Origin of the sequence: Streptomyces sp. NPDC093018 (assembly GCF_040684035.1) — a bacterium.
In the GTDB taxonomy this organism is placed as follows: Bacteria; Actinomycetota; Actinomycetes; order Streptomycetales; family Streptomycetaceae; genus Streptomyces; species Streptomyces murinus.
The window spans coordinates 57672-115033 of sequence record NZ_JBFBFF010000018.1 but is presented as its reverse complement, the minus strand read 5'-3'; the positions used below and the strand labels follow the sequence as shown (position 1 = coordinate 115033).

Genomic DNA, 57362 nt, shown 5'->3' with positions numbered 1-57362 from the left:
CAACGGGCCGCTGGTGCGGGTCGTCCTGATGAGGCGCGGCCCGGCCGACCACTATCTGCTGGTCCTCGTGCACCACATCGCCTCGGACGCGGCGTCGGCCGATGTGATGATCCGCGAACTCCAGGCTTTCTACGAGGGCGTTGATCCGGCGGCCGCTGAACCGGTCGCGCCGTACACGGAGTTCGTGGAGTGGGAGCGGCAGTGGCTGGCCGGTCCGGCGGCCGAGGCGGCACTGGACTGGTGGTCGCGGCGGCTCGCCGATCCGCCCGCCCACCTCGATCTGTCCCCCGTCGAGCGCCCGCCCGGCGTCACCTACGAGGGCCGCGACCTCACCTTCCGCTGGAGCGCCGAAGAGACGCGGACACTGCGGGAGTTCGCGGTGCGCGAGGGGGTGTCGATCAGTACCGTGGTGCTGGCCGGTTTCTTCGCGACGCTCAACCGCGCGGCCGGCGTCGAGGACTCCGTCCTTGCCACCGCCATCGCCCAGCGCGCGGAATCCGGCTGGGAGTCCGCCATCGGCTACTACCTGAACACGGTCCTGGTGCGGGCGAAACCGGCCGGTGACCGCGGCTTCCGGGAGCTGCTGCGCGAGGTGCACGCGTTCTCGCTCGGCCTGCTGGAGCACATGAACTATCCGCTCGACCTGCTGGCGTCCGAACTGAAGCCGCCGCGGGCCGAGGGCCGCTCGCCATGGTTCGACGTCGTCCTCAACTGGCTTTCCTCGGACGCCTTTCCGCGTTCCGTGAAGCTCTTCCACGGCATCGGCGACACCATCGCACCCGAGGGCGCCCTGCCCCTGGAGCCGCTGCCCGTACGCAGGCACCTCGCCAAGTTCGACCTGGAGATCTCGATGGCGGAGATCGGCGGCGAGGTCGTCGGCCACGTCCAGTACAAGCCGAGCTATCTGGAGAGGCGGACCGTGACGGCACTGCTCGCGCTCTACCGCACCGTGCTCTTCGACTCGATCGCCCACCCCGACCTGGCACTCGACGCCATCGCGCCGGGTGGCCGGGCCAAGGAGACGGACCAGTGACCCAGACCCTGCACACCAGGTTCATCGAACAGGCCGGGAAGAGCCCGGACGCCACCGCTGTCCACTCCGACACCGGGGCGCTGACCTACCGCGAACTGGACGAGCTGTCAGAGGAGTTGGCCCAGCGGCTCATCGCCGAGGGCGCCGGACCCGGGGTCCCGGTCGGCGTCTGCGTCGAGCGCACGCCCGGCCTGCTCGTCGCCGTCCTGGCCGTCCTGCGCGCCGGCTCCTGCTATGTGCCGCTGGACCCGAGGTACCCGGCCGAGCGGCTGGAGTTCATGGTCCGGGACAGCGGCACGAATCTGCTGCTGACCACGCCCGCGTCCCGGGAGAACTGCCCGGCGGGCCCGACCCTGGTGGTGCTGGACGGGGCCGTGACGACCGAGCCCGGCGAGAAGCCCGTACCGGTCGTACCCGCCGACACCGCCTACGTGATCTACACCTCGGGCTCCACGGGGAAGCCCAAGGGCGTGGCGATCCGGCACAGCGGCTGCGCGGCCATGCTGTCCGCCTGGGACCAGGTCCTCGGCGACCGCGACCTCGGCGGAGTCTGCGCGGCCAGCTCGATCTGCTTCGACATGTCCGTGATGGAGATCTTCCCCGCGCTGAGCCGGGGCGGCGCCCTCGTGCTCGTGGAGAGCACCGTCCATCTGCCCGAGAGCCCGCACGCCGACAAGGTCACCCTGCTGCACGCCATCCCGTCGGTGACGAACGCCCTCCTGGACGCCGGCGGGCTGCCGCCGAACCTGAGCACGGTCGTGTTCGGCGGCGAGCCGCTGCGGCGCAAGCTGGTGGACCGGGTGTACGCGGAGACGGGCGCGGAGGTCTTCAACGCCTACGGCCCCACCGAGGGCACCGTCTTCTGCACGCTGGGCCCGGTGCCGAGGGAGGGGACCGGCGAGCCCACGATCGGCGCGGCGGCGGCCGGTGCCCGGCTCCATGTGCTGGACGAGGACCGGGGGCCGGTGCCGGACGGTGTCCCCGGGGAGCTGTACCTCGGCGGGGCGGGCGTCGCCCACGGCTATCTCAACCGGCCGGAGACCACCGCCGAACGGTTCGTGCCGGACCCGTTCGCAGGCGGGCTCATGTACCGCACCGGCGATGTCGTCGTACGCACCGACAGCGGTGAACTGGAGTTCGTCGGCCGCACCGACAACCAGGTCAAGGTGCGCGGCCATCGCATCGAGCTGGAGGAGGTCGAGTCCCGGCTGACCGGCTGCCCCGAGGTACGCGAGGCCGCGGCCGTCGTACACGGGCGCAGGCTCGTCGGCTACGTCGTGACCGAGGGCGGGCCCCGGGGCGGCGCCCGGCTGGACGCCGAACTCCAGGCCACCATCACCGGCAAGCTGGCCGCCGAACTGCCCGAGTACATGGTGCCGGGGGCGATCGTGGTCCTGGACGAACTGCCGCTGACGCCGGGCGGGAAGCTCGACCGCGCCGCGCTGCCCGAGCCACCGGCCGCCGAGGGCGGGCCCGTGACGGCCGCCGGTACGCCGACGGAGGTGGCGCTCTCCGAGATCTGGGGCCAGTTGCTCGGCCTGGAACCGGCCGGCATCGATGTGCGGGCCGCCTTCTACGACCTCGGCGGCGACTCGCTCCTGCTGGTGCGGCTGGCCCGGCTGATGACCCGGCGCTTCGACCGCCGCGTCCGGGTGCCCGACCTCTTCCGCTTCCGAGACATCCACTCGCTGGGCCGCTGGCTCGACGAGGACGGCGACGCCACCCCCGAGGTGGTCGAGTCGGCCCGCCGACGGGCCGCCGTACGCCGTGCCGCGCTGCGCGGCCGCGCCTCCTCCACCGGTAACTGAGCGTTCCCCCAACCCACTTGAGCAGGAGCCTCTCATGTCCGAAAGTCCCGAGCAGGACTACGACCCGGGCGACGTGGCCGTCATCGGCATCTCGTGCAAGGCGCCCGGCGCCCGCACCAAGGAACAGTTCTGGGACAACCTGGTGCACGGCCGGGAGTCCGTGCGGTTCTTGGAGAAGGACGAGATCAAGGTCGACGAGACTTTGATCAACAACCCGTACTACGTGCGGGCCTGCGGCACCCTCGACGGGTACGACGCGTTCGATCCGTCGGTGTTCGGCATCAGCGACCGGATGGCGGCCGCGATGACCCCGGAGAACCGGCTGTTCGTGGAGAGCGCCTGGGAGGCGCTGGAGGACGGCGGCTACGACCCCGACCGGGTGCCGGGCGAGATGGGCATCTACGGCGCCAACAACCCGCAGACGGCGGCCCTTTACGGCACTCCGCCGGACCGGGTGTCGGTCGGTCCCGAGGCGATCGAGCACGGTCTGGCGTGGTCGCCGGACACCATGACGTCCAACGCGCTGTACTACATCGGGCTGACCGGCGAGGCCGTCACCGTCACCACCGCGTGCGCCGGATTCCACTACGCGGTGCATCTGGCCTGCCAGTCACTGCTGTTGGGGCAGACCGACATGGCGATCGCGGGCGGCGCGATGGTCCGGCTGCCGCACCCGCGCGGTCATCTGTGGGAGGAGGGCCGGATCCTGTCCCGGGACGGCCATTGCCGCCCGTTCGACGCGGCCGGCACCGGCGCCGCGCTGTCCAGCGGTGTCGTCACCATGCTGCTCAAGCCGCTCGCCCAGGCCGTCGCCGACCGCGACCACGTCTACGCCGTGGTCAAGGGCTCGGCCATCAACAACAACGGGGTCAGCGCGATGGCCTACGGGCTGGCGCAGCCCGAGCGGCTCAGCGCGTGCATCGCGGCCGCCATGCAGGTCGGCGGCGTCAGCCCGGACACGGTGTCCATGTACGAGGCCAACGGACTCGGGCTGCCGATCACCGACCAGCTCGAAGTGCACGCCGTGAACATGGCGTTCGGCAAGCAGACCGGCACCTGCTCGATCGGCGGGGTCAAGGGCAACGTCGGGCACGGCGGGGTGGTGGCGGGCGGCTTCGGCGCCATGAAGGCCACGATGGCGCTGTACCACCGGACGCTGGCGCCGACGATCAACCTGACCGAGCCCGACCCGGAGATCGACTTTCCGAGCACCCCGTTCGTGCCCCAACTGGAGTCCGCGGACTGGGAGCCGGAGGCCGGCATCCGGCGCGCCGGGATCACCGCGATCGGGGGCGGCGGCTACAACGGGCACCTGGTGCTCGAAGAGGCGCCGACGCTCGCCGAGCGCGCCCCCGAGGCCGTCGGCAGGCCGCGCCTGGCCACCCTGTCCGCCCTGGACGACGACGCGCTCGCCCGGCAGCGCGCCCGGCTGCGGGACCGGCTGCTGGCCGACCCCGGTCTGCGGCTCGACGATGTGTGCTTCAGCCTCAACCTGGGCCGCCGGACGATGGACCGCCGGTGGGCGGCCGTGGTCCGCAGCCGCGAGGAGCTGATCGAGGCGCTGGCCGCCGACTCCGCGGGCGGCCCGGCCGTCACGACCGGTGCCGCCCCTCAGGTGGACGTCGACGCCCTCCCGCAGGGCGACCACGGGATCGTCCCGGCCGCGCCGGACGACGACCGGGCGCTGGCCGCGCTCGCCGCCGCCTGGGTGAACGGGCGGCGGGTGGACTTCCGTCCGCTGCACAAGGGGGAGGCGAGCCATCGCGTGCCGCTGCCCACCTACCCGTTCCGGCCGCGCCGGTTCTGGCGCACCGAATGGTGACCGCGGGCGCCCCGGCGCCGGCCACCGTGGACCTGGGCGACCCGGACACCTTCGCGGACCATGACCTCGACGGGTTCTGGCGCACCCTGCGGGAGACCGCGCCGGTGTACTGGAACCCGCCGGTGGGCGGCCGCCGCGGGTTCTGGGTGCTGTCCCGGTACGACGACATCATGGCCGCCTACCGTGACGATCTGAACCTCACCTCCGAGCGCGGCAATGTGCTGGTCACGCTGCTTGGCGGGGGTGACGCCGGGGCGGGGCGGATGCTGGCCGTGACCGACGGGCACCGCCACCACGAGCTGCGCAAGATCCTCCAGCGGGTGCTCTCGCCGAGGGTGCTCAGCGAGGTCGCGGCGGCGGTGCGGGCCAACACCCGGCGGCTGATCCGCGCGGCGGTCGAGGCGGGCGGCTGCGACTTCGCCGCGGAGATCGCGAGCCGTATCCCGATGACCACGATCTCCAATCTGCTCGGCGTGCCCGAGCAGGACCGCGACTATCTGCTCGCCCAGACCAAGGCCGCGCTGTCGGCCGACACCGAGGACGTCGACGAGACCGACTCCGAGATGGCCCGCAACGAGATCCTGCTGTACTTCATGGACATGGTCGAGGAGCGGCGGGCGACGCCGGGTGACGATGTGATCAGCATGCTGGTCGCGAGCTCCGTCGACGGGGTGCCGCTGTCCGACGAGGACATCGTGCTCAACTGCTACAGCCTGATCATCGGCGGCGACGAGACCAGCAGGCTGACGATGATCGACGGTGTGCACACCCTCGCGGCGCGGCCCGAGCAGTGGCGGCGGCTCAAGGACGGCGAGGTCGCGATCGACACCGCCGTGGACGAGGTGCTGCGCTGGGCCTCCCCGACCATGCACTTCGGGCGCACCGTGGTCCGTGAGACCGAGGTGCACGGCGTACGGCTGCGTCCCGGCGAGATCGTCACGCTCTGGCACGCCTCCGGCAACCGGGACGAGCGGGTCTTCGCGCGGCCCGGGGAGTTCGACCTCGGCCGCTCCCCCAACAAGCATCTGGCCTTCGGCTACGGCCCGCACTTCTGCCTCGGCTCCTATCTGGCCAAGGTGGAGATCACCGAACTGCTCCTGGCGCTACGAGACTTCACCGACGGTTTCGAGCAGACCGGCGAGGCGCTGCGCATCCGGTCGAACTTCCTGACCGGGTTCTCCACGCTGCCGGTGCGCTTGCGGCCCGACCCCCGCTCGATGAAAGAGGCGGCAACCCAGTGAACATCTACCTTTCGGGACAGGGGGCGTTCGCGGTCCAGGTCGCGGACGCCCTGGGCGAGGAGGGCCACCGGATCGCGGGCGTGGCCGCCCCCCGGCTGCGCAAGGGGCACTCCGACGAGGACAACGCGCTGTCCTGGGACCGGCTGCGCGCGTGGGCGTACCCGAGGAGCGTCCCCTGGACGGACTCGGCGGAACTGCGCGCGATGCATGTCCCCGACGGGGTGGACCTCATCGTCGCCGCCCACTCGCACGCCTTCATCGGCCGCGCGACCCGCGCCCGCGCCGCCGTCGCGGCCATCGGCTACCACCCGAGCCTGCTGCCGCTGCACCGCGGCCGGGACGCGATCCGGTGGACGATCCGCGACGGCGACAAGGTGACCGGCGGCAGCGTCTACCACCTCACCGAACGCACCGACGGCGGCCCCATCGCCGCCCAGGAACATCTGTTCGTACCCCCGGGCTCGACCCCCGAGACCCTGTGGCGCGAACACCTCGCCCCCCTCGGTGTGCGCCTGCTGGTCCGCGTGGTCACCGACCTCGCCAAGGGCCGCCGCGTCGAGGTCGCCCAGGACGACGAACTGGCCACCTGGGAGCCCGCCATGGGCGCGCCCCCGCTCTTCAAACCCGAACTCATCGCCCTGCCGGGCTCGGAAGCCGTGGACGGCAGCAGATGGGCGCTGCACGGGGAGTGAAGTGGGGCCCTGCATGGTGGAACGGGTGCTGGGCAGGGGCGGGATGGGGGTCGTGTGAGGAATCCTGGGATATATGCCACCGCTTCCTCCCGGCCCCGGGCCGGTCGTTAGCGTGAGGCGGGTGACTCGACAGAGGACTCCGAGGATTTCTCGGACAGAGGTATCCCATCGCTTACGAGCCCGGCCGGCCGCCCTGCTCAGGTCCGCGGCCGTGGTCTGCGCCGCCGCGCTGGTCGCCCTGGCCGTCCAGGCGCCCCCGGCGCTCGCCGACGACGCCACGATCTGCGGCCACCGGGTGGGCGGCGACATCCTGAAGAAGTACCAGGACATGGGCGGCGAGAAGTCCCCACTGGGCTGCCCGACGACCGACGAACTCACCACTCCGAACGGGCGCGGCAGGTACAACACCTTCACGGGCGGCTCGATCTACTGGACCGCCACCACGGGCGCCCATCCGGTGTGGGGCGCCATCGGCGACAAGTGGGGCGCCCTCGGCTGGGAGGCGGGCACCCTCGGCTTCCCGGTCGGCGACGAGCTGACCAACCCCGACGGGCAGGGCAGGCGCCAGGAGTTCGAGGGCGGCACCGTCTACTGGCATCCCACCCTCTCGCACGGCGCCCACCCCGTGTGGGGGAAGATCGGGGAACTGTGGGCGCGGTACGGCTGGGAGGGCGGGCCGTTCGGCTACCCGACGTCCGACGAAAAGCCGGACGACCCGGACAAGGAGGTCGTCCAGACCTTCTCGTCCAACAACCTGTCGATCTTCTGGAGTCCGGGCAACGGCATCGAGGGCTGCCACGGCGAGTGCGTGGGCTACGAGGGCAGCACGAGGACCGACTGGTTCAAGAAGGTCCGGGTGGAGATCCCGTACGGGACCGGCAATGCCGTGGTCCGGCCGTACCCCACGGACGACGGATACCGTGACGCCCGTACGGACTTCCAGGGGGCGTGGGCGCAGCTGTGGCGTCTGGTGCCCTATCCGGACGACGTGGACGAGACCGAACACCGGTCCCTGTTCGAGCAGTTCGCCTGCCACGCGAAGTTCGTCGTGGAGGATCCGCTGGACGACAGCGGCTGGAGCACCGGGCCGACCTTCGACCTGGAGTCCTGGCACGCGGACGTGGGCATGGACAACGCCACGAGCCTGACCTACTTCCTCGCGCACCGGTGCAACTGGGACTGAGTCCCGCCGCAGGGGCTGGACTTCGCACCGTCCAGCCCCTGTTCCCCTGTTTCCCGGTTTCCCGGATTTGCGGTCAGAGGCGGCCGGCGTCCAGCACGGCCCGCGCGAAGACGGCCGGTGCCTCCTGCGGGAGGTTGTGGCCGACGCCCGCCACGACCCGGTGCTCGTAGGGGCCGGTGAAGCGGTCCCGGGTGGGGTCGCCGGGTGCGGTGAAGGGGTCCAGTTCGGGGCTCAGGGTGATGGTGGGGACGTGGATCACGGGCCGGGCGGCGAGTTCCTTCTCGTAGCGGTCGTAACGGCGTTCACCGTCCGCGAGGCCGAGGCGCCAGCGGTAGTTGTGGATGACGACGGCGGCGTAGTCGGGGTTCTCGAAGGCCGCCGCGGTGCGCCGGAAGGTGGCTTCGTCGAACTTCCAGCCGGGTGAGACCAGTTGCCACACCAGGTGGCACAACTCGTCGCGCAGCTTAGGGGTTTCCATGGCCTGGCGGCCGCGTTCGGTGGCGAAGTAGTACTGGTACCACCAGTTGTGCTCGTCGGCGGGCGCGATGGGCGACTTCTGCGCCTCGACGTTCGTGATGAGGTAACCGCTGGTGGAGACGAGCGCGGTGACGCGCTCCGGCCACAGCGCGGCGATGATGTCGGCGGTGCGCGAGCCCCAGTCGAAGCCGGCGAGGAGGGCCTCGCGGATCTCCAGCGCGTCCATGAGCGCGACGATGTCCAGGGCGACCGCGGACTGCTGGGCGTTGCGGACCGTACGGCCGGACCGGAACCGGGTGCTGCCATGGCCGCGGAGGTAGGGCACGATCACCCGGTACCCCTGCGCGGCGAGCAGCGGGGCGACATCGACGTAGCTGTGGATGTCGTACGGCCATCCGTGCAGGCAGATGACGACGGGGCCGTGGGCCGGGCCCGCCTCGGCGTACCCGATGTCGAGGACGCCCGCGTCGACCTGCTTGAGCGCGGGGAAAGTGGTGTGCCCCCCGGGTGCGGGGGCCTCGTCCGCCCCGCCGGGAATGGCCTGGGCGGCGTCGGCCGACTGCGAGCCGGTCAGGGAGAGCGCGGCCGCGCCGGTCCCCAGGCCGACGGCCTTCCCGAAGGTACGCCTGTCGATCATATGAAACCCTCCGTCGTCCGCTGCGTGCGGTGCGGTCAGTCCGTCCGCGACGCTACAGGCCGACCCCCGCCCCCCGAAGGCGGCGCGAAGGGGCTGACCCCTCAGCCAGGAGGAGCTCTTCGCGGAGGTGGGCGCGGCGGGGCCGGCGCCCTCAGCCTTCGGGTTCCGTGACGCGGTACGGCACGAATGTGCTGGTGTCCTGGTCGATGTGCAGCCGGTGGCCGAGCGGCGGGGCGGCGCGCTGGGGGCAGGAGAGGCGTTCGCAGACCCGGCAGCCCATGCCGATGGGGGTGGCGGCGGAGGTGCCCGCGAGGTCGAGGCCGTCGGAGTAGACGAGCCGGTGGGCGTGGCGGATCTCGCAGCCGAGGCCGATGGCGAAGGTCTTGCCGGGTTCGCCCCAGCCGCCGCGGTGCCGGGCGACGGCCCGCGCGGTCCACAAGTAGCGCTGTCCGTCGGGCATTTCGGCGACCTGGACATGGATGCGGCCGGGCGCTGCGAACGCCTCGTACACGTTCCACAGGGGGCAGGTGCCGCCCGCCCGGGAGAAGTGGAAGCCGGTCGCCGACTGGCGCTTGGACATGTTGCCGGCCCGGTCGACCCGGACGAAGGAGAAGGGCACCCCGCGCAGCCGGGGGCGCTGGAGGGTGCTCAGCCGGTGGCAGACGGTCTCGTAGCCGAGGCCGTAGCGGTCGGTGAGGCGCTCGATGTCGTAGCGCACCTCCTCGGCGGCCGTGTGGAAGGCGCGGTACGGCAGGACGAGCGCCGCCGCGAAGTAGTTGGCGATGCCGATGCGGGCGAGCGCGTGCGCGGGTGAGCCCGGGGTGAAGTCCTCGGCGGCCAACTGGTCGAGTTCGGTGCCGTGTTCGAGCAGGGCGAGCTGGGTGGCCAGGCGGAACGCGCGCTGGCCGGGGCGCAGCCGGGTGGAGAGGTGGAGGGTGCGGGTCGGCGCGTCGTAGTGGTGGAGGTGGTCGGCCGCCCCGACGGACAGCCGGACGCCGTGCCGGTCGGCGAGGCGGGCGGTCAGGGCGGGCAGGACCTCGCCGGGCCCGATGCCGATGTCCTCGGCGAGGGCTTCGGCCGCGAGGTCGGTGTCATGGAGGTAGTTGCGGCGGCGGTAGAAAAAGTCCCGGATCTCCTCGTGGGGTGAGCGGGGCAGTTCGGGGTCGGTGCCGCGGCTGTCCGTGGCCTGCGCGAGGCGTTCGGCGAGCAGCTGGTTGCGGCGGCCGAGACCGAGCAGCACCTGGGCGACGGCGGGCATCCGGGCGGCGAGTTCCGCGAGGTCGGCGGCGGACAGCCCGGCCTCGGCGAGTTCCCCGGCCAGCGCCTCGCGCAGGTCGGCGATCAGGCGTGTGGTGTCACGCTCGGAGAAGAAGCCCGCATCGACGCCGAACGTCTCGGTGAGCCGGAGCAGCACCGGGACCGTGAGCGGCCGGGAGTCGTGCTCCATCTGGTTGAGATAGCTCGGCGAGATGTCGAGCACGCGGGCCATCTCGGCCTGGCTGAGGCGCCGCTCCTCGCGCAGGCGCCGCAGCCGCGCGCCCGCGTACGTCTTGCCCATCCCCGGGTCCTTCCTCTTCCTTCCGGCTTCCGGTCAGCGTAGGTGATGAATGGCCCGGTGGGGCCTTCGCAAAGTTGGCAAATGGCCGCTGGAAGATTCGCAGAAGTTGGCAGACGTCCACCATTGATGGCACTCAGTGCCACTGCCAAAGTGTGAGTACGGCCCGCCGGACACCGGCGGCCACCGCTCGCGGCTGGGGCCCGAATCAGGCCCTGACATCGGGTTTCCCGGCGCGGGTGAGGGTCGTCACCGGCAGCACTGCTCAGCTCCGTCCCCCAGGTGCCGGCGGGCCGTACCTCAACTTTTCGACACGTAGTGCCACACCTGTTCACCCGAGCGGGGATGTTGGCAGCCAGTACAGACCGAGGAGACAGTCATGGCAGAGGCGACGAGGACGCAGGCGGCCGAGGAGCTCGCGCGGCGCTGGGCCACCGACCCCCGCTGGCAGGGCGTCGAGCGCACCTACAGCGCCGAGGACGTGATCCGGCTGTCCGGCAGCGTCCGCGAGGAGCACACCCTGGCCCGGCGCGGCGCCGAGCGGCTGTGGCGGCAGCTGCACGAGCAGGACTACATCCACGCCCTCGGCGCGCTCACCGGCGGGCAGGCGGTCCAGCAGGTCAAGGCCGGTCTCCAGGCCATCTACCTGTCCGGCTGGCAGGTCGCCGCCGACGCCAACCAGGCCGGGCACACCTACCCGGACCAGAGCCTGTACCCGGCCAACTCCGTTCCCCAGGTGGTGCGTCGGATCAACAACGCGCTGCTGCGCGCCGACCAGATCGCCACCGCCGAGGACGCCGGGGACACCACGGACTGGCTCGCGCCGATCGTCGCCGACGCCGAGGCCGGCTTCGGCGGGCCGCTCAACGCCTTCGAGCTGACCAAGGCCATGATCGCGGCGGGCGCGGCCGGCATCCACTACGAGGACCAGCTCGCCTCGGAGAAGAAGTGCGGCCACCTCGGCGGCAAGGTCCTGGTGCCGACCTCGCAGCACATCCGCACCCTGAACGCGGCGCGTCTGGCCGCCGACATCGCCGATGTGCCGAGCATCATCGTCGCCCGCACCGACGCGCTCGCCGCCAATCTGCTCACCACCGATGTGGACGAGCGGGACGCCGAGTTCGTCACGGGCGAGCGCACGGCGGAGGGCTTCTACCGGGTGCGGCCCGGGATGGCGCCGGTGATCGCCCGCGGTCTGGCGTACGCGCCGTACGCCGATCTGCTCTGGGTGGAGACCGGCACCCCCGACCTCGCGCAGGCCCGTGAGTTCGCCGAGGCGATCCACGCCCGCTACCCGGACCAGATGCTCGCCTACAACTGCTCGCCGTCCTTCAACTGGAAGGCCGCGCTGGACGACGACCAGATCGCCAAGTTCCAGCGGGAGCTGGGCGCGATGGGCTACCGGTTCCAGTTCATCACCCTGGCCGGGTTCCACTCCCTCAACCACGGCATGTTCGACCTGGCCCGCGGCTACGCCGAGCACGGCATGACCGCCTATGTCGACCTCCAGGAGCGGGAGTTCGCCGCCCAGGCGCAGGGCTTCACCGCCGTCAAGCACCAGCGCGAGGTCGGCACCGGCTACTTCGACCTGGTCTCCACCGCCGTCAACCCCGCCTCCTCCACCACCGCACTGGCCGGGTCGACGGAGGCCGAGCAGTTCCACTAGGCCGACCCGCACACCTCCTCGCACCTCCTCCAGGAGACACCGATGACCACCAGTGCACTGACCCACCGGGTCCGCGTGCTCGCCCCCGAGGGCGAGCGGCACGACGAGATCCTCACGCCCGCCGCCCTGGACTTCGTCGGCGCCCTCGCGGCCGCGTTCGGCGAGCGCCGCCAGGAGCTGATGAAGGAGCGGCGCCGGCAGGCCCTGCGGCTGGCCGCCGGTACCCCGCTCGACTTCCCGATGGTCACCTCCGCCGTGCGCGCCGACCCCGGCTGGCGGGTCGCGCCGCCCGCGCCCGGCCTCACCGACCGCCGCGTGGAGATCACCGGGCCGCCGGAGCGCCGCATGGCGGTGAACGCGCTCAACTCCGGGGCCCAGGTGTGGATGGCCGACCTCGAGGACGCCACCGCGCCCACCTGGGGCAATGTCATCGGCGGCCAGCTGAGCCTGCTGGACGCGATCGAGCGGCGGATCGACTTCACCGCCGCGGACGGCCGGGAGTACCGGCTGGGCGAGCACCTCGCCACGATCGTCGTACGGCCGCGCGGCTGGCACCTGGAGGAGGAGCACCTGGAGTACGACGGCCGGCCGGTGCCCGCGGCGCTGGTGGACTTCGGTCTCTACTTCTTCCACTGCGCCCAGCGGCAGATCGACGCCGGGTACGGCCCGTACTTCTACCTCCCCAAGCTGGAGAACCGGTACGAGGCACGGCTGTGGAACGATGTCTTCCTGCTCGCCCAGGAACTGCTCGGCATCCCCCGGGGCACCGTCCGCGCCACTGTGCTCATCGAGACGATCACGGCCGCGTTCGAGATGGAGGAGATCCTCTACGAGCTGCGCGAGCACAGCTCGGGTCTCAACGCGGGCCGCTGGGACTATCTGTTCAGCGTCATCAAGACCTTCGGCCACCGCACCGACTTCCTGCTCCCGGACCGGGCGAAGGTCACCATGACGGCCCCGTTCATGCGGGCGTACACCGAACTCCTCGTGCGCACCTGCCACAAGCGGGGCGCGCATGCCATCGGCGGCATGGCGGCGCAGGTGCCGGGTGCCGAACCGGCCGCCCGTGAGGCCGCGTTGGCGACGGTGCGGCTGGACAAGGAGCGTGAGGCGGAGGACGGCTTCGACGGCTCCTGGGTGGCGCATCCGGGTCTGGTCCCGGTGTGCCGGGAGGTGTTCGACGGCGTGCTGGGCGAGCGGCCGCACCAGCTGGACCGGCTGCGTGAGGACGTGGCGGTCACCGCGGCCGAGCTGCTGTCGGTGCGGCGGATCGCGGGACCGCCCACGGCGGAGGGGGTGCGCACCAACCTCCGGGTCGCGCTGCGCTACTTCGCCGCCTGGCTGGACGGCCGGGGTGCCGTCGCCCTGGACGGCCTCATGGAGGACGCGGCCACGGCGGAGATCGCCCGGGTGCAGATCTGGCAGTGGCTACGGCACCGGGTGATCGAACGGGAGACGGTGGCGGAGCTGCTTGCGGAGGAGACGGCGGCGCTCGGCGCGGAGTATCCGTGGGCGCCGGTGGAGGAGGTCCGCGCGCTGTTCGAACGCACCGCTCTCCAGGGCGAGTTGCCGCTGTTCTTCACGCCGGAGGCCTACACCCGGCATCTCGTGCGGCGGGCGTCATGAGCGGGCGCTTCGCACGCGTCGGAGTGGTCGGCGGCGGCCGGATGGGCGCGGGCATCGCCGAGGTGTGCGCGCGGGCCGGCCTTGACACCGTGGTCTGCGAGGCGGACGCGGTGGCCGCCCGCGCGGCCCGGGACCGGGTCGCCGACTCGCTCGAACAGGCCGTACGGCGGGGCAAGTTGGCCGAGGTCGAGGCGCGGGATGCCCTCGCACGCATCGTCTTCAGCGGCGATCTGGACGCGTTGGCCGACCGGCAGCTCGTGATCGAGGCCGTGACCGAGAACGCGGACGCCAAGACCGAGGTGTTCGCCGCGCTCGACAAGATCGTGGCGGATCCGGCGGCGGTGCTGGCCACCAACACCTCCTCGCTGCCCGTGATGCGGCTCGGCATGGCCACCTCGCGGGCGGACCGAGTCGTCGGACTGCACTTCTTCAACCCGGTACCGGTGCTGCCGCTGGTGGAGGTCGTCGCCTCGCTGCACACCTCGGCCCGGACCGTGGCCGAGGTGGAGACCTTCGCCACCGAGGTGCTCGGCAAGACCGTCGTGCACGCGAAGGACCGGGCCGGTTTCGTGGTCAACGCGCTGCTGGTGCCGTATCTGCTGGCCGCGATCCGGATGGCGGAGTCCGGATTCGCCTCGGCCGCGGACATCGACAACGGCATGGAGCTGGGCTGCGCCCATCCGATGGGGCCGCTGCGGCTCGCCGACCTGATCGGTCTCGACACCGTCGCCGCGATCGCCGAGTCGCTGCACGACGAGTTCCGCGAACCCCTGTACGCCCCGCCCCCGCTGCTGCGGCGAATGGTCGAGGCGGGGCTGCTGGGCCGCAAGAGCGGCCGGGGGTTCCACGTGTACGACCAGGGCTGAGGAACCTGGTCCGGCCGGGCTGAGGGGCCCGGTCCGCGGTCACCGGCCGAGGGTCCGGACCGGCCGCGCGGAGGGAAGGGCGGGAAGCGCGTGTGCGGCGCTTCCCGCCCTCTGCGTGTGGCAGCATCGCGGGCGAACCCCTGGAGGAACAGGTGCAGTTGCGCGATGTCACACCGGACGACGTGGACGCCTATGTGCGGATGCAGTGCGATCCCCGCATGATGGCGGACCTGGGTGGGCCGCTGCCCCGGGAGGGGATGGCGGACAAGGTGCGCCGGGACGCCGAGGAGGCCGCGGCGGACCGCGCCTGGCTGAAGATGATCGTGCCCGATCCGGCGCGGCCCGACGTGGTGGCCGGCACGGTGACCCTGTGGAGCCATGAGAGCGCCGATGGCCCGGTCTCCGAGATCGGCTGGATGGTGCTGCCCGGGTTCCAGGGACGCGGACTCGGCAAACAGGCCGTCCGGGCCCTCCTGGAGCAGGCCCGCGACCAGGACCGCTGGGGCCCGGTGCATGCCTTCCCGGCGACCGGGAACGCGGCGTCCAACGGGATCTGCCGCTCCCTCGACTTCCGGTTCCTCGCGGAGATCGACATGGAGTTCGCCGGACGGGCGCTGCGCAGCAATCACTGGGTCATCGAGCCGGGCCGCGATCTGGTCTGAGGCCGTCCGTCTCGGCGCGCCATCCGAATGCTGGACCTGATCCACCACACGAGCCCTTCGGCCCGTAGGCTGGCCCGTGCAGCTGGTTCGCCCCGTCCGCCAGGCGGGAGCGTCGCAAGAGGGAACCCGGTGGGAATCCGGGACTGCCCCGCAGCGGTGAGCGGGAACGACCGCCGTCATACGCACTGGACCCGGTGAGACGGATCTGGGAAGCGACGGCCAGTAGGTGTCCTCGGACGACGAGGACGGGCCCGCGAGTCCGAAGACCTGCCAACTGCCCGTGCGCGGGACGTCCCGTGCGCGGACATCCCGGTGACCTCGAGGGCGGGTCGGCGACACAGAACCGAACGGACGGCCGTGGGCCGCTGCCGTACGGTCCGTCACCCTTCGCGCTCTCGTCCCGTCCCCGGGATCTCAGGGATTCATCTCGCGAAGGAGATCTCCGTGACCACGAAGTCCGCAGCCGCGGCGGCACGGGCCACCGTGTACGGCTACCCCCGCCAGGGGGCGAACCGGGAACTGAAGAAGGCGGTCGAGGGCTACTGGAAGGGCCGCGTCACCGCCACCGAGCTGCGCGCCACCGCCTCCGAGTTGCGAAGCGCCACCTGGCGCCGGCTCGCCGCGGCCGGCCTGCACGAGGTGCCGACCGGCGACTTCTCGTACTACGACCATGTCCTGGACACCACCGTCATGGTCGGCGCGATCCCCGACCGGCACCGGGCGGCCGTCGCCGCCGATCAGCTGGACGGCTACTTCGCGATGGCCCGCGGCACCCAGGAGGTGGCGCCGCTGGAGATGACCAAGTGGTTCGACACCAACTACCACTATCTGGTGCCCGAGTTGGGCCCGGACACGGTGTTCACGGCCGACTCGGCCAAGCAGGTCGCGGAGCTGACCGAAGCCCTCGCCCTCGGGCTGAGCGCCCGCCCGGTGCTGGTGGGCCCGGTGACCTATCTGCTGCTGGCCAAGCCCGCGCCCGGCGTGCCCGCGGACTTCGAGCCGCTGACCCTGCTGGACCGGCTGCTGCCGGTGTACGCCGAGATCCTCGCCGATCTGCGGGCGGCCGGCGCCGACTGGGTGCAGCTCGACGAGCCCGCTCTGGTCCAGGACCGCACCCCGGCCGAGCTGAACGCCGCCGAGCGCGCCTACCGGGACCTCGGCGCCCGCACCGACCGCCCGAAGCTGCTGGTCGCGTCCTACTTCGACCGGCTCGGCGAGGCCCTGCCGGTGCTCGCGAAGGCGCCGGTGGAGGGCCTGGCCCTGGACTTCACCGAGGCCGCCGCCCGGAACCTGGACGCGCTGGCCGCCGTCGGCGGGCTGCCCGGCAAGCGGCTGGTCGCGGGCGTCGTCAACGGCCGCAACATCTGGGTCAACGACCTGGAGAAGTCCCTGGCCACCCTCGGCACCCTGCTGGGCCTGGCCGACCGGGTGGACGTCTCGGCCTCCTGCTCCCTGCTGCACGTGCCCCTGGACGCGGCCGCCGAGCGCGACATCGACCCGGGGATCCTGCGCTGGCTCGCCTTCGCCGAGCAGAAGACGGCGGAGATCGCCACGCTCGCCAAGGGCCTCACCCTCGGCACGGACGCCATCGCCGCGGAGCTGTCCGCGAACCGGGCCGACCTCGCCTCCCGGGCCGGCTCCGCCCTCACCCACGACCCGGCCGTGCGCGCCCGCGCCGCCGCCGTCACCGGGGCCGACGCCCGCCGCTCCCAGCCGTACCCCGAGCGCACCGCCGCGCAGCGCGCCCGGCTCGGGCTGCCCCTGCTGCCCACGACGACGATCGGATCGTTCCCGCAGACCGGTGAACTGCGCACCGCACGCGCCGACTTGCGGGCGGGCCGGATCGACACCGCCGGGTACGAGGAGCGCATCAAGGCCGAGATCCGGGAGGTGATCGGCTTCCAGGAGAAGGCCGGTCTCGACGTCCTGGTGCACGGCGAGGCCGAACGCAACGACATGGTGCAGTACTTCGCCGAGCAGCTCACCGGCTACCTCGCCACCCAGCACGGCTGGGTCCAGTCGTACGGCACCCGGTATGTGCGGCCGCCGATCCTGGCCGGCGACATCTCCCGTCCCGAGCCGATGACGGTGCGCTGGACGTCGTACGCCCAGTCGCTCACCGACCGCCCGGTCAAGGGCATGCTCACCGGTCCGGTCACCATGCTCGCCTGGTCCTTCGTCCGCGACGACCAGCCGCTCGGGGACACCGCGCGGCAGGTGGCGCTCGCGCTGCGGGACGAGGTCAATGACCTTGAGCTGGCGGGGACTTCGGTGATCCAGGTGGACGAGCCCGCGCTGCGCGAGACGCTGCCGCTGCGCGCCGCCGACCGGCCCGGGTATCTGGACTGGGCGACCGAGGCGTTCCGGCTGAGCACCTGCGGGGTGCGCCCGGACACCCAGATCCACACGCACATGTGCTACGCCGAGTTCGGTGACATCGTGCGGGCCATCGACGATCTCGACGCCGATGTGATCAGCCTGGAGGCGGCCCGCTCCCATATGCAGGTCGCCCGCGAACTGGCCGACCACGGCTATCCGCGCGAGGCCGGTCCCGGTGTCTACGACATCCACTCCCCGCGCGTCCCGAGCGCCGAGGAGGCGGCCGGGCTGCTGCGCACCGGGCTCGGGGCGATCCCGGCGGAGCGGCTGTGGGTCAACCCGGACTGCGGACTGAAGACCCGCGGCTGGCCGGAGACCCGCGCGTCCCTGGAGAACCTGGTCGCGGCCGCGCGCACCGTCCGCGAGGAGCTGGCCGGGGCCTGATCCACACCCGGCGGCGGGGCCGGGGCGCACGCGTCCCGGCCCCGCCCGGCAGCACAGCCACCGCAGGAGCAGGAGGGGGCCCGACGGTGAGACACGAACCGCAGGACGTCGTGGTGGACGGGCGGCCCCTGGTCGCCGTGCCCGCGAAGGACCTGGAGAGCCTGCTCGCGATGCGCCGGCAACTGGGCAGTCAGACGGCCCGGATGCGCGCCCTGCGGGACACGCTCTTCGACACGGTGGAGTTCCTGGAGCAGCTGGCCGAGGTCCTGGCCGGCGAGCGGGAGCCCGCCCCGCACGAGCCGCACGCGGAACTCGGGGCCGGGCACGCCGAACTGGTCGCGGGCATACGGCAGCGCGCCCGGGACCTCCGCGCCGTCACGGGCGCGGGGCGCGCGGCGAAGGACCGCCGGGGCCGCCCCGCCCGGCACACTTAGGTATACCTAAGTTTCACCCGCGACACAACATCTGGGGCTGTGCACCCCAGGCGAGTTCTAGATGTAGTGTTGAACGCGCTGGTGGTTCGCCGGGCGCCGTGGTGTCCGGTGAGGCAAGAGGGAACCCGGTGGGAATCCGGGACTGCCCCGCAGCGGTGAGCGGGAACGACCGCCGTCATACGCACTGGACCCGGTGAGACGGGTCTGGGAAGCGACGGCCGGTAGGTGTCCTCAGGCGATGAGGACGTGCCCGCGAGTCCGAAGACCTGCCACCGGCGCGTACGCCGACGGACGGCGTGCGCGCTTCGAGGCCCCGAGGGAGGGCCGCGTGGCCGTCGTACGGACCCCGGGGCCCGGCGTGTGTTTCTCCGCCCGCCCCGATGCCCGCCTCGCGTGCCGCCGCGCCCTCCTCCCGGTTCTCGGAGCCGGACGGGAACGAGCGAGAGGAGGCGGCGGACCGATGAGCGGTCTCGTGTATTTCTCCAGCGTCTCGGAGAACACCCGGCGCTTCGTGGCGAAGCTGGGTCTGCCCGCGACGCGCATCCCCCTGCACCCGCGCCGCACCGGCATGCCGGTGGTGACCGAGCCGTACGTGCTGATCACACCGACGTACGGCGGCGGCGAGCGCGCGGGCGCGGTGCCCAGGCAGGTGATCGGCTTCCTGAACATCGAGGCCAACCGGGCGCTGCTGCGCGGGGTGATCTCCTCGGGCAACACCAACTTCGGCGCCGACTACTGCCTGGCCGGCCGGGTGATCGCGGCGAAGTGCCGGGTCCCGGAGCTGTACCGATTCGAATTGCTGGGCACGGACCGCGATGTCCGTGCCGTGCGGGAAGGACTGCGGACATTTTGGACACGAGGGGCATCGGCGGCGGGGCGGTCGGCGGCATGAGCGAGCGGGAACCGGTCGGGACGCGCAAGGACCACCACGCGCTGAACGCCATGCTGAACATGTACGACTGCGAGGGCCGCATCCAGTTCGACAAGGACCGTGAGGCCGTACGCCAGTACTTTCTCCAGCACGTCAACCCGAACACGGTGGTGTTCGGGACGCTGAAGGAGAAGACCGGCCATCTGATCGAGAACGAGTACTACGAGGAGGCGGTGTTCCGGGGCTACGACTGGGAGTTCACCGAGCGCCTGTACCGGCAGGCGTACGCCCATGAGCACCGGTTCCGCACCTTCCTCGGCGCGTTCAAGTACTACACCTCGTACGCCCTGAAGACCTTCGACGGCTCCCGCTATCTGGAGCGCTACGAGGACCGGGTGGTCGCCACCGCGCTGTATCTCGGCGCCGGGGACGAGGAGTTGGCGTCCCGGCTGGTGGACGAGATGATGACGGGCCGCTTCCAGCCGGCCACCCCGACCTTCCTCAACGCGGGCAAGGCGCAGCGCGGCGAGCTGGTCTCCTGCTTCCTGCTGCGGGTGGAGGACAACCTGGAGTCCATCGGGCGCGGGGTCAACTCCGCGCTCCAGCTGTCGAAGCGGGGCGGCGGCGTGGCGCTGCTGCTGACGAACCTGCGCGAGCAGGGCGCGCCGATCAAGCGGATCGAGAACCAGGCGTCCGGTGTCGTCCCGGTGATGAAGCTGCTGGAGGACTCCTTCTCGTACGCCAACCAGCTGGGCGCACGCCAGGGCGCGGGCGCGGTGTATCTGCACGCCCATCACCCGGACATCATGCGGTTCCTGGACACCAAGCGGGAGAACGCGGACGAGAAGATCCGCATCAAGACCCTCTCGCTCGGTGTGGTCGTCCCCGACATCACCTTCGAACTCGCCAAGCGCGACGAGGACATGCACCTGTTCTCGCCGTACGACGTCGAGCGCGAGTACGGCAGGCCGCTGGCCGATCTGTCCGTCACCGAGCACTACGACGACCTGGTCGCCAACCCGCGGGTGCGCAAGACCACGATCAGCGCACGGGAGTTCTTCAAGACCGTCGCGGAGCTCCAGTTCGAGTCCGGCTATCCGTATCTGCTGTTCGAGGACACGGTGAACCGGGCCAACCCGATCCCCGGCTGGATCAACATGTCCAACCTGTGCTCGGAGATCCTCCAGGTCAACACGCCCAGCACGTACGACGCGGCGCTCGGCTACGAGACGGTCGGCCGGGACATCTCCTGCAATCTGGGCTCGCTCAACATCGCCGCCGCGATGGCCTCCCCCGACCTCGGCGCCACGGTGGAGACCGCGGTACGCGGCCTGACCTCCGTCTCCGACCAGTCGGACATCGACGCGGTGCCGTCCGTCGCACACGGCAACCGGCTCGGGCACGCCATCGGCCTCGGCCAGATGAACCTGCACGGCTATCTCGCCTCCCAGCGGATCCACTACGGCGGCGAGGAGGGCGTCGACTTCACGAACATGTACTTCTACACCGTCGCCTACCACGCCCTGCGCGCCTCGAACCGGATCGCGATCGAACGCGGCACGGCCTTCGACGGGTTCGAGCAGTCGGCGTACGCGGACGGCTCGTACTTCACCAAGTACACCGAGCGGACGTGGGAACCGGCCACCGAGCGGGTGCGCGCCCTGTTCACGGCGGCCGGGGTGCGCGTCCCGACCCGGGAGGACTGGCGCGAGCTGAGCCGGTCGGTGCGCGAACACGGCATCTACAACCAGTACTTGCAGGCCGTACCGCCCACCGGATCCATCAGTTACATCAACGACTCCACGGCCTCCATCCACCCGATCGCCGCCAAGGTGGAGATCCGCAAGGAGGGCAGGCTCGGCCGGGTCTACTACCCGGCGCCGCACATGGACAACGACAACCTGGAGTACTTCCAGGACGCGTACGAGATCGGCCCCGAGAAGATCATCGACACGTACGCCGCGGCCACTCAGCACGTCGACCAGGGCCTGAGCTGCACGCTGTTCTTCCGGGACACCGCCACCACCCGCGATCTGAACAGGGCGCAGATCCACGCCTGGCGCAAGGGTGTCAAGACCCTCTACTACATCCGGCTGCGCCAAGAGGCCCTGGCCGGGACCGAGATCGAGAACTGCCTCTCCTGCACCCTCTGATCCCGCGCGCGCCGATCCCGCACGTTCCGATCCCGTACGCTCCGAGGAAACCGACGATGACCACCACCCCCGCGCCCCTGACCGAACTGTCGGTCACGCCCCCGTCCTACCGGCACGACCCCACGGCCCGGCTGCGCCCGGTCAACTGGAACCGGGTCACCGACGAGAAGGACCTGGAGGTGTGGAACCGGCTCACCGCCAACTTCTGGCTGCCCGAGAAGGTCCCGCTCTCCAACGACCTCGGCGCCTGGCGACAGCGGCTCAGTGCCGAGGAACGCACCCTGACCATGCGGGTGTTCACCGGTCTGACGATGCTGGACACGGTGCAGGCGACCGTCGGCGAGATCGTGCAGATCCAGGACGCGCGCACCGAGCACGAGGAGGCGGTGTACACCAACATCGCCTTCATGCAGGCGGTGCACGCCCGCAGCTACTCCTCGGTGTTCTCCACCCTCGCCACCACCCCGGAGATCGACGACGCCTACCGCTGGGCGGTCGGCAACGACATCCTCCAGCGGCGCTGCAAGACGGTCCTCGCGCACTACTACGGCGAGGACCCGCTCAAGCGCAAGGTGGCCTCCACCCTGCTGTCGTCCCTGCTGCTGTACGCGGGCTTCTATCTGCCGCTGCACTTCTCGACCCACGCCCTGCTCACCAACACGGCCGACATGATCCGGCTGATCCTGCGGGACAAGGCGGTGCACGGCTACTACTCCGGCTACAAGTACCAGCGCGGCCTGGAGAAGCTGACACCGGCCGGGCAGGAGGAGATGCGGGAGTTCACGTACGCCCTGCTGGAGGAGCTGTACCAGCTGGAGTTGCGGTACTCGGGCGAGCTGTACGAGCCGCTGGGCCTGATGGACGACGTGGCCGTCTTCGTCCGCTACAACGCGAACAAGGCGCTGATGAACCTGGGTTACCCGGCCCGGTTCGGCGCGGCGGAGACCGAGGTCAACCCGGAGATCCTGGCGGCGCTCTCGCCGGGCGCGGACGAGAACCACGACTTCTTCTCCGGTTCCGGTTCCTCCTACGTCATGGGCAAGGCCGAGGACACCGCCGACGACGACTGGGACTTCTGAGGGATGCGCATGGACGAATTCGGCGACACCTGTGTGCTGCTCAAGCACGGCGAGGTGTTCCTCAAGGGGCACAACCGGCACCGCTTCGTCGAGCGGCTGCACGACAATCTGCGGCTCGCGCTGCGCGGCGTCGGGGGCTCGACCTGGATCAAGGTCGCGCAGAACGTCACCGTGCTGGGCGGTCAGGTCCCGCAGGAGGCACTGGTGGAGCGGGCCCGCCGGGTGATCGGCTTCGCCTCGGTCGAGCCGGCCGTACGGGTGCCCAGCACGATGGCGGACATCACCGCGACGGCCGTGGCCGCGTTGCGCGCGCTGAACACCGAACGGCCGGGGCTCGGTTTCGCCGTACGGGCCAAGCGGCGGGACAAGCAGTTCCCGCTGACCTCGTCCCAGCTGGCCGGTCACCTCGGGGCGCGGATCCTCGCGGAGGTCGAGGGGCCCCGCGTCGATCTGACCCGCCCCGATGTCGTACTGACCGTGGAGATCGACCGCAAGGAGACCTATCTGTCCTGGGCCCGCCACCCCGGGCTGACCGGTCTGCCCGTCGGTTCCAGCGGGCGGGCGCTGGTGCTGCTCTCGGGCGGCTACGACTCCCCCGTGGCCGCCCACCGGATCATGCGCCGGGGCCTGGCCTGCGACTTCGTGCACTTCAGCGGGGCGCCCTACACGAACGCCGCCTCCGTGTACAAGGCGTACGCGCTGGCCCGGGAGCTGAACCGGTACCAACCGCCCGGCAAGCTGCACGTCATCGCGCTGGGCAAGGCCCAGAAGCAGCTGGCGGTGGCCGGTGCTGGCCGGCTCCAGGTGGTCGCGCAGCGGCGGCTGATGGTGCGCACGGCCTGTGCGCTGGCCGACCGGACCGGGGCACAGGCGCTGGTCACCGGCGACAGCCTGGGGCAGGTGGCGAGCCAGACGCTGGCCAATCTGGTGGCGGTAGACGAGGTGGCCGTGCTGCCGGTGCTGCGGCCGCTGATCGGCCGGGAGAAGCAGGAGATCATCGACGAGGCCAGGGCCATCGGCACCGCCGACATCTCGATGCTGCCGGACGAGGACTGCTGCTCGCTGCTCGCCCCGCCCCGGGCCAGCACCCGGGCCGGACTGCCGCAGCTGCACGCCGTGGAGAGGCGGCTGGACCTCGACGAGGTGACGGCGGCCCTCCTGGACGGCGCCCAGGTGCTGCTGCCCGGCGAGGACACCGCCGAGGTGCCCGCACAGGCCACCGGCTGCCCGGCACCGGCGTCGGCACCGGCGTCAGCCTCTGCGCCTGCGTAGGCGTTCTGTGGGCGGCGGACGTGAGCTGTCGGCGGTATGTCGGTGCGGGTTGCCACCTTGGGCGGGTCGGCGGTGCTCCCCCTGAGCACACGGCCCCCGAGCGCAAGGAGCCTGTCATCGTGTCTTCCGCAACGCACAGCCGCCCGTGGGACGTTCATCGGCTGCCCTCCGCCGAGGGCAGGAACTTCCTGGTCACCGGGGGCAACGCCGGGATCGGCTACTTCACCGCGGAGCAGCTCGCGGCCACCGGTGCCGTCGTCGTACTGGGCTGCCGGGACCGCGCGAAGGCCGAGGCCGCCATGGCCTCGATCCGTTCACGCGTTCCCGGCGCGCGGGTACGGCACCTGCGCCTTGACCTCGCCGACCTGTCGTCCCTCAAGGCCGCCGTGGAGGGGCTGGACCTCGATCGGCTCGACGCGGTGGTCCACAACGCGGGGGTCGCGCTCGACGCCCCGCCGCGCCGGGAGACCGCGGACGGCCATGAGCTGATGTTCGCCACCAACCACCTCGGCCACTTCGCGCTGACCCGTTGGCTGGCTCCGCTGCTGTCCGCGGCGCGGGCGGGCCGCGTGGTGACGGTGGGCAGCTTCGCGGCGCGGTCCGAGCGACTGGACCTCGGCGATCTCCAGTCGGCCCGGGACTACCGGCCCAAGCAGACGTACGGCCGGTCGAAGCTTGCGCAGATGTCGTTCGGCTTCGAACTCGACCGCCGGCTGCGTGCCGCCGGGAGCACGGTGCTCAGTGTGGTGGCCCACCCCGGCGGCGCGCTGGACTCCCTCACCCCGTCCCGTCCGCCGGTCCACCGGACGACCTCCGGCGCGCGGCTGCGCGCGCTGCCTGCCGCGCTGCTGGTGCAGGGCAAGGAGGCCGGAGCGTGGCCCGTCGTCCGTGCCGTCCTCGACCCGGAGGTGACGGGAGGGCAGCTGTGGGGGCCCCGGGTCTTCGGGCTGCGGGGCACCCCGCGCAGTGAGCCCGTGCCCTCCCACATGGCCGATCCGGCCGTCGCCGCTCAGCTGTGGGCCGCCAGCGAGGAGCTGACCGGCACCGCCCGCTGGTCCGGCCCCGCGTAGGAGGCGAGGGGCCGGATCAGGGCGTTGTGGCCGAGTTGTTCGGTGATGTGGGCGGTCCAGCCGGTGATCCGGCTCATCACGAAGATCGGGGTGAAGGCCGGGATGTCGAAGCCCATCAGGTGGTAGGCGAGGCCGGCCGGGTAGTCCAGGTTCGGGTGGATGCCCTTGCGCTGGAGCATGGCGTGCCGCAGGGCGGCGTGCAGGGTGGCCAGCCGGGTGGTGTCCGGGTCGGCGGCGCGGGCCACCAGACGGTCCAACGCGCCCTGCATGATGGGGACCCTGGAGTCGCCCTCCTTGTAGACGCGATGCCCGAAGCCCATGATCTTCCGCTTGTCGGCGAGGGCCCGGTCCAGCCATTCCTCGGCGCGGCGCGGGTCGCCGATCTCCTCCAGCATGTGCATCACGGCCTCGTTGGCGCCGCCGTGCAGGGGGCCCTTGAGGGCGCCGATGGCGGCGGTGACCGCGCTGTAGAGGTCGGAGAGGGTGGAGGTGACCACGCGGGCGGTGAACGTCGAGGCGTTGAAGCTGTGTTCGGCGTACAGGACGAGGGAGATCTCGAAGCAGCGGACCGTCTCGGGGTCGGGCACCGTGCCGAAGCACATGTGGAAGAAGTTCTCCGCGTAGCCGAGGTCCGGGTCGGGCGGGATCGGGTCGAGGCCCTTTCGGCGGCGCTGGTCGGCGGCGGCAACGGTGGGCAGTTTCGCCAGCAGGGTCAGGGACTTGGCGCGGTTGGCGGCGGGACTGCCGTCGTCCTCGGTGGGGTCCTCGGCGCCGAAGAAGCTGACGGCGGTGCGCAGTACGTCCATCGGGTGACAGGTCTCGGGCAGCCGGGCCAGCAGTTCGGCGGTGGTGCGGTCGAGCGGGCGAAGGGCGCGCTCACGGGCCTGGAACGCCCGCAGCTGTCCGGCGTCGGGCAGTTCGCCGTACCAGAGCAGATACGCGACCTCCTCGAAGGAGCGGCGGGCGGCCAGGTCCTGGACCGGATAGCCGCGGTAGGTCAGGGAGTTGGTCTCCTGGATGACGGTGGAGATCTCGGTGGTGTCGACGACGACACCGGCGAGTCCGCGATGGATGGTCATGGGGATCGTCTCCGGTGGGTCAGGCGCCGGGCGGCAGCGTGAAGTCGTGGACGGCCGAGTCGAAGGCCGAGTAGTCGGCGTAGCCGAGGAGTTCGTACAGCCGGGAGCGGGCCTGCATACGGGGCAGCAGGGTCTCCTGGGTGCCTTCGGCGGCCAGGGTGCGCAGCCCGTCCTCGACGGCGCCCATGGCGAGGCGCAGCAGGGTGACGGGGTAGAGCGCGATGTCGTAGCCGAGGTTCTGGAGGGTGTGCGCGTCCAGCAGGCGGGACTTGCCGAACTCGGTCATGTTGGCGAGCAGCGGCACCCCGACCGCCGCGCGGAACGCCTCGAACTCCCGCTCGTCGGCGAGGGCTTCGGGGAAGATCGCGTCGGCGCCCGCGTCGACGTACGCCTTGGCCCGGTCGATCGCCGCGTCCAGCCCCTCGATCGCGCGGGCGTCGGTGCGGGCCATGAGGAGGAAGTCTGGGTCGCGGCGGGCGTCCACGGCGGCCCGGATCCGGCGGGTCATCTCCTCGCGCGCGACGACCGACTTGCCGTCGAGGTGGCCGCAGCGCTTGGGGTTGACCTGGTCCTCCAGATGCAGCCCGGCCAGGCCCGCGTCCTCCATCAGCTGGACCGTGCGGGCGGCGTTCATCGGTTCGCCGAAGCCGGTGTCCGCGTCGATCAGGACGGGCAGGTCGGTCGCCCTGGTGGTCTGCTGGGCGCGGGCGGCGATCTCGGTGGACGTGGTCAGGCCGATGTCGGGCAGGCCCAGATCGGCGGCGAGCACCGCACCGGAGAGGTAGGCGGCCTCGAAGCCGGTGTCCTGGATCAGCCGGGCGGACAGCGGGTTGAGAGCGCCCGGCATCATCAACAGCCGCCCTTCTTGGAGCCGTTGACGCAGGGCGCGGCGGCGTGCGGCGGGGGTGGTGCGGGTGTGCAGCATCAGAACAGGCCCTTCGGCAGACGTGCGTCGTACTCCGCGACGGCCCCGGTGTCCACGGCGGGGAACAGGCCGTCCAGGTCGGGGGCGGACAGGTCGGCCAGGTGCTCGGCGGCGGCGAGGAAGCGGTCCTGGGCGGCGGGGGCGACGGTGTTCTCGGCGAGGGTGCGGAACTTGCCCGTGTAGGCGGCCCGGTCGAAGGGGCGGGCACCGGCCGGGTGGGCGTCGGCGACGGCCAGCTCGTCCTCGATCACCGTGCCGTCCGCCAGGGTGATCACGGCCCGTCCGCCGAACGCCCGGCGCGCGGGGTCGGGGTCGTGGTAGCGGCGGGTCCACTCCGGGTCCTCGACGGTGCTGATCTTCCGCCACAGCTCCACGGTCTCCGGGCGCCGCGCCCGCTCGGGGGCGTAGGAGCGCTCGTGGTGCCAGGTGCCGTCCTCCAGGGCGACCGCGAGGATGTACGGCACCGAGTGGTCGAGGGTCTCGCGGCTGGCCGCCGGGTCGTACTTCTGCGGGTCGTTCGCGCCGGAGCCGATGACGTGGTGGGTGTGGTGGCTGGTGTGCAGCACCACCGAACGCACCTTGTCCAGCGGGGTCTTCTCGCGCAGCCGCCGGGCCAGGTCGATGATCGCCTGGGCCTGGTACTCGGCGGAGTGCTCCTTGGTGTAGGTGTCGAGGATCGCGCGGCGCGGCTCGCCCGGCTCGGGCAGCCACACCGTGTAGTCGCAGCCGGGGCCGTCCAGCATCCGGGCCAGGAAGCCGTCCTCGCCCTCGTAGATCGGGGAGGGGGAGGTCTCGCCGCGCATCGCCCGGTCGACGGCCTCGATGGCCGCCTTTCCGGCGAAGGCGGGGGCGTACGCCTTCCAGCTGGAGATCTCGCCCTTGCGGGACTGGCGGGTCGAGGTGGTGGTGTGCACGGTCTGCTGGACGGCCTGGTACACCGTCTCGGTGGGCAGCCGCAGCAGGGCGCCCAGGCCGCAGGCGGTGGCCGCGCCGAGGTGGGCGACATGGTCGATGCGGTGCTCGTGCAGGCAGATGCCCTTGACCAGGGCGACATGGATCTCGTAGGCGGCGACGACGGCCCGCAGCAGATCGGCGCCGGTGCGGCCGGTGTGCTGGGCGACGGCGAGCAGCGGCGGGATGTTGTCGCCGGGGTGGGAGTAGTCGGCCGCCAAGTACGTGTCGTGGTAGTCGAGTTCGCGCACCGCCGTGCCATTGGCCCAGGCGGCCCACTCGGGGCTGACCCGGTACGGGGCACCGAAGACGGAGGCGCCGTGCCGCGGGGCGCGGTGGGCGGCGGCCTGGGCGCGGGCGACGGCGACCGGGCGGCGCAGCAGGGAGGCGACCGCGACCGAGGCGTTGTCGATCACCCGGTTGACGGCCATGGCCGCGCTGTCCGGGGCCAGCTCCTCGGTGCCGGTGGCCACGGCGGCGAGCTTCCAGGCGAGCTGCTCCTCGCGGGGCAGGCGGTCGGCGCTGGGGTGGACACGGACGTGATGCTCGATCACGGGACTCCTCGCGATGTCGGGGCTGGAGGGAGGGACCTCGGGGGATGTGATCGAGCCTGCCCCGCCGCGGGCCCGGCGGCCACCACCCCAAAGTGCGGATTCCGTACAGAGCGGACCTGCGAATCTGTGAAATCTGCGAATCCTGCGAATGCTATGTTCGCAGGACAGGCACCCAGAATCAGGAGGTGTGCGCATGGCCGGGCGAACGGCCGAACGGAAGATCTACGCCCACTCCAAGCTGCGCCGGCTGCGCCGCGAGCACGGGATGAACCAGGTCGACATGGCCCGCGCGCTCGGCATCTCCACCAGCTACGCCAACCAGCTCGAACAGAGCCAGCGCCCGCTGACGGCACCCGTGCTGCTGCGGATCGCCGAGGTCTTCGGCGTCGACACCGAGTTCTTCTCGGAGGCCGAGGGCGACCGCCTCGCGACCGAGCTGCGCTCCGCGCTCGCCGACGAGGCGTGCGGGGTGCCACCGCCGCCCGAGGAGGAGATCACCGAGGCCGCCCGCGCCCATCCGGAGGTGGCCCGCGCCCTGGTGGCCCTGCACCGCCGCTACCGGGACACCGCCGAGCAGGCCGCCGCGCTGGCCACCCCAGGCGCGGGCGGCGGCGCCCGGCTGCTGCCCGGTGAACCGCACGACGAGGTGCGGGATTTCTTCTACGCCCACCACAACCACTTCGAGCCGCTGGACACCGAGGCCGAGCGGATCGCCGAGGCGCTGGCGCTGCGTCCGGGCCGGGCCGCCGAGCCGCTGGTGGCCCGGCTCGCCGAGCGGCACGGGGTACGGGTGGTGCAGGCGGGCCCGGGGCGGCTCGCCGACGCCCGCCGCTACGACCCCGAGTCCGGGCTGCTGTTCCTCTCCCCCTGGCTCAGCGACGGCCGCCGCGCCTTCCAGCTCGCCACCCAGCTCGCCCTGCTGGAACACGGCGCACTGCTCGGCCAACTCGCCGATCACGCGACCGAGTTGACCTCACCCGAGTCCACCGCACTGGCCCGCATCGGCCTCGCGAACTACTTCGCGGGCGCGCTCCTGATGCCGTACACCACCTTCCACGCGGCGGCCGAGGAGGTGCGCTACGACATCGAATTGCTGTCCGCCCGCTTCGGCGTCGGCTTCGAGACGGTCTGCCACCGGCTGAGCACCCTCCAGCGCACCGGACGCCGGGGGGTGCCGTTCTCCTTCCTGCGGGTCGACCGGGCCGGCAACATCTCCAAGCGGCAGTCGGCGACCGACTTCCACTTCTCCCGGCTCGGCGGCACCTGCCCGCTGTGGACGGTGTACGAGGCGTTCTCCGCGCCCGGCCGGATACTCACCCAGGTCGCCGAGATGCCGGACGGCAAGCGGTACTTCTGGGTGGCGCGCACCATCACCCGGGGCGGGTTCGGGCATCACGCGCCGCGCGCCGAGTTCGCCGTCGCCCTCGGCTGCGAACTGCGCCACGCGCACCGGCTGGTGTACGCCGAGGGCATCGCCCTGGACGACCCGCGGGCCGCCACCCCGATCGGCCTGGGCTGCCGGATCTGCGAGCGCCGCGACTGCGCCCAGCGGGCCCGGCCACCGGCCGGCGGACACCTCGCCATCGATCCGGACCGGCGCACGTACGTGCCGTACCCGGTGGAGACCCGTACCCCTTGACGACCCCGCAGGAGTGTCCCGCGTGACCAGCCGTATCCTTCTCGTCTCCCCCGCCATGACCCCCGCACTGCGCCGGGCCCGCTTCTACGACGGCGACTCCATCGAGGACCTCGGGGCGGCGCGGGCCCGCTCGGCGGCCGGGTCGCTGCCCGTGCCCGCCCGGGTGGTGGTGTCCGCGAGTACGCGCTGCCGGGAGACGGCGCATGCCCTCGGCCTCGACGGCGGTGTGGAGGCGCCCGCGCTGCGGGGCGTGGACGTGGGCCGCTGGCGCGGACGCACCCTGGACGAGGTGACGGGGGCCGAGCCGGAGTCCCTGGGCCACTGGCTCACCGACCCCGGATGGGCGGGCCACGGCGGGGAGTCGGTGCGGGAGGTGTGCGCACGGGTCGGGGCCTGGCTGGACGGCGCGGCGGACGGCCGTACGGTGGCCGTGGTCGAGCCGGAGATCGTACGGGCCGCGGTCGTCGGGGCGCTAGGGCTGCCCATGAGCGCGTTCTGGCGGCTGGACGTGGTGCCGTTGACGGCGACGGAGCTCAGCGGGCGGGCCGGGCGGTGGAATCTGCGGCTCGGGGGGCCCTTGGTCGCGCCGGAGGCGTGAACCCGGCTGCCAACGGGCCGAGGGCCGCACCCTGTTGGGGGTGCGGCCCTCGGTATGGCCCTCGATACGGCCCTCGGTGCGTCCTGCGCGCCGGTCGGCGTGGATGTGATCACGCCGGTCGGCGTGGGTCAGGCGGCGCCGACCTCTTCCGGCTGCCGGGGTGCCGGTTTCGCGGCCGCCCGCGCCGCCGGGTCGAGCAGCCGCTCGGCCATGGGGGCGAAGACGAGGCCCAGGGTCGCCCAGAGCAGGGCCTGGGCGGCGACGGAGTAGAAGCGGAAGGAGGCCAGGACGTCCGCCGGGAAGCCCGGGTAGACGATGGTGCCCTTGGAGTTGGTCAGGGGCAGCGGGGTCTCGGTGGCGTGGTGGCCGTACTCCTTGACATTGGCGGAGAGTTCGCCGAGCGCGGGGAGCAGCGCCATCACGATGCCGATGGCCACCACATAGGCGCCGGCGGCGAGCAGCGTGGCGTTCCAGTTGCCGTAGCGCGGCTGGAGGCGCTTGCCGAGCCAGACGGCGGCCACGAGGAAGACCACCGAGCAGACCACCATGGCCAGGTAGAGATTGCCCCGGTCCTTGATCGTCTCGGGGTGGCCGATGGCCGGCGGGTTGGCCGGGTACTTGATGAACGGCACCAGGTACATGCCGACGAAGCCGCCCAGCGCCACCAGCATGGCGAGGTTGCGCGGGCGCAGCTTGCCGACGCGGCCGAGGCAGATCGCGTAGGCGACGGCGAAGAGCGCGCCCATGGCGACGCCGAAGAGGACCATGCCCACGCCGATGCCGACGTTGGCCTGGATCGTCCGGCTGAAGATGTCGGGGCCCTCGGCCTCGGCCGTGATCCCGGCGGCCTTGTCGAGGACGGCCTGCGCGGCGTCGCGGCCGCTCTCGTAGTCGATCGCCTTGGCGATCTGGGGCTCGGCGAAGATCCGTGCGAAGACGAAGGCGAGCAGCCCGGCGACTGCGCCGGCGATGACGCCGCGCAGAATGAGTCTCTTTTCCATGTTCAGATGTCCGTGCTTGCTCTCGTCAGTGGCAGGGGAAGCCCAGGAAGTGGCGGGCGTCGTGCACGAACTCGTGGACGTGCATGTCCTTGCCGAAGACGGAGTAGGCGCCCTGGTCGACCCCGATGAAGTAGTAGATCGCCAGCGCGAAGAGCGCGGTCCCGACCAGCCAGAAGACGGCCTTCGTCGCCGGGAGGACGACGGGGGTGGGGAGTGCGGCGGGCGCGGACAGACTGCTCATGAGTGAGCCTCCTTCAGGGGATCGTGCGTCCCTCAGCCAGTGGAGCGTCGCGATGGCCCGGTGTCTGACTTCGTGCCCGCCCTCGCGGAGGGGCACGTACACAGTGGCGCGACCGTGCTGGATTCCCACCAGCTTCCTCAGGCCATCACTACAAGCGGAGCGTACGGAAACCAGCATCGTCCGTCAATCAGACAAGTGGCCGGGAGACGCACCCCTCAGGTCGAAGGGACGCACCTCCCGGGTCAGCGGTGCCGGAACTCCGGCGGCCGCTTGTCCACGAAGGCGGCCATCCCCTCCTTCTGGTCGGCGGTCGCGAACACCGCGTGGAAGAGCCGCCGTTCGAAGCGGACGCCTTCCGCGAGGGTGGTCTCGAAGGCCCGGCCCACCGCCTCCTTGGCCATCATCGCCACCGGCAGCGACATCCCGGCGACGACCTCGGCGACGGCGAGGGCCTCGGCGAGCAGCTCGGCGGCGGGGACGATCCGGGAGACGAGCCCGGCGCGCTCGGCCTCGACGGCGTCCATGGTGCGGCCGGTCAGCACCAGCTCCATGGCCTTGGCCTTGCCGACGGCCCGGGTCAGCCGCTGGGAGCCGCCGATCCCGGGGATCACCCCGAGTTTGATCTCGGGCTGCCCGAAGACGGCGGTGTCGGCGGCGAGCAGGATGTCGCAGAGCATGGCCAGTTCGCAGCCGCCGCCGAGGGCGTACCCGGAGACCGCGGCGACGGTCGGGGTGCGCAGCTGTCCGAGCCGGTCCCAGGCGGTGAACCAGTCGGCGAGGTACATGTCCATGTACCCCTTGGGGCTCATCTCCTTGATGTCGGCGCCCGCGGCGAACGCCTTCGCCGAGCCGGTGATCACGACGCAGCCGCACTCCGGGTCCCGGTCCAGGGCCTCGGTCGCGGCCACGACCTCGTTCATGACCTGGAGGTTCAGCGCGTTGAGGGCCTTGGGGCGGTCGAGGGTGAGCAGGGCGGTACGGCCCTTGCGCTCGACCCGGATCGTCTCGTACTCGGTGCTCATGCGCGCTCTCCGCTCTGTTCCCTGATGGTGCGTACGATGCCGGAGAAGTCCTCGGCGGCACCGACCCGTTCGGCGTATTCGGCGTACAACTCGGCGGCCCTGAGACCGAGTTCGGCCTGCACGCCGCCCGCCTTGACGGCGTTGGCGGCGAGGCCCAGATCCTTGGCCATGAGCGCGGCGGCGAAGCCGGGCCGGTAGTCCCGGTTGGCGGGGCTCGCCGGGACCGGGCCCGGGACCGGGCAGTTGACGCTGAGCGCCCAGCACTGCCCGGACGCCGTGGACGCGACGTCGAACAGGGCCTGGTGGGACAGTCCCAGACGCTCCCCGAGGACGAACGCCTCGCTCACGGCGATCATGGAGACGCCGAGGATCATGTTGTTGCAGATCTTCGCCGCCTGCCCGGCGCCGGGGCCGCCGCAGTGCACGGCCTTGCCGCCCATGACGTCCAACAGGGGCCGGGCGCCCGCGAATTCGGCCTCCCCGCCGCCGGCCATGAAGGTCAGCGTGCCGGCCTCGGCGCCGACCACTCCGCCGGAGACGGGTGCGTCCAGCGCCCGCATCCCGGCGGCGACGGCGCGCTCATGAGCGGTGCGGGCGTCGGCGACGTCGATGGTGGAGCAGTCGACGAAGAGGGTGCCGGGCCGGGCCGCCCCGAGGAGGGTGTCGTAGAGGTCCAGGACATGGCGGCCCGCGGGGAGCATGGTGATCACGGTGTCCGCGTCGGCCACCGCCGCGGGCGCGGATCCGGCGGGTTCCACCCCGGCCCGCGCGGCGGCCGCCAGGGCCTCGGGCACCAGGTCGTGTCCGCGTACCCGATGCCCGGCCCCGACCAGGTTGGCGGCCATCGGACCGCCCATGTGCCCGAGCCCGATGAAGGCGACGGTGCGGCGCGCCCCGCCGTCCCCGCTCACCGCGTCGCCCCCGTCGTACCGCCGGGCCCCGCGAGCCCGAGTTCGCGGTCGCCGAGCGGGGCGAAGAAGCGCTCCACGTCGGCGTCGGTGACCTCGGCCAGGGTCGCCGGTGACCAGTGCGGGTCGCGGTCCTTGTCGATGATCTGGGCGCGGACGCCCTCCACCAGGTCGGGGCTCTTCAGCCCGACGCACGAGACGCGGTACTCCTGGTCGAGGACCTCCTCCAGGGTCCCGAGCCGCCGGGCGCGGCGGAGGGCCGCCAGGGTGACCTTGAGCGCGGTGGGCGACTTGGCGAGGAGGGTCTCGGCCGCCTCCTTGGCCTCCGTGCCGCCGTGCGCGCACAGCCGCTCGACGATCTCCTCGACGGAGTCGGCGGAATAGCAGGCGTCGATCCAGCTCCGCTGCTCGGTCAACACCCCCTTCGGCGCGGGCTGTTCGTGCCGGGCCAGGGCCTCGGTCACGGGCAGCGCGGCGAGGTCGGCCAGCAGGGCGTCCAGGGCGTCGGAGGGCACGTAGTGGTCGGCGAGCCCGCACAGCAGGGCGTCACCGGCGCCGATCTGGTTTCCCGTCAGGGCGAGATGGGTGCCGAGCTCGCCGGGTGCGCGGGAGAGGAGGTGGGTGCCGCCGACGTCCGGGATGAAGCCGATCCCGGTCTCCGGCATCGCGATCCGCGAGCGCTCGGTGACGACGCGGACGCCGCCGTGCGCGGAGACGCCGACCCCGCCGCCCATCACGATGCCGTCCATGAGGGCGACATAGGGCTTGGGGTAGCGGGCGGTACGGGCGTTGAGGTGGTACTCGTCCCGCCAGAACGCGGCCGAGGCGGTGCCGTCGCCCGTCCGGGCGTCGTCGTGGATGGCGCGGATGTCGCCGCCCGCGCACAGTCCGCGCGCTCCGGCACCGCTGATGACGACGGTCCGCACGGCCGGATCGTGCTCCCAGTCGGTCAGCGCCGCGTCGATGCGGGTGACCATCTCATGGGTGAGGGCGTTGAGGGCCCTGGGCCGGTTGAGGATGATCCGGGCGGCCCGGCCTTCGGTGCGCAGGAGGACGGGTTCCTCGGTGTCGTTGCTCATCCGAGGGCCTCCGTCAGGCCGCGGGCCACGATGACGCGCATGATCTCGTTGGTTCCTTCCAGGATCTGGTGGACGCGAAGGTCGCGGACGATCTTCTCAATGCCGTACTCGGCGAGGTACCCGTATCCGCCGTGCAGTTGCAGGGCGCGGTCGGCGACCGAGTACCCGGTGTCGGTGGCGAACCGCTTCGCCATGGCGCACAGATACGGCGCCTGCGGGTCCCCGGCGTCCAGGGCGCGGGCCGCCTGCTGGACCAGGGCGCGGGCCGCGGTCAGCTCGGTCGCCATGTCGGCGAGGCGGAAGCGCAGGGCCTGGGCGTCCAGGAGGCGGGCGCCGAACGCCTCCCGGTCGGCGAGATGGGCGAGGCTGCGGTCCAGGGCGCTGCGGGCGCCGCCGAGGGAGCAGGCGGCGATGCCGAGGCGGCCGCCGTTCAGGCCGTTCATCGCGATCCGGAAGCCCTCGCCCGCACGGCCGAGGAGCCGGTCGGCGGGGATCCGGACGCCGTCCAGGACGACCTGGCGGGTGGGCTGGGCGTGCCAGCCCATCTTGCGTTCGTTCGGGCCGAAGGAGATGCCGGGGTCGTCCTTGTCGACCAGGAAGGCGGAGATGCCGCGGGGGCCGGGTTCGCCGGTGCGGGCCATCACCACGTACACCTGGGCGGCGCCCGCGCCGGAGATGAACTGTTTGACGCCGGTGAGCACGTAGTGGTCGCCGTCGGCTGCGGCGCGGGTGGTGAGGGCGGCCGCGTCGGAACCGGCGCCGGGTTCGGTCAGGCAGTAGCTCGCGAGGTCGTCCATCGCGCACAGCCGGGGCAGCCACCGCTCGCGCTGGGCGTCGTCGCCGTAGCGGTCGATCATCCAGGCGACCATGTTGTGGATGGACAGATAGCCGGCGATGGCGGGGCAGCCGGAGGCCAGGGCCTCGAAGACGAGCACGCCGTCGGCGCGGCCGAGGGCGGATCCGCCGTGCTGTTCACGCACGTAGACGCCGCCGAGGCCGAGCCCCGCGGCCTTGCGCAGGACGTCGACGGGGAAGTGCTTGTGGCGGTCCCAGTCCAGGGCGTGCGGGGCGAGGTGGTCCTGGGCGAAGTCGAGGGTGGTCTCGACGAGGGCCTGCTGGTCCTCGGTGAGCAGGGTGGTGGTCATACGGCGCTCAGCCCATCGTGGGGATCGTGAAGGAGGCGCCCTCGCGGCGGCCGGCGGGCCAGCGGGAGGTGACGGTCTTGGTGCGGGTGCAGAAGCGGATCGCGTCCGGGCCGTGCTGGCCGAGGTCGCCGAAGCCGGAGCGCTTCCAGCCGCCGAAGGTGTGGTGGGCGACGGGCACCGGGATGGGCACGTTCACGCCGACCATGCCGGTGTTCACCCGGCGGGTGAAGTCGCGGGCGGTGTCCCCGTCGCGGGTGAAGATCGCGACGCCGTTGCCGTAGCGGTGCTCGCTGGGCAGGCGCAGGGCCTCCTCGTAGTCGGCGGCGCGCACGACCGAGAGGACCGGGCCGAAGATCTCCTCCTGGTAGATCCGCATGTCCGGGGTGACCCGGTCGAAGAGGGAGGCTCCGGCGAAGAAGCCCTTCTCATGGCCGGGGAGCACGAAGTCCCGTCCGTCCACGACGAGTTCGGCGCCCTCCTGGACACCGAGGTCGACGTAGTCGCGGACCCTGCGCAGGGCCTCGGGGGCGACCAGCGGGCCGAAGTCGGCCTCGGGGTCGTCGCTGCGGCCGATGCGCAGGGCGGCGATGCGTTCGGTGAGCCGGGCGACGAGGGCGTCCGCCGTGGCCTCGCCGACCGGCACGGCGACCGAGATCGCCATGCAGCGCTCACCGGCCGAGCCGTACCCGGCGCCGATCAGCGCGTCCACCGCCTGGTCCAGATCGGCGTCCGGCATCACGATCAGATGGTTCTTGGCGCCGCCGAAGCACTGGGCGCGCTTGCCGTGGGCGGCGGCGGTGGCGTAGACGTGCGCGGCGATCGGGGTGGAGCCGACGAAGCCGAGGGCGGCGACGCGCGGGTCCTCCAGGAGGGTGTCGACGGCGTCCCGGGCGCCGTTGACGACATTGAGCACGCCCGGCGGCAGGCCCGCCTCCAGGAAGAGTTCGGCGAGCCGCAGCGGCACCGAGGGGTTGCGCTCGGAGGGCTTGAGGACGAAGGCGTTGCCGCAGGCCAGCGCGGGTGCGGCCTGCCAGAGCGGGATCATGGCGGGGAAGTTGAACGGGGTGATGCCCGCGATGACGCCGAGGGGTGCGCGCAGGGAGTGCACATCGATGCCGGTGCCGGCGTTGTCGCTGAACTCGCCCTTGAGCAGGTGCGGGATGCCGGCGGCGAACTCCACGACATCCAGTCCGCGCTGGAGGTCGCCGTGGGCGTCGGCGACGGTCTTGCCGTGCTCGGCCGACAGCAGCCGGGCGAGCGTGTCCTTCTCCTGCTCGGCGAGCTGGAGGAAGCGCAGCAGGACGCGGGCGCGGCGCTGCGGGTTCCACTCGGCCCAGGCGCGCTGTGCCTCGGCGGCGGAGGTGATCGCCGCCGTGGTCTCGCCCCGGTCGGCGAGCGGCACCAGGGCCTGGACCTCGCCGGTGTTGGGGTCGTACACCTCGCTGTGGGACCCGGAGGTGCCCAGGAAGTGCTCGCCGTCGACGAAGTGGGTCAACTCGCGTACGGCGGAGGGTGCTTGGGGACGGATCATGGCTGCCTGCTCTCGTCAGGTGGGGGTGATCCGGGATGGCGCGCAGCGGCGGCACACGGCCGGGGTGCGCGAGGGCGCACATGGGCGTGCCGGGGCGGCGCGAAAGACGCGGTGGCGGGACGAGCCCTCAGACCGGTACGGCGGGATTGCCGCGCGGGGACGGCCCGCGTCGGCTCGCGCCGGGATCATGGGTGCGCAGGGGTGCCATGCGTGTCGGCTCCATCCTCGTGGACAACACGGAACATCCCGCGGCCGGTATCCTGACTCCCGGATCAGCGCGCGCCGTCCGCCTTCCCGACATCCAGCTCGTCAGTGGCGTACCTGTCGACGGCGTACTCCCCGGTCACAGTGGCGGGACCGCGCCGGATTCGCACCGGCTTCCCTGCACCGCGGGCCTTCTCCCCCGAATATATAGTTGGACGTCCTAGTAAATCCAGTGTCCCCGTGGATCCGGTGCGTCCTCACGAGATCCGGTACGTCTTCAGGCCACGCCGTCCGCGCTCTCCGCCGGCCGCTCGCGGGGTCCGGCGAAGCGTACCGGCGCCCGGAAGCGGGCGCGGCGGGCGGCGCGCCGGAAGGTGGTCAGCACCGCGGGACCGGCCAGCAGCACGCACACGAAGTTGGTGACGGCGCGGCCGGTGTCCCAGCCCAGCGAGGTGGCGAGGTCGAAGGCGACGTAGCGGTGCCACTGCTCGGTGAAGGGCAGGCCCGGCAGATAGGCGATCGAGCTGTTCGGGTCCAGGGAGAAGGGCCAGAAGGAGAGGTTGAGCAGGAAGCCGAAGAGGTAGCCGGACAGCGAGCCGTAGACCGCGAGCATCAGCACCTCGCGGCGACCGCTCGCCCGGGGCAGGAATCCGGCGAGCATGCCGACGAACGCGCAGCCGAACATCTGGTACGGCATCCAGGGCCCCACTCCCCCGGTGATCAGCGCGGAGGCGAACAGCGAGGTGCAGCCGAGGACGAAGCCGAAACCGGGGCCGTACACCCGGCCGGCCAGGACCAGGACGAAGAAGACCGTCTCGATGCCCGCCGTACCGGCCCCGAGGGGGCGCAGGGCGGCGTCGACGGCGGAGAGCACCCCGAGCATGGCGAGCGCCTTGGAGTCGATGCCGCCCTCGGCGATCTCCGAGAGCACCACGCACAGCACCAGCACCAGCAGCACGCCGAAGATCAGCGGGGGCGCGTAGGAGGAGCCGAACTTCCCGGGGGCGACCACGAACGGCCAGAAGAACGCGACGAGTCCGAGGAGGGCGGCGAGCGCCATGACCACTGCGGCCCGGCCGGTCAGCCGGATGGCGGGTCCCCCGGCCCCCGCGCGTCCGCTCATGACCGCGCCTCGCCCGTGTCCGCGAGCCCCCGCTCGACCTGGCTTACCGTCAGGAAAGGCAGGGGCGCGAGGATCTTGGCCGTCTGCGGGGCGAACGTCGGGGAGGAGACGATGACTTCGGCGGTGGGGCCGTCGGCGACGATGTCCCCCTCGGCCATGACGACGACACGGTCGGCGGCGCGGGCCGCGAACTCGACGTCATGGGTGGAGATGACGACCGCACGGCCCTCGGCCGCCAGCGCGTCCACGATGCCGGTCAGTGCCGCCTTGGCCCGGTAGTCCAGGCCCCGGGTCGGCTCGTCCAGCAGCACGACCCGGGGCGCGGCGGCCAGTTGGACGGCGAGGACGAGCGCGAGCTTCTGTCCCTCCGACAGATCACGGGGGTGCGTGGTGTCCTCGATGCCGGGCGCGAGCCGGTCGAGCAGTTCGCGCGCCGTCACCCCGGCCGCCGACTCGGCGTCGGCCTGCGCGAGTTCCTGTCCGACGCTCTCCAGGTAGAGCAGGTCGGCGGGCGTCTGCGGGACCAGTCCGACGAGTCGGCGGGCCTCGGCGGCGGACTCCGCGTGCGGGTCCTTCGCGCCGTGTTCGCCGTGCACCCGGACGCTTCCGGCCCGCCGGGGTCCGGAACCCTGGAGGGCCCACAGCAGGGAGGACTTGCCGGAGCCGTTGCGGCCCATCAGCGCGACGACCTCGCCCGCGTGCAGATCGAGGTCCACGGCCCGTACGGCGGCGAGGTCCCGGTAGGCGACCGTGACCCCGCGCGCGGCCAGCAGCCGGTTCCCGCCGCCCTTCGGGACCGGCGGCCGTACGGGGGCCGGGGTCCGCTCGGCCAGCCGGGCGCGCAGCGGGGCGGCGGCGCGGCGGGCGTCGCGGACGGACAGCGGCAGCGGGGACCAGCCAGCGGCCCGGCCCAGCTCCACGATCGGCGGCGCGATGGTGGCCGTACGCAGGATCTCGGCGGGCGGGCCGATGCGGGCGCGGCCGTCGCCGGGCAGGTGGATGACGCGGTCCGCGTACTGCACGACCCGCTCCAGGCGGTGCTCGGCCATGAGGACGGTGACACCGAGGTCGTGGACGAGCCGGGTGACGGCGGCGAGGACCTCCTCGGCCGCCGTCGGGTCCAGCGCGGAGGTGGGTTCGTCCAGGACCAGGACGCGCGGGTGGGCGGTGAGCACGGAGCCGATGGCGACGCGCTGCTGCTGGCCGCCGGAGAGGGTGTGCAGCGCGCGGTGCCGCAGATCGGCGAGGCCGAGCAGATCGAGGGTCTCCTCGACCCGCTTGCGCATGGTCGCGGGCGGGATCGCCAACTGCTCCATGGCGTAGGCGAGTTCCTCCTCGACGGTGTCGGTCACGAAGCCGTCGATGGGGTCCTGGCCCACCACACCGACGACATCGGCGAGTTCGCGGGGCGGATGGTCGGCGGTGTCGCGGCCGTCGACGGTGACCCGGCCGTACAGGGTGCCGCCGGTGAAATGCGGGACCAGCCCGTTGACGGCGCCGAGCAGGGTCGACTTGCCGACGCCCGTGTGGCCGATGACGAGGCAGAGTTCGCCCTCGTCCACGGTGAGGGCGACGTCCCGCAGGGCGGGCTCGGGCATGTCGTCGTAGTGGACGGTGACCTGGTCGAAGGTGATCACGGTGCGGTGGCTCTCGGGACGGGGCCGGGCGGCGGGGCGAGGAAGCCGGCGGTGCCGGCGAGCAGGACGGCGGCGGTCGGCACCAGCGGCAGACCGGGCCAAGTGAGGGGGTAGTAGGTGGGGTTGAGCTGGGCGGGGTCGTAGCCGAGATCGCTGAACAGCAGCACGGCCGAGAGCACTCCGCTGCCCGCGACGCACCACTCCGGCAGGCCCCAGGGGTCGGGCCGGTAGGCGGTGCGGGTGACACGCCGGCCGCCGAGCCGCAGGCCCGCCACGCACAGGGCGGCCCCGCAGGTCATCGCGGGCAGCCCGAGGAGGGTGGGCGCGGTGGCGTCGAGGAGTCCGTACGCCCCGGCGCACAGACCGCACATGCCGAGCAGCATCAGCGCGCCGGTGATCCGGCGGGAGCGGCGGGTGGCGCTGCCCGCCCGGCCGTAACCGCGGCAGTCCATGGCGGCGGCCAGCCGCAGGGAGCGTTCCAGGGCGTCCTCCAGGACCGGGACCGCGATGGCGCGCAGCGCCTTGACGCCCTTGGCCCGGCCGGCCCGCAACCGCCGTGCGCGGGCGACGCGTTGGACGCTCTGCACCAGCTGGGGCGCCACGCTGATCGCGACGGTGACGGCCACGCCCAGCTCGTACAGGGCGCCCGGCAGGACGCGCAGGGCGCGCTTGGGGTTGGCGAGGGTGTTGGCGGCGCCGACGCAGGCCAGCATGCAGGCGAGGCGCAGCCCGTCGGTGGCGGAGGACAGCAGGGCCTCCAGGGAGACCGGTCCGCCGATCCGGATGCCCGCGTACCAGTCGGGGGTGGGCAGGTGCGGCAGGGAGAAGAGGAAGTGGTCGTGCGGGGTGATGCCGGTGGCGAACACGGCCCGGAAGACGACGCGGATCGCGACCACCGACAGGGCGAGGTAGAGGTAGTAGACGAAGCCGCGGGCCCAGGGCGCCTCGGTGCGGCGGGCGGTGACGACGTAGCCGAGGACGGCGAGCACCAGGAGCAGCAGCAGCGGGTTGTCGGTGCGGCTGACCGCGGTGGCCAGGGCGAGCGCCCACACCCACCAGGCCATGGGGTGCAGGGTGCGGGGCAGCCGCCGGCCGCCGCGATCCGGTGCCGCCGCGGCGGCGGGTGCCTCGACGGCCGTACGGGACACGGCGGTCACCCGGAGCGGCGGCGCCGGTGTGCCGCGTAGGCCGCCGCGCCGCCGATCAGGACGACCAGACCGGCGCCCGTGACCACGGGGACGATCGAGCCGGCGTCGTGCCGGGCCTCGGCGGCGGGGGCGGCGTCGACCACCCGGGTGCCGCTGCTCGGGGACGGGGGCGGGGTCGCCGGGGCGCTCGTGGTGGTGCTCGGCGACGGCGACGGGCTCGCGCTCTTGCTGGGCTTCGGCTCGGGCTTCGGCTTCGCCGACGGCGGGGCGGAGGGGGCGGGCTGCTTCTCCGGGGCCGGTCCTGTGTTCACGCCGGGCGGCAGCTCGGGGGCCCTGCTGGTGGAGGCGGGCTTGCCCGCGTCGCCCTGCGGCGCGGTGTTGTGGGCGCGCAGCTGGTCGGGGGTGACCTTCGGGCGGCCCTCGGTGCCCTGGATGTTCGTGCCGCCGAACTCCCACAGGTCGACGCTGCCGGGCTTGGGCTTGTAGAGCATCGCGCCGAGCTGGCTGTACGTCCAGTCGGTGGCGCCGGGATCGGCGTGCCAGTACGACCAGTACGCGGAGGCGGGCGGGGTGAGCACGCAGTCGTCCTGGGCGGGGGTCGGGTACTGCCGGCCGTGCTGGTAACCGCTGTAGCCGATGCGGCAGATGAAGGCGGGGCCGTCGTGCCCGGTGCCGGTGGTGCTCCAGCCGCCCTGGTTGAGCAGCTCGTACCCGGTGGTCGGGGTGGTGCCGCAGGAGCGCAGGATCGGGCCGCCCCAGTGGCTGAGATCGACGGCGAGCACGGCGCCCGAGGTGGTGGTGCAGCGGCCCATCGGCTGGGGGGCGGCGGCGGCCGGGGTGGCGGCCTGGACGACGGCCGCGGCGCCGAGGCCGAGGGCGGCCAGGGCCCGTATCGGGCGGGCCGCCGCCCTCATCGTCCGCTCCCGGTGCCGGTGCGGCGGCGGGCGACGACCACCGTGCGCCAGCCGGCGAGCATCAGCAGCACGGCGATCGCGGCGAGGGCACCGGCCTGGACGCCGGTGGCGGCGAGGATGCCGCCACCGCCGCTCGCGTCGGCCCCGCCGGTGCTTCCGGTGCCGCCGGTGTCTGCGGTGTCTCCGGTGGTGACGATGTCCGGGGCGCTGCCGCTGGGGCTCGGGGTGGGCTGGGGGGAGGTGCCGGTCAGGCTGCGCTCAAGGGTGCCGAAGGAGATGCCGGTGGCGCCGCCGACGGCCTGGGTGGAGGCGCGCAGATCGGAGCGGCGGTCACCGCCCTTGGCCACCGCGAACCCGCCGTCGCCGTTCTGCTGGGAGGCGAGGAACTTACGGGCCTTGGCGAGCTGCTCGGCGTACTTCGGCGCGTCCAGCGACAGTCCCTGTACGGCGAGGGCCGCCGAGTTGACGGAGTCGCCCGCGGTGCCGGGGAAGCCGCCGTCGGCCAGCTGCCGGGAGGCGAGCCAGCTCAGCGCCTTGTCGACGGCCTTGTCCGCCTTGGCGCCGCCCGCGAGGTCGAGGGCCATGGCGGCGATGGCGGTGGAGTCCACGTCGGAGTCCTTCGTGGACGGGATCAGGCTGGGCCAGGCGCCGCTGCTCTCCTGGAGGCTCTCCAGGTAGGCGATCGGCCGCTGGGCCGCTGTGGTGTCGCCCGCGCGCAACTGGGCCATGACGGCGAGGGACTGGGCGAAGACGGAGGGCGCGTAGGTGTAGGCGCCCGCGGCCGCGCAGGAGCGGTCGCTGCCGGTGCTGGCCTTGGCGCAGACGGCCTGGTCGAGGGCGGCGATGAGGTCGTGTCCTGTGAAGTGCCGGGGGTCGCGTCCGACGGCCTCGGCGAGCAGGGCGGTCTTGCCGATGGACCCGGCCGCCGCGTACGAGGTGCCGACGTTCGTCCAGTCGTCCACCGTGCGGCCCGCGCCGTCCTTGCCCCGGTGGTCGAGGAAGTCCACGATGCCGCGCAGCCTGGCGTTGTCCAGGCCGGTGGCGGCGAGCGCGTAGGCGCCGTCGATGGTGAGGCCGAAGTCGGCGCGGCCGGATGTGGTGCCGTCGCCGTAGTACTGGCCCTGCTTGAGGTTGGCCGCCTTGGTGAGGTAGGCGACGCCCTTCTTCAGATCGGGGCCGGTGCCCGGGGCGGGGGCGGGGGTGGTCGGGGTGCCGCTCGGGGAGGTCGGCGGCGGGGTGGGCTCGGTGGTCTTGGTGGTGAGGGTGACGAGGCTGGTGCCGGTTCCGGCGAGGACGGCGGGCGAGGTCGCGTAGACGGCCGGGTCGGTGGCGCCTTCCTCGAAGCCGAAGCCGCCGCCGTCGAGCTGCTGCCGGGACAGCCAGCCGACGGCCGCGGCCGCACGGGTGGTGTCGCCGAGGGCGGCCAGTGCCTGGGCGGCGTACGCGGTGGCGTTGACGGATCCGGTGGTCGAGCCGGTGTAGCCGGGGAAGGCGCCGTCCGCGCGCTGGGCGCCGCCGAGGTAGGTGCGGGCGGCGGTCACCGCGTCCTCGTGGCCGCCCGCCCGGTGCAGTACCAGGGCGATCAGTCCGGTGGTGGCGGGGTCCGGGTCGCAGTACTCGCCGGAGCGGATGAGGATGCTGGTGAAGCTGCCGTCCTTGCACTGGAGTTGGGTGAGGCGGTCGACCGTCGCGGCCGGGGGTGTCACCCCGGCCCGCAGCAGCGCGAGGACCGCGAGGGCCTGGCCCTCGGCGTAGGAGGAGGCGCGGAAGTCGCCCTTGGCGGTGCAGCCGGGGGTGGCCTCGCCGGACTCCGGGCCCGCCGCGCACACCTGGCCGGTGAGGGCGGCGAGCAGATCGTGGCCGCCGAAGGCGCGCGGGTCGCGGCCGGTGCTCTCGGCGAGGAGGGCGAGCCGGGCGACGGCGGTGGCGTCGGGGGCCTGGTCGGTGCCGTTCGGGTAGGCGAAGTCCGCGGTGTGGGCGGCGAGATAGTCGGTGACCTTGTCGAGCGTGGCGCTCTTGCCGTTCGCGGCGGCCAGCGCGAACGCGGTGTCGGCGGTCAGCGAGTAGTCCGGGGTGGTGGCGCCGTCGTCCACGATCCGCTCACCGTCGGTGAGTTGACCGGTGAGCCAGGTGGCGGCGGCCTTCGTGTCGATCTTGCCCGGGGCGCCGGTGGGCTCGCCGGGGCCGGGCCCGGAGGGGTCGCCGCCGCGTACGTCGTCGGGGGTGAAGGTGGGCTTGCCGGTGGAGCCCTGGACATCGGTGCCGCCGTAGACCCAGGCGTCGACGTCGCCGTCCTTCAGCTTGCGGTCCATGGCGCCGTACGGGCTGTAGGTCCAGTCGCTCTGGCCCGGGGAGGCGATCCAGTACGACCAGTACGCCGTGGCGGGCGGGGTCAGGACGCAGGACTCCTTGTCCGATGTCGGGTACTGCGTACCGGAGTCGAAGGAGCCGTACCCGATGCGGCAGATGAAGGCGGGGCCGTCGTGCTGGGTGCCGGCGGTGCTGAACCCGGCGTCGTGCAGCAGGTCGTAGCCGGTGGTGGGGGTGAGGTCGCAGCCCTCTTCCACCGGGCCGCCGAAGGGCCCGAAGTCCACGGCGACCAGTGCGCCCTTGGTCGCGGTGCAGCCGCCGGTGCCGTCCGCCGTCGCGGGTGTGATCGTGATCGTGAGGAAGGCCATGCAGGCCGCGAGCAGGGTGCACAGGGCCGCCGCCAGGGCCGCCACGCGGGGCGGGACCGCCCTCGCCCGCTCGTCTCTTCGCTGCCCGGTCCCCACCACGGCCCCCTCGGTCGGCCGGCGCGGGCACGGGCGTGGCAGAGGGGCCCCGGGAGCACGGTAGGAGCCCGGAAGCCGGTCGCACCACGCCGCAGTCCACGACGGCGTCTGTTGCAGATGTCACGCTCCAGGCAGTCCGGCTCGCCCGGGACGGTGCCGGGCCTACGGTTGCGGGTCAGCGCCGGAATTCGACCGGCTTCCCCTGGAACTCATTGCGTATCAGCCGGATTTGAGCACGCTTCACCGAATGCGTCAAGAGCGGTGGGAGGTGTGGCCGTCGGGTGAAGGGCGGGCGCTGGCGGGCGGGTTGGCCGTCGGGTACCGTCTCGGTCTGCCGAATGGGGGAACCCGGTGGGAGTCCGGGGCTGACGCGCAGCGGTATGGGACGGCGGGGCCGTTCCGAGCCCGAATGCCCAGGCGGCGCAGCACTTTTGGAAGCCGGTCCACGCGTTCCGGACGGCGGCCAGCGCTCGCTGCTCCGCCGGTTCGACGGGCCGTGGCACCGGGCCGGGTCGGCGTCCTCCATCCAAGGAGCAGGCCATGATCCGTCCGCTGTCCCTCCGCCGACCCGCGCTCGTGGCAGCCGCCGCGCTCGGCGCGTTCACCCTCGCCACCCTGCCCGCCGCGGCCACGTCCTCCCCGGCGCAGATCACCACGTCGAAAACGAACGGCGTCGGCTACCTCAAGTCCCTTCAGGCCGCGGACGGTTCGTACGCCGGGTCGGGGCTGTCCAACGAGTGGGCGTTCAGCGCGCTCGCCTCGGCCGGGACCGCCGCGGTGGATGTGACACCCGGGGGTGACACGAGCAAGAACGCGAGAACCGTCTACCGGAATCTGCTCTCGACCGCCGCCTGGCTGTCCGCGTCCCCCGTCGTCACGGACTACGAGCGTGCGGTGCTGAACGCCTACGCGGCGGGCATCGATCCGGCCCGGGTGTCCGCCTCGCGGGATCTGATCGCCGACATCTACGGCTACTGGCAGACCTCGGAGAACGGCTACTTCGGCCCGTCGGCCAACTTCAACGGCACCGTGTTCGCCGCGCTCGCCCTGAACGGCGCGAAGACGCAGTCCGGGCAGGCGCGGATACCGGCGGCACTGCGTGACTCCGTCGTCGCCCGGATCCGGGCCAACCAGCACAACGACGGCGGCTGGAACTACGGCAAGGCCGAGGGGGATGCGAGCCAGCTCGCCGCCACCAGCGACATCGACATGACCGGTGCCGCGATGGCCGCGCTGTGCACGTCCGGGGTGCCGAACACCGACAGCGGCATCGTCCGGGCCAAGGCGTTCCTGAAGAGCAAGCTGGTGGCGAACAGCGGTGCCTTCAACGCCATGTTCGGTGTGAACTCCGACTCCAACGGCTGGGCGGTGTCCGGTCTCAACGCGTGCGGCATCAATCCGCAGACCGGTGACTTCCTCACCTCGGCCGGGAAGACCCCGGTGGACTTCCTGATCGCGCAGCAGTTCAACCCCGGCGGCGGCTTCCGGTACCAGCCGGGTGACACCTCGCCGACGGCGTACTCCTCGATCGACGCCCTGCGCGCGGTGGCCGGCGGCGGCTTCACCGCGGCACCGCCCGCGCCCACGACGCCGGGCGCCCCGCAGTGGGTGGGCCAGAGCTCGTTCACCTCCGGTACGGCGACGAAGCTGGCGCTCAGCGTGGACGACGGGGCGGGCAACCTGAAGGTGTGCTCCGTGGCACTCACGCCGACCGGCACGACGACCACGTTGGGCGCCGTCCTCGACGCCGCCCAGAGCGCGGCCACTCCGTCCGGCTGCGTCACGGACCTCACCCCGGCCTCCGGCTCCGGCACCGTCACCACCCTCAACGGCAAGGCGAACAGCGGCTCCAGCACCTGGAAGACCAGCATCGACGGCTCGGCCTTCACCACCGCCACCCGCGACATGACGATCGGGGTCGGTGACACGATCGCGGTGCGGTGGGGGGTGTGACGGGGGGCAGTGCCTGAGAGGCGGTGCCTAGGAGTGGTGCTCTGCGAGGCGGGCGCTCGAAGGGGGCGCTCGCCGCGAGGCGTTCGGCATGGCGCGCTCACCCCGGGGAGCACTCAGCGGCCGATGCCGGAGGCGCCAGATCATCCGGCGCATCGCACACCGGATCCGACACCGGGCGCCCGGGGCACGGCGCGCGGAGTCAGCGCGGGCCACCGGCTATCCGGCACTCGCCCCCGCCGCGCCGTCCTGAAGGAGATTCGGGACGCGGCGCCCGCCGCACGGCAAGGGCAGCGGCCACTCGGCGCAGCAGAGTGCGGAGCGGCGTGGTCGCCCGACCGGCGCATCGGTACGGCACGCGCCTCCTACCACTCACCCCGAGACCCAATGCACGCGGCACACGGCGGACGAGGATCGGCGTGAAGCAGCTCGTCCAGCTCGCCATGCCCTGCGACGGCACGGCGATGCCCGCTCGGCGTACGAGGTGCGATGTAGGCGTGCTCACCCGGCACCGGAGGTACAGCGCGCGGCGGGCCCCGCTCCAGGTGTCCGGCCCGCCGTTCCCCGCTCGGCCCCGCCCCAGGCGGCCCCCGTCGGCGCTGGACGTACCCCCTGGTCGGCCCCCGCCCCGAGCCGCCCGGACCGCCGCCCTCCTTTCGGCGCCACCGCAAGCACGCCCGGCATAGGCTCAGCGCATGCGGATCGTCTCCCTTCTTCCTGCCGCGACCGATATCGTCGCCGCGCTCGGTCTCTCCGCGAGCCTGGTCGGGCGTACGCACGAATGTGACTGGCCGCCCCGGGAGGTGGCGGCGGTGCCGGTGGTGACCGGGGCGGAGCTGGACCAGGACGTGCTGACCAGCCGGGAGATCTCCGATGCCGTCGGCGGGTCGGCGCACTCGGGGTCGTCCCTGTACACGCTCGACACCGAGGCGCTGGCGGCGCTGCGGCCCGATGTGGTGCTCACCCAGGACCTGTGCGCCGTGTGCGCGGTGTCGTACGAGCGGGTCAGCCGGGCCGTACGGCTGCTCGACGCGGACACCCGGGTGCTCAGCCTGGAACCGCGCACGCTGGACGACGTACTGGACTGCCTGGTCACCGTCGGCGAACTGCTGGGCGTGCGTGAGCGCGCGCTGCGCCGCCGGGCCGAACTGCGGGACCGGCTCGACCGGTTAAGGGGCGCGGTCGCCGGTCTCGGCCGGCCCCGGGTGGCGGCGATCGAATGGCTCGACCCGCTGTGGCCGGCCGGACACTGGGTGCCGGAGCAGATCACCGCCGCCGGGGGCGAACCGCTCCTCGCCTCGCCCGGCGAGCACACGGAACCGGTGGAGTGGTCGGCGGTGCGCGCCGCGCGGCCGGACGTGCTGCTCGTCCTGCCGTGCGGCTTCCCGCCCGAACGCACCCTGCGTGAGGCCGAGTTGCTCACGAAGCTGCCGGGCTGGCCGGAGCTGCCCGCCGTACGGTCCGGTCGGGTCTGGGTGCTGGACGGGCCGTCGTACTACAACCGGCCGGGGCCACGGGTGGTGCGCGGGGCGGAGGTGCTGGCCCATGTCCTGCACGGGGTGCGGGCCGGGGAGCCGGTCGCACCGGCCGAGGCGCGTCCGTTCCCCGGCCGGTGAGGAGCGGGCCGGATCAGAACGCCGTCCAGGTGAACGCCACGGTGTCTCCGGCGTTCAGCTTGAACTGGCAGCCGCCCACCGGGGTGGGCGTGCCGTTGACGGAGATGTTCCAGTAGGCGGAGGCGCCGCCGCTGACGTTCTTGATGATGTCGACGGAGTAGTCGTCGAACGACGCGTACCAGGCGCCGTCCCAGCTGAAGTGCCGCCGGTGGGCGGCGTCGTCGAGGGCCGCGGTGGGCGTCGGCACGGCGGAGGGGTTGGCGCCGCCGTTGGTGCCGTCGCAGGTGTGCGTGCCGCCGGTCGCGGTGGTGACGTCGTGACCGCGGGTTCTGATCTTCCCCTTGAAGAGGGTCCCGTCCGGTCCCTGGACGGTGAGCGTCACTCTGACCGGGGCGTTCGTGCCCGGTGCGCTCTGGGCGTGGGCGGTCGCCGGCGCGGCGACGAGGGCCATGCCGAGGGCGGTCGCGGTGATCAGGGTGCGGCGTGCGAAGGTGCCGTGCAAGAGCTGAGCCTTCCTGGGCGGGCGGCCCGCGGCCTCGTCGCCGGGCGAGCGAGGCGCACCCGGGCGGCTCCGGGCACCGCCGCTCGCGCGGACCGGTGGACGGGCCGGACCCGGTGCTCCGGGCATGGCTCTCGGCTTCGCGCTGCGGACCATGACAGTGGGAAGCGGTTCCAGCACGTGCCGGGCAGCCCGACTCGCGGCCCACGGCCGCACACGGTTGCAGGTCAGCGCCGGATTCCCACCGGCTTCCCCCAGTCACGCACTTATGCGGTTGTTGTGCGAACGGTGTTCATTCTAGGGGTAATTGGTGAAGACGGACTAGAACTCCGGCTGATTCCGCGGCCCTTGGGGCTCAGGGGTTGGCCGGGCGTCCCGGTGGTGTGAAGGCGTACAGCCCGAGGATCTCCGGCAGTGGTGCCACGCCCGGCCCGCCGGACCGTACCCAGGTGATGATGTCCTCGGTCGCCTCCGGGTCGTTGACGAGCCCCAGCCAGACCGGCCGGCCACCGGCGGCGCGGCCGGTGGCGGAGGGCTGTACGACGATGACGTTGGCCTGGTCGCACACGTCGAGGCAGTCGGAGATCCGCAGGGGTACCGCCGCCTCCAGCCGGGCGGTCTGCGCCGCGTGGTCGACGCCGGTCACCTTCGGGCTGCCGCAGCAGCAGTCACGGCACACGACGACACGGCACGGGACCGATCCGGCCACTGCTACCCCCCGAACTTCCGGCTCGACTTGATCATCATCATCTCATCGGCCGACGCGGGGTGACCATCCCGGCGGCCCGAACACATACCCGGCCCGGTCCCGCCACCGTACCGCCGCCCGGACGTCGCGCCAGGCCGCCGCGTACTCGTGGAAGGCCACCCGCACCAGGTTGTAGCTGTCGATGTTCTTCGTCAGCCCGTACACCACCCGCTCCCCCTCCGGTTCGAAGGTGCGGAAGAGCCGGTCCCAGATGATGAGGATGCCGCCGTAATTGCGGTCCAGGTAGACCTGGTTGGAGCCGTGGTGGACCCGGTGGTGCGAGGGCGTGTTGAAGAACCACTCCACCGGGCGCCACAGCTTGTCCACCCGCTCGGTGTGCAGGAAGAACTGGTAGACGAGGCTGACCGCCTGCTCGACCAGGATCATCCACGGCGGCACCCCGAGCAGCGCCAGCGGCAGCCAGAACGGCAGGCCGGTCATCGGCGTCCAGGTCTGGCGCAGCGCGGTGGAGAGGTTGTAGCGCAGGCTGGAGTGGTGGACCACATGGCTCGCCCACAGCACCCGTACCCGGTGATGGGCCCGGTGATAGGCGTAGTAGGCCAGGTCGTCGCCGAAGAACAGCAGCAGCCAGGTCCAGCCGGAGGACGGCGACAGATGCCAGGGGACGGCGGTGTACGCGGCGGCGTAGACCACGATGGTCGCGACCTTCCACGGCACCGCGATGACCTGGCTGCCCGCGCCCATGGACATGCTGGTGACGGTGTCGCGCAGCTCGTACCCGCGCTCGTCGTCGTCCGGCAGGAAGCGGTACGACAGCGCCTCCACCACGACCAGCAGCACGAACGCCGGGATCGCGTAGATCACGGTGGGGATCATCGCCGTGCCCCCTTGCGGGCGCGGGGCGCGGCGGGCACGCTGCGGGTCAGCAGCTCACGGGCCAGCAGCTCGGCCGCACCGGCCTCGCGGGCCGTGATGTGCCCGGCGAGCCGCCGATGGGCCTCGACGTCGAGGATCTCGCCCGCGCCGAGGTCGGCGGGCACGTCGGCGACCGGGATCAGTCCGTCGACCAGGCTGTTGAAGGCCAGCAGATAGGCGATGTTCCCGGAGCCCTCCACGATCAGCCGCCACCAGGCGATGTAGGTCTCGTCCAGCTCCGTCAGATCGGGCCCGGCCTGCGCGTGCGCCTCGACGGCCGCGGCGATCTCGGCGGCGGCCCGCGCGGAGCAGCGCAGCGCGCACAGCCGGGCGGCGTCCGCGCCGATACAGGCCCGCATCTCCAGGGCGTCGCGGGCGATGTCCTGCACGGTGGGCCCGCTGTCGGCGGCGGCGATGCCCACGGCGAGTTCCAGACCGGCGGTGCGCCGCCAGTCCAGCACCTGGGTGCGGCCGCCATGGCTGACCTCGACCAGCCGGGCCTGCTGAAGGCGTTTGACGGCCTCCCGTACGGCGTGCCGGTTCACCCCGAACTCGGCCGCCAGTTCCCGCTCGGCGGTGAGCGCGCTGCCCGCCGGCAGCACCCCGCCGAGAATCCTGTCCCGCAACAGGGCGAAGAGCTGGTCGGAGACCGCCTCGCGCCGTATGTGTCCCTCAGTCATGGCGATCAGGGTGGACGCGCTTCGTACAGTGGTCAACTGGTTGGACCAGTTTTTTTCCGCGCGGACCCGTGGACATGTCGGCGTTCGTCCGGATCCGTCAAGCGGCGTTTTCCCGCGAGGCGTTGGCGCGCCGCTCCCGGCCGCCGCCCGGGTGGCCGTGCGCGCGCCCCGGTCTCGCCCCATGCTGGACGTGAGGGGGCGGTACGGCGGAGGAGGAAGTGGTTGCGATGCAGACCGTTGTCGACCTCACGCGCTGCCAGGGCTACGCACAGTGCGTGTTCCTCGCGCCGGACGTGTTCCGGCTGCACGGCGAGGAAGGGCTGCTGTACGCCCCGGCCGTCCCCGACGATCAGGTCGAACGGGTGCGCCAGGCCGCCGCGGCCTGCCCGGTGCAGGCCATCCTCCTCGGGGAAGAGGTGAGCGGCGGTGCCCGATGACCTCACAGGCGGCCGGATCGTCGTCGTGGGCGCCTCGCTGGCCGGGCTGCGGGCCGCGGAGGCGCTGCGCGAGCAGGGTTTCACCGGCTCCCTGACCGTCGTCGGGGACGAACCCCATCCGCCGTACGACCGCCCGCCGCTGTCCAAGCAGGTACTGCTGGGCGTCGCGCCCGCCGACTCCACCGGGCTGCCGATGCGCCGCGACCCCGAGGCGGAATGGGTGCTCGGTGTAAGGGCCACCGGCCTGGACACGCTGGGCAGGCGGGTGCTGCTCGACAACGGGGAGTCACTGCCGTACGACCGGGTGCTGATCGCCACCGGGACCCGCGCCCGGCCCTGGCCGAACCCGGCGGAGGCCGCGCTGGACGGCGTGTTCACCGTGCGCACCCGCGAGGACGCGGCGGGGCTCGCGGCGGCGCTGGACGCGGGGCCGCGGCGGGTGCTGGTGATCGGCGGCGGGTTCACCGGCTCCGAGATCGCCTCGGCCTGCCGGGAGCGCGGCCTGGAGGTCACGGTCACCGAGCGCGGCCCCGCGCCCCTGGTCGGCGCGCTCGGCGGCACCCTCTCCAAGCTCGCGGCCGCCATGCAGCGCAACCACGGCGTGGACCTGCGCACCGGGGTGACGGTGACCAGGCTGCTCGGCGAGAAGACCTTCACCGGAGTGGAGCTGTCCGACGGCAACCAGGTGGACGCGGATGTGTGCGTGGTGGCGCTCGGCGCGGTGCGCAATGTGGAGTGGCTCGCGGACTCCGGGCTCGCGGCGGGCCCGCGCGGGCTGGCCTGTGACGCCGGATGCCGGGCCTTCAATATGTACGGCATCGTCACCGACGACGTCTTCGTGGCCGGTGACGTCTCCCGCTTCCCGCACCCGCTCTTCGGCTACCAGCTGCTGTCCCTGGAGCACTGGGGCAACGCGGTCACCCAGGCCGAGGTGGCCGCCCACAACATGGTCAGCCCGGGACCGCTGCGGCGCCCGCACCTGGCCCTGCCGACATTCTGGTCGACCCAGTTCGGGCTCAACATCAAATCGGTGGGGGTGCCCACCTACTCCGACCACGTGGTCATCGCGCAGGGCTCCCTGGAGGCGCGCCGGCTCGCCATGGTCTACGGCTACCGGGGCCGGGTCACCGCCGCGGTCACCGTCGACATGGCCAAGTCGCTCGACTACTACCAGCATCTGATCGAGACCGGCGCGCCGTTCCCGCCCCCGCCGGGCGCCGCCGACCGGGCGCTCGCGGCCGAGATCCCGATCCCGTCCGACGTACCGGACCCGTCGGTGCTCTCGCACGGCCCGACGGTCGCACTGACCGGCTATCTGCCGGACCGCCGGCTGACGGTGGTATAGCCCACCCCCACTCCGAGGAGCCGACATGGACCCCGGCACCCTGCTGGCCAGGATCACCGACTACGCCAGCCGCCCCGACCCCTACCCCCTGTACGCGGAGCTGCGGGAGGCCGGGGCCGTCGTCCCGCAGGCCGACGGCAGCCTGCTGATCGGCGGCTATCACGAGGTCGCCGCGCTGCTGCACGATCCGCGGATGAGCGCGGATCCCCGCACCCGCGGCCTGGAGACCGCCAAGCCGCCGTTCCTGCGCCTGGACGATCCGGAGCACCACCGGCTGCGCAACCTGGCCATGCGGCCGTTCGGCCCGCCACACACGCCGCACCGGGTGGACGGGATGCGCACCGAGATCGAGAACATCACCAAGGAGCTGCTGGCGCCGTTCGAGTCGGGCGGGCAGGTCGATGTCGTGGACGACTTCGCCTATCCGCTGCCGGTCACGGTGATCTGCCGGCTGCTCGGGGTGCCGCACGAGGACGAACCGCTCTTCCGGGCCTGGTCGGACACGCTGGTGGCGTCCGCGGACGTACGGCCGGACGCGAGCTCGGCACCGCGCGACGAGGCCGAACGGGCCCGCCAGGAGATGGGCGGATACCTGGTGGGCCTGGCCGAGCAGCGCCGGGGCGACCCGCGCGACGACCTCCTGTCCGCGTTCGTCTCCGAGCCCGACCCCGAGTTGCGGCTCAGCCAGGAGGAACTGGCCCAGACGGCGGTGCTGTTGCTGATCGCCGGGCACGAGACCACGGTCAACCTCATCACCAACGGGGTGCTGACCCTGCTGCGCCATCCCGAGGAGCTGGACCGGCTGCGCCGCGAACCCGAGCTGATGCCGCGGGCGGTGGAGGAACTGCTGCGCTTCGAACCCCCGGTGCATATGCGCGAGCGCATCCCGCTCGCCGACTTCGACGTCGCCGGCACCACGCTCCCGCGCGGCTCCTCCGTGTTCCTGGCCCTGGCCGCGGGCAATCGCGACCCGCGCCGCTTCACCGATCCCGACCGCTTCGACCCGACCCGCGCCGACAACGAGCACCTCGGCTTCGGCTCCGGCATCCACCTCTGCTACGGCGCCCCGCTCGCCCGGCTGGAGGCGCAGTCCGCGCTCACCGCGCTGCTCCCCCGGCTGGGCACGGCGGAGCTGGTCGAGGACCCGCCGCCGTACCGGCAGAACGCGATGCTGCGGGGGCCGCGCCATCTCACACTGCGGCTCTGACTGGCCGGACTGCTCCCCCCGGCGGCGCGGGGCTGAGACGATCGGCCCATGGCAGAGATCATCTTGATGTCCGATCCGAAGGTCGCCGCCGTGCCCGTGCGGGAGTGCGGTGAGCGGCTGGTGGATGTGCGCCGTGACGGCCGGCTGCCGGTCGACGCGCGCAAGGTGGATGGGGACGGAGCGTTCGCCCGGCTGCGGGAGGGTGTGTTCGAACGGCTGCTCAAGGCGCAGGAGTCGCTGCCCGAGGGGCTGCGGCTGCTGTTCGTCGAGGGGTACCGGCCGCCGTCCCTCCAGCGGCGCTATTTCGAGGAGTACGGCGCGGAGTTGAGCACCGCGCACCCCGACTGGTCGGCCGAGCTGGTGCGTTCGGCGGCGAGCCGGTACGTCTCGCCGCCCGAGATCGCGCCGCACAGCGCCGGGGCGGCCGTCGATCTCACCCTGATCGACGCCGACGGCCAGGAGCTGGACATGGGAACGGCGATGAACGCCAACCCCGAGGACAGCGCGGGCGCCTGCTACACGGGAGCCGGCAACATCAGCGACACGGCCCGCGCCCACCGGGACGTCCTGGGCTCGGCCCTGACCACCGCCGGCCTGGTGAACTACCCCACGGAATGGTGGCATTGGTCCTACGGCGACCGGTACTGGGCCCTGGCGACCGGGGCCCCGGCGGCGTTCTACGGCCCGAAGGAACTCGGGTAGCGGGACGGCCGGGACCGGCTGGTCGCGCGAGGGGCCCTACGCCGTCAGCCGGGTCCGCAGGAGTTCGGCCAGCTCGGGGATCTGCTCGGAGAGATAGAAGTGACCGCCGGGGAAGATCCGGAGGTCGAAGGTCCCGGTGGTGTGACCGCGCCAGGCGTGGGCCTCCTCGGGAGTGACACGGGGGTCCGTGTCGCCGGTGAGGGCGGTGATGGGGGTGGTGATGACGGTGGCGGGCGTGGCCCGGTAGGTCTCGACGGCGGTGTAATCGCTGCGCAGGGCCGGGAGGATCATCCGCACGATGTCCTCGTCGTCCAGCAGCCGGGCGTCCGTGCCGCTGAGCCGGCGCATCTCCGCGATGATGCCGTCGTCGTCCTTCTGGTGCACGTTCTCGCCCGCGTGGGCGGACGGGGCGCGCCGCGCGGAGGCGAAGAGGTGGACGGGGCCCTCGCCGTCGCGTTCGAAGCGGCGGGCCACCTCGAAGGCGACGATGGACCCCATGCTGTGCCCGAAGAACGTCAACGGGCGGTCCGCGTACGGCTGGAGCGCCTCATGGGCGCGGTCCGCCAGCTCCGCGATGGTCTCGATGCCCTTCTCCGCGTGCCGGTCCTGCCGCCCCGGGTACTGCACCGCGACCACGTCGGCCACGCCGCGCAGGGCCGCGGAGAGCGGGAAGTAGAAGGTCGCCGAACCCCCGGCGTGCGGGAAGCACACCAGCCGGGCGGGCGCCTCGGGTGCCGGGTGGAAGCGGCGCACCCACGGGTCGCCGGTCGGGCAGGCTGTCGTCACGATGTGCTCCAGGGGCCGGGAGGAGGGGTGCGGCAGGATCCCTCGCCGGTCCGGCCGAGGGCGGCTCGGCCGGAGCCGGTCAGGCGGTCAGGTGGTTGGGCAATCAGGCGGTCGGGCGGTCAGGCGGTCAGGCGGTCAACCAGCCCTTTTCCCGGGCCAGTTCGACGACCCGCTCCCTGACCTGGCGGATCTGCGCGGCCGTGAGGGAGTCGACCGAGGTGACCAGGACCTCGGTCAGCTCGGTGCGGAAGCGGCCCGTGCTGGTGCCCTCGTCGGACGGTGCGGCGGCGGGGCGTTCGGCGGTGGCGGAGCCGTCGGAGAAGACCGGGCGGTTGGGCAGGCGGTGCGAGGAGGGCTGGTAGACCAGCCGGATCTGGGAGGCCTTCGGGCCCTTCTCCCCCATCTCCAGGTGGAATTCGACCTCGCTGCCCTCGTGGTACAGGTACTTCTCGTCCAGCAGGTCGTTCGCGTGCATGAAGACGTCCTCGCCCGGTTCGGACGGGGCGATGAACCCGTATCCGCGGACCTCGTCGAAACGCAGCACCTTGCCGGTCATCAGCACAGCCCGCACACCTCCAGCCACACCAGCACAACGTCAACGCAGGTGAACTTACACAGCTTCGGCCCCGGTTTCGACCCCCGGGGTGCTCACTCCGGCAGCACCAGCCGCACCGTACGCCCCGGCCGCACCGTCACCACCCGGTCCGCGAGGCGTACGTCGACGGGGGCGCCCGCGGAGTCGGGAACGGCGATCTCCAGTTGCTTGCGGGCCAGCCGGACGCCGATCCCCCAGTGGCCGAGGTAGCGGATCGAGAAGCCGTAGGTGGAGACCTTGGGGAGCGGGACGGGGTCCAGCCACAGGGCGCCGTCGCGGGTCTCCAGGCCGGTCAGTCCGCGCGGCACCAGATCGAGGGTGCCGGCCATCGCGCCGAGGTGGATGCCCTCGCCGGTGGTGCCGCCCTGGATGTCGGCGATGTCGCCGCGCAGCGTCTCCTGGACGTACCGCCAGGCGTCGGCGCGGCGGGCGCGGGTCAGGATCCAGCCGTGCACGAGTCCGCTGAGGGTGGAGCCGTGGCTGGTGCGGCCCAGGTAGTAGTCGACCGTGGCGGCCCAGGTGTCCTCGTCGATGTCGT

The 57362-nt window shown here is 72.4% G+C and carries 49 protein-coding genes and 7 riboswitches (2 of these 56 cut by a window edge); of the genes, 25 read left to right on the top strand and 24 right to left on the bottom strand.

The features are described 5' to 3' along the window. The 6 genes from AB0N90_RS31090 to AB0N90_RS31065 form a co-directional block, all read left to right on the top strand. Positions 1-1033: the 3' end of an acyltransferase domain-containing protein gene (locus tag AB0N90_RS31090; protein WP_365202245.1), read on the top strand. 5165 nt of this gene lie to the left of the window's left edge; only the last 1033 of its 6198 coding nucleotides appear in the window; its start codon lies beyond the left edge, outside the window; the stop codon is at positions 1031-1033. Then, positions 1030-2841 (top strand): non-ribosomal peptide synthetase, encoded by a 1812-nt coding sequence (locus tag AB0N90_RS31085; RefSeq protein WP_365202243.1) that lies wholly within the window; start codon positions 1030-1032, stop codon positions 2839-2841. Before AB0N90_RS31090 ends, AB0N90_RS31085 begins: the two co-directional genes overlap by 4 nt. A 34-nt stretch (positions 2842-2875) precedes the next feature. Continuing rightward, complete coding sequence (locus tag AB0N90_RS31080) at positions 2876-4663, top strand: type I polyketide synthase (protein WP_365202241.1); 1788 nt, start codon at positions 2876-2878, stop codon at positions 4661-4663. Further along, positions 4657-5904, top strand: a complete 1248-nt coding sequence (locus AB0N90_RS31075) for a cytochrome P450 (RefSeq protein WP_365202239.1) — start codon at positions 4657-4659, stop codon at positions 5902-5904. The genes AB0N90_RS31080 and AB0N90_RS31075 overlap by 7 nt, the downstream gene beginning before the upstream one ends. Then, entirely contained in the window at positions 5901-6596 is a 696-nt protein-coding gene (locus AB0N90_RS31070; protein ID WP_365202237.1) for a formyltransferase family protein, read from the top strand. Before AB0N90_RS31075 ends, AB0N90_RS31070 begins: the two co-directional genes overlap by 4 nt. Before the next feature lie 211 nt (positions 6597-6807). Next, positions 6808-7779 (top strand): hypothetical protein, encoded by a 972-nt coding sequence (locus AB0N90_RS31065; RefSeq protein WP_365202236.1) that lies wholly within the window; start codon positions 6808-6810, stop codon positions 7777-7779. 73 nt (positions 7780-7852) lie between these two features. Here AB0N90_RS31065 and AB0N90_RS31060 read toward each other — a convergent pair whose 3' ends face one another. Then, complete coding sequence (locus AB0N90_RS31060) at positions 7853-8893, bottom strand: alpha/beta hydrolase (RefSeq protein ID WP_365202234.1); 1041 nt, start codon at positions 8891-8893, stop codon at positions 7853-7855. A 151-nt stretch (positions 8894-9044) separates the two neighbouring features. Then, a complete protein-coding gene (locus AB0N90_RS31055; protein WP_365202233.1) occupies positions 9045-10451 on the bottom strand; it encodes a short-chain fatty acyl-CoA regulator family protein in 1407 nt (468 codons plus the stop codon). Positions 10452-10827: 376 nt separating this feature from the next. On the opposite strand from AB0N90_RS31055, the gene aceA reads away from it, so the two are divergent. The 11 genes from aceA to AB0N90_RS31000 all read left to right on the top strand — a co-directional run bounded on the left by aceA (position 10828) and on the right by AB0N90_RS31000 (position 24910). Next, the gene (aceA, locus tag AB0N90_RS31050) at positions 10828-12114 is read left to right on the top strand and encodes an isocitrate lyase (RefSeq protein ID WP_136103328.1); all 1287 of its coding nucleotides are present in this window, start codon (positions 10828-10830) and stop codon (positions 12112-12114) included. A gap of 42 nt (positions 12115-12156) precedes the next feature. Then, entirely contained in the window at positions 12157-13740 is a 1584-nt protein-coding gene (gene aceB, locus AB0N90_RS31045; protein ID WP_365202231.1) for a malate synthase A, read from the top strand. Then, a complete protein-coding gene (locus AB0N90_RS31040; protein WP_365202230.1) occupies positions 13737-14606 on the top strand; it encodes a 3-hydroxybutyryl-CoA dehydrogenase in 870 nt (289 codons plus the stop codon). The genes aceB and AB0N90_RS31040 overlap by 4 nt, the downstream gene beginning before the upstream one ends. A gap of 152 nt (positions 14607-14758) precedes the next feature. Beyond that, positions 14759-15268 (top strand): GNAT family N-acetyltransferase, encoded by a 510-nt coding sequence (locus tag AB0N90_RS31035; protein ID WP_365202326.1) that lies wholly within the window; start codon positions 14759-14761, stop codon positions 15266-15268. A gap of 81 nt (positions 15269-15349) precedes the next feature. Then, positions 15350-15544, top strand: a riboswitch (cobalamin riboswitch). Positions 15545-15712: 168 nt separating this feature from the next. Next, on the top strand, positions 15713-18031 hold the full coding sequence (metE, locus tag AB0N90_RS31030) for a 5-methyltetrahydropteroyltriglutamate--homocysteine S-methyltransferase (protein WP_365202228.1): 2319 nt from the start codon (positions 15713-15715) through the stop codon (positions 18029-18031). 86 nt (positions 18032-18117) lie between these two features. Next, positions 18118-18465: a hypothetical protein gene (locus AB0N90_RS31025; protein WP_365202226.1), complete on the top strand. Its 348-nt coding sequence runs from the start codon at positions 18118-18120 to the stop codon at positions 18463-18465. Between the two features lie 65 nt (positions 18466-18530). Next, positions 18531-18754, top strand: a riboswitch (cobalamin riboswitch). A 171-nt stretch (positions 18755-18925) separates the two neighbouring features. Continuing rightward, positions 18926-19357, top strand: coding sequence for a class Ib ribonucleoside-diphosphate reductase assembly flavoprotein NrdI (gene nrdI, locus AB0N90_RS31020; RefSeq protein ID WP_365202224.1), 432 nt, complete (start codon positions 18926-18928; stop codon positions 19355-19357). After that, complete coding sequence (gene nrdE, locus AB0N90_RS31015; protein ID WP_365202222.1) at positions 19354-21489, top strand: class 1b ribonucleoside-diphosphate reductase subunit alpha; 2136 nt, start codon at positions 19354-19356, stop codon at positions 21487-21489. The genes nrdI and nrdE overlap by 4 nt, the downstream gene beginning before the upstream one ends. 56 nt (positions 21490-21545) lie before the next feature. Then, positions 21546-22568 (top strand): class 1b ribonucleoside-diphosphate reductase subunit beta, encoded by a 1023-nt coding sequence (gene nrdF, locus AB0N90_RS31010; protein WP_365202220.1) that lies wholly within the window; start codon positions 21546-21548, stop codon positions 22566-22568. Between the two features lie 9 nt (positions 22569-22577). Continuing rightward, positions 22578-23840 carry a tRNA uracil 4-sulfurtransferase ThiI gene (gene thiI / locus AB0N90_RS31005; protein WP_365202218.1) on the top strand — a complete coding sequence of 421 codons (1263 nt, stop codon included), beginning with the start codon at positions 22578-22580 and terminating at the stop codon, positions 23838-23840. Between the two features lie 119 nt (positions 23841-23959). Further along, on the top strand, positions 23960-24910 hold the full coding sequence (locus tag AB0N90_RS31000) for an SDR family NAD(P)-dependent oxidoreductase (protein WP_365202216.1): 951 nt from the start codon (positions 23960-23962) through the stop codon (positions 24908-24910). On the opposite strand, the gene AB0N90_RS30995 is transcribed toward AB0N90_RS31000, so the two are convergent. The 3 genes from AB0N90_RS30995 to AB0N90_RS30985 are packed head-to-tail and all read right to left on the bottom strand — an operon-like array spanning position 24850 to position 28419. Further along, positions 24850-25989: a bifunctional 2-methylcitrate synthase/citrate synthase gene (locus AB0N90_RS30995; protein WP_365202214.1), complete on the bottom strand. Its 1140-nt coding sequence runs from the start codon at positions 25987-25989 to the stop codon at positions 24850-24852. The genes AB0N90_RS31000 and AB0N90_RS30995 overlap by 61 nt on opposite strands. A 19-nt stretch (positions 25990-26008) precedes the next feature. Further along, positions 26009-26914 (bottom strand): methylisocitrate lyase, encoded by a 906-nt coding sequence (gene prpB, locus AB0N90_RS30990; RefSeq protein ID WP_365202212.1) that lies wholly within the window; start codon positions 26912-26914, stop codon positions 26009-26011. Beyond that, on the bottom strand, positions 26914-28419 hold the full coding sequence (locus AB0N90_RS30985; RefSeq protein ID WP_365202210.1) for an MmgE/PrpD family protein: 1506 nt from the start codon (positions 28417-28419) through the stop codon (positions 26914-26916). Before AB0N90_RS30985 ends, prpB begins: the two co-directional genes overlap by 1 nt. 193 nt (positions 28420-28612) lie before the next feature. On the opposite strand from AB0N90_RS30985, the gene AB0N90_RS30980 reads away from it, so the two are divergent. Next, positions 28613-30058 carry a short-chain fatty acyl-CoA regulator family protein gene (locus AB0N90_RS30980; protein WP_365202208.1) on the top strand — a complete coding sequence of 482 codons (1446 nt, stop codon included), beginning with the start codon at positions 28613-28615 and terminating at the stop codon, positions 30056-30058. A 22-nt stretch (positions 30059-30080) separates the two neighbouring features. Continuing rightward, the gene (locus AB0N90_RS30975) at positions 30081-30656 is read left to right on the top strand and encodes a histidine phosphatase family protein (RefSeq protein WP_365202206.1); all 576 of its coding nucleotides are present in this window, start codon (positions 30081-30083) and stop codon (positions 30654-30656) included. A 128-nt stretch (positions 30657-30784) separates the two neighbouring features. On the opposite strand, the gene AB0N90_RS30970 is transcribed toward AB0N90_RS30975, so the two are convergent. From AB0N90_RS30970 to AB0N90_RS30915, 12 genes are all read right to left on the bottom strand, one after another. After that, positions 30785-31657, bottom strand: coding sequence for a CbtA family protein (locus AB0N90_RS30970; protein WP_365202204.1), 873 nt, complete (start codon positions 31655-31657; stop codon positions 30785-30787). A 25-nt stretch (positions 31658-31682) separates the two neighbouring features. Then, positions 31683-31898 carry a CbtB-domain containing protein gene (locus tag AB0N90_RS30965; protein WP_085567776.1) on the bottom strand — a complete coding sequence of 72 codons (216 nt, stop codon included), beginning with the start codon at positions 31896-31898 and terminating at the stop codon, positions 31683-31685. 36 nt (positions 31899-31934) lie between these two features. After that, a riboswitch (cobalamin riboswitch) is annotated at positions 31935-32088 on the bottom strand. Between the two features lie 52 nt (positions 32089-32140). Then, positions 32141-32920 (bottom strand): enoyl-CoA hydratase, encoded by a 780-nt coding sequence (locus tag AB0N90_RS30960; RefSeq protein WP_361673625.1) that lies wholly within the window; start codon positions 32918-32920, stop codon positions 32141-32143. Next, positions 32917-33831 carry a 3-hydroxyisobutyrate dehydrogenase gene (mmsB, locus tag AB0N90_RS30955; protein WP_365202202.1) on the bottom strand — a complete coding sequence of 305 codons (915 nt, stop codon included), beginning with the start codon at positions 33829-33831 and terminating at the stop codon, positions 32917-32919. The genes AB0N90_RS30960 and mmsB overlap by 4 nt, the downstream gene beginning before the upstream one ends. Then, complete coding sequence (locus tag AB0N90_RS30950; protein WP_365202200.1) at positions 33828-34907, bottom strand: enoyl-CoA hydratase/isomerase family protein; 1080 nt, start codon at positions 34905-34907, stop codon at positions 33828-33830. Before AB0N90_RS30950 ends, mmsB begins: the two co-directional genes overlap by 4 nt. Further along, positions 34904-36052 carry an acyl-CoA dehydrogenase family protein gene (locus tag AB0N90_RS30945; RefSeq protein WP_365202198.1) on the bottom strand — a complete coding sequence of 383 codons (1149 nt, stop codon included), beginning with the start codon at positions 36050-36052 and terminating at the stop codon, positions 34904-34906. The genes AB0N90_RS30950 and AB0N90_RS30945 overlap by 4 nt, the downstream gene beginning before the upstream one ends. A gap of 7 nt (positions 36053-36059) precedes the next feature. Further along, positions 36060-37583 carry a CoA-acylating methylmalonate-semialdehyde dehydrogenase gene (locus tag AB0N90_RS30940; protein ID WP_365202196.1) on the bottom strand — a complete coding sequence of 508 codons (1524 nt, stop codon included), beginning with the start codon at positions 37581-37583 and terminating at the stop codon, positions 36060-36062. 254 nt (positions 37584-37837) lie between these two features. Continuing rightward, positions 37838-37966, bottom strand: a riboswitch (cobalamin riboswitch). A gap of 98 nt (positions 37967-38064) precedes the next feature. Beyond that, positions 38065-38910, bottom strand: a complete 846-nt coding sequence (locus AB0N90_RS30935; RefSeq protein WP_365202194.1) for an ECF transporter S component — start codon at positions 38908-38910, stop codon at positions 38065-38067. Further along, entirely contained in the window at positions 38907-40547 is a 1641-nt protein-coding gene (locus AB0N90_RS30930; RefSeq protein ID WP_365202192.1) for an ATP-binding cassette domain-containing protein, read from the bottom strand. The genes AB0N90_RS30935 and AB0N90_RS30930 overlap by 4 nt, the downstream gene beginning before the upstream one ends. Further along, a complete protein-coding gene (locus AB0N90_RS30925; RefSeq protein ID WP_365202190.1) occupies positions 40544-41704 on the bottom strand; it encodes a CbiQ family ECF transporter T component in 1161 nt (386 codons plus the stop codon). The genes AB0N90_RS30930 and AB0N90_RS30925 overlap by 4 nt, the downstream gene beginning before the upstream one ends. Further along, positions 41701-42609 carry a hypothetical protein gene (locus tag AB0N90_RS30920; RefSeq protein ID WP_365202188.1) on the bottom strand — a complete coding sequence of 303 codons (909 nt, stop codon included), beginning with the start codon at positions 42607-42609 and terminating at the stop codon, positions 41701-41703. Before AB0N90_RS30920 ends, AB0N90_RS30925 begins: the two co-directional genes overlap by 4 nt. After that, positions 42606-45287 (bottom strand): prenyltransferase/squalene oxidase repeat-containing protein, encoded by a 2682-nt coding sequence (locus AB0N90_RS30915; protein ID WP_365202324.1) that lies wholly within the window; start codon positions 45285-45287, stop codon positions 42606-42608. Before AB0N90_RS30915 ends, AB0N90_RS30920 begins: the two co-directional genes overlap by 4 nt. 208 nt (positions 45288-45495) lie before the next feature. Further along, positions 45496-45626, bottom strand: a riboswitch (cobalamin riboswitch). A gap of 63 nt (positions 45627-45689) precedes the next feature. After that, positions 45690-45819, top strand: a riboswitch (cobalamin riboswitch). A gap of 104 nt (positions 45820-45923) precedes the next feature. On the opposite strand from AB0N90_RS30915, the gene AB0N90_RS30910 reads away from it, so the two are divergent. Both AB0N90_RS30910 and AB0N90_RS30905 read left to right on the top strand, forming a co-directional pair. Beyond that, positions 45924-47336: a hypothetical protein gene (locus AB0N90_RS30910; RefSeq protein ID WP_365202186.1), complete on the top strand. Its 1413-nt coding sequence runs from the start codon at positions 45924-45926 to the stop codon at positions 47334-47336. A 692-nt stretch (positions 47337-48028) separates the two neighbouring features. Further along, complete coding sequence (locus AB0N90_RS30905) at positions 48029-48949, top strand: cobalamin-binding protein (protein WP_365202184.1); 921 nt, start codon at positions 48029-48031, stop codon at positions 48947-48949. A gap of 13 nt (positions 48950-48962) precedes the next feature. On the opposite strand, the gene AB0N90_RS30900 is transcribed toward AB0N90_RS30905, so the two are convergent. The 4 genes from AB0N90_RS30900 to AB0N90_RS30885 form a co-directional block, all read right to left on the bottom strand. Beyond that, positions 48963-49451: a DUF4430 domain-containing protein gene (locus tag AB0N90_RS30900; RefSeq protein WP_365202182.1), complete on the bottom strand. Its 489-nt coding sequence runs from the start codon at positions 49449-49451 to the stop codon at positions 48963-48965. 161 nt (positions 49452-49612) lie between these two features. Continuing rightward, positions 49613-49753, bottom strand: a riboswitch (cobalamin riboswitch). A gap of 50 nt (positions 49754-49803) precedes the next feature. Continuing rightward, positions 49804-50157, bottom strand: coding sequence for a hypothetical protein (locus tag AB0N90_RS30895; protein ID WP_136103305.1), 354 nt, complete (start codon positions 50155-50157; stop codon positions 49804-49806). Between the two features lie 42 nt (positions 50158-50199). Continuing rightward, on the bottom strand, positions 50200-51033 hold the full coding sequence (locus AB0N90_RS30890) for a sterol desaturase family protein (RefSeq protein WP_232989008.1): 834 nt from the start codon (positions 51031-51033) through the stop codon (positions 50200-50202). Next, complete coding sequence (locus AB0N90_RS30885; RefSeq protein ID WP_365202180.1) at positions 51030-51752, bottom strand: GntR family transcriptional regulator; 723 nt, start codon at positions 51750-51752, stop codon at positions 51030-51032. Before AB0N90_RS30885 ends, AB0N90_RS30890 begins: the two co-directional genes overlap by 4 nt. A 227-nt stretch (positions 51753-51979) precedes the next feature. On the opposite strand from AB0N90_RS30885, the gene AB0N90_RS30880 reads away from it, so the two are divergent. The 4 genes from AB0N90_RS30880 to AB0N90_RS30865 are packed head-to-tail and all read left to right on the top strand — an operon-like array spanning position 51980 to position 55443. After that, entirely contained in the window at positions 51980-52189 is a 210-nt protein-coding gene (locus AB0N90_RS30880) for a ferredoxin (RefSeq protein ID WP_046420515.1), read from the top strand. After that, positions 52179-53534, top strand: a complete 1356-nt coding sequence (locus AB0N90_RS30875) for an FAD-dependent oxidoreductase (protein ID WP_365202178.1) — start codon at positions 52179-52181, stop codon at positions 53532-53534. The genes AB0N90_RS30880 and AB0N90_RS30875 overlap by 11 nt, the downstream gene beginning before the upstream one ends. Before the next feature lie 25 nt (positions 53535-53559). Beyond that, a complete protein-coding gene (locus AB0N90_RS30870; RefSeq protein WP_346075811.1) occupies positions 53560-54741 on the top strand; it encodes a cytochrome P450 in 1182 nt (393 codons plus the stop codon). Between the two features lie 48 nt (positions 54742-54789). Then, a complete protein-coding gene (locus AB0N90_RS30865) occupies positions 54790-55443 on the top strand; it encodes a M15 family metallopeptidase (protein WP_365202176.1) in 654 nt (217 codons plus the stop codon). Between the two features lie 36 nt (positions 55444-55479). On the opposite strand, the gene AB0N90_RS30860 is transcribed toward AB0N90_RS30865, so the two are convergent. From AB0N90_RS30860 to AB0N90_RS30850, 3 genes are all read right to left on the bottom strand, one after another. Then, positions 55480-56229: an alpha/beta fold hydrolase gene (locus AB0N90_RS30860; protein WP_365202174.1), complete on the bottom strand. Its 750-nt coding sequence runs from the start codon at positions 56227-56229 to the stop codon at positions 55480-55482. Between the two features lie 127 nt (positions 56230-56356). Next, positions 56357-56791 (bottom strand): cold shock domain-containing protein, encoded by a 435-nt coding sequence (locus tag AB0N90_RS30855; RefSeq protein WP_365202173.1) that lies wholly within the window; start codon positions 56789-56791, stop codon positions 56357-56359. 86 nt (positions 56792-56877) lie between these two features. Continuing rightward, positions 56878-57362 carry the 3' portion of a glycosyl hydrolase family 65 protein gene (locus tag AB0N90_RS30850; protein WP_365202171.1) on the bottom strand. Its footprint extends 1918 nt past the window's final position, so only the last 485 of its 2403 coding nucleotides appear in the window; its start codon lies beyond the right edge, outside the window; its stop codon occupies positions 56878-56880.

Excerpts from the sequence above, each read along its gene's own strand:
- AB0N90_RS31080 (WP_365202241.1), top strand. The coding sequence starts at position 2,876 with ATGTCCGAAAGTCCCGAGCAGGACTACGACCCGGGCGACGTGGCCGTC.
- AB0N90_RS31075 (WP_365202239.1), top strand. The coding sequence starts at position 4,657 with ATGGTGACCGCGGGCGCCCCGGCGCCGGCCACCGTGGACCTGGGCGAC.
- AB0N90_RS31060 (WP_365202234.1), bottom strand. The coding sequence starts at position 8,893 with ATGATCGACAGGCGTACCTTCGGGAAGGCCGTCGGCCTGGGGACCGGC.
- AB0N90_RS31055 (WP_365202233.1), bottom strand. The coding sequence starts at position 10,451 with ATGGGCAAGACGTACGCGGGCGCGCGGCTGCGGCGCCTGCGCGAGGAG.
- aceA (WP_136103328.1), top strand. The coding sequence starts at position 10,828 with ATGGCAGAGGCGACGAGGACGCAGGCGGCCGAGGAGCTCGCGCGGCGC.
- aceB (WP_365202231.1), top strand. The coding sequence starts at position 12,157 with ATGACCACCAGTGCACTGACCCACCGGGTCCGCGTGCTCGCCCCCGAG.
- AB0N90_RS31040 (WP_365202230.1), top strand. The coding sequence starts at position 13,737 with ATGAGCGGGCGCTTCGCACGCGTCGGAGTGGTCGGCGGCGGCCGGATG.
- nrdI (WP_365202224.1), top strand. The coding sequence starts at position 18,926 with ATGAGCGGTCTCGTGTATTTCTCCAGCGTCTCGGAGAACACCCGGCGC.
- nrdE (WP_365202222.1), top strand. The coding sequence starts at position 19,354 with ATGAGCGAGCGGGAACCGGTCGGGACGCGCAAGGACCACCACGCGCTG.
- nrdF (WP_365202220.1), top strand. The coding sequence starts at position 21,546 with ATGACCACCACCCCCGCGCCCCTGACCGAACTGTCGGTCACGCCCCCG.
- thiI (WP_365202218.1), top strand. The coding sequence starts at position 22,578 with ATGGACGAATTCGGCGACACCTGTGTGCTGCTCAAGCACGGCGAGGTG.
- AB0N90_RS30995 (WP_365202214.1), bottom strand. The coding sequence starts at position 25,989 with ATGACCATCCATCGCGGACTCGCCGGTGTCGTCGTCGACACCACCGAG.
- prpB (WP_365202212.1), bottom strand. The coding sequence starts at position 26,914 with ATGCTGCACACCCGCACCACCCCCGCCGCACGCCGCCGCGCCCTGCGT.
- AB0N90_RS30980 (WP_365202208.1), top strand. The coding sequence starts at position 28,613 with ATGGCCGGGCGAACGGCCGAACGGAAGATCTACGCCCACTCCAAGCTG.
- AB0N90_RS30970 (WP_365202204.1), bottom strand. The coding sequence starts at position 31,657 with ATGGAAAAGAGACTCATTCTGCGCGGCGTCATCGCCGGCGCAGTCGCC.
- AB0N90_RS30965 (WP_085567776.1), bottom strand. The coding sequence starts at position 31,898 with ATGAGCAGTCTGTCCGCGCCCGCCGCACTCCCCACCCCCGTCGTCCTC.
- AB0N90_RS30960 (WP_361673625.1), bottom strand. The coding sequence starts at position 32,920 with ATGAGCACCGAGTACGAGACGATCCGGGTCGAGCGCAAGGGCCGTACC.
- AB0N90_RS30950 (WP_365202200.1), bottom strand. The coding sequence starts at position 34,907 with ATGAGCAACGACACCGAGGAACCCGTCCTCCTGCGCACCGAAGGCCGG.
- AB0N90_RS30945 (WP_365202198.1), bottom strand. The coding sequence starts at position 36,052 with ATGACCACCACCCTGCTCACCGAGGACCAGCAGGCCCTCGTCGAGACC.
- AB0N90_RS30940 (WP_365202196.1), bottom strand. The coding sequence starts at position 37,583 with ATGATCCGTCCCCAAGCACCCTCCGCCGTACGCGAGTTGACCCACTTC.
- AB0N90_RS30935 (WP_365202194.1), bottom strand. The coding sequence starts at position 38,910 with ATGAGCGGACGCGCGGGGGCCGGGGGACCCGCCATCCGGCTGACCGGC.
- AB0N90_RS30920 (WP_365202188.1), bottom strand. The coding sequence starts at position 42,609 with ATGAGGGCGGCGGCCCGCCCGATACGGGCCCTGGCCGCCCTCGGCCTC.
- AB0N90_RS30915 (WP_365202324.1), bottom strand. The coding sequence starts at position 45,287 with ATGGCCTTCCTCACGATCACGATCACACCCGCGACGGCGGACGGCACC.
- AB0N90_RS30910 (WP_365202186.1), top strand. The coding sequence starts at position 45,924 with ATGATCCGTCCGCTGTCCCTCCGCCGACCCGCGCTCGTGGCAGCCGCC.
- AB0N90_RS30905 (WP_365202184.1), top strand. The coding sequence starts at position 48,029 with ATGCGGATCGTCTCCCTTCTTCCTGCCGCGACCGATATCGTCGCCGCG.
- AB0N90_RS30890 (WP_232989008.1), bottom strand. The coding sequence starts at position 51,033 with ATGATCCCCACCGTGATCTACGCGATCCCGGCGTTCGTGCTGCTGGTC.
- AB0N90_RS30885 (WP_365202180.1), bottom strand. The coding sequence starts at position 51,752 with ATGACTGAGGGACACATACGGCGCGAGGCGGTCTCCGACCAGCTCTTC.
- AB0N90_RS30880 (WP_046420515.1), top strand. The coding sequence starts at position 51,980 with ATGCAGACCGTTGTCGACCTCACGCGCTGCCAGGGCTACGCACAGTGC.
- AB0N90_RS30870 (WP_346075811.1), top strand. The coding sequence starts at position 53,560 with ATGGACCCCGGCACCCTGCTGGCCAGGATCACCGACTACGCCAGCCGC.
- AB0N90_RS30865 (WP_365202176.1), top strand. The coding sequence starts at position 54,790 with ATGGCAGAGATCATCTTGATGTCCGATCCGAAGGTCGCCGCCGTGCCC.